Origin of the sequence: Halorubrum sp. F4 (assembly GCF_027257195.1) — an archaeon.
In the GTDB taxonomy this organism is placed as follows: domain Archaea; phylum Halobacteriota; class Halobacteria; order Halobacteriales; family Haloferacaceae; genus Halorubrum.
On the sequence record NZ_JAPDFS010000005.1, the window covers coordinates 1 to 56,016 of the forward strand.

At 68.4% G+C, this 56,016-nt stretch carries 54 protein-coding genes and 1 pseudogene (1 of these 55 only partly in view); 17 read left to right on the forward strand and 38 right to left on the reverse strand.

Annotation, left to right across the window (positions count from 1 at the left end; translation table 11 throughout):
• Positions 1–156: 156 nt before the first annotated feature.
• On the reverse strand, positions 157–825 hold the full coding sequence (gene npdG, locus OKW78_RS12675) for an NADPH-dependent F420 reductase (protein ID WP_281195526.1): 669 nt from the start codon (positions 823–825) through the stop codon (positions 157–159).
• Positions 826–957: 132 nt separating this feature from the next.
• On the opposite strand from npdG, the gene OKW78_RS12680 reads away from it, so the two are divergent.
• Entirely contained in the window at positions 958–1,263 is a 306-nt protein-coding gene (locus OKW78_RS12680) for a MazG-like family protein (RefSeq protein WP_281195527.1), read from the forward strand.
• Positions 1,264–1,300: 37 nt separating this feature from the next.
• On the opposite strand, the gene OKW78_RS12685 is transcribed toward OKW78_RS12680, so the two are convergent.
• From OKW78_RS12685 to OKW78_RS12730, 10 genes are all read right to left on the reverse strand, one after another.
• A complete protein-coding gene (locus OKW78_RS12685) occupies positions 1,301–2,353 on the reverse strand; it encodes a carbohydrate kinase family protein (protein WP_281195528.1) in 1,053 nt (350 codons plus the stop codon).
• Complete coding sequence (locus tag OKW78_RS12690) at positions 2,350–3,306, reverse strand: ribose 1,5-bisphosphate isomerase (RefSeq protein WP_281195529.1); 957 nt, start codon at positions 3,304–3,306, stop codon at positions 2,350–2,352. The genes OKW78_RS12685 and OKW78_RS12690 overlap by 4 nt, the downstream gene beginning before the upstream one ends.
• 98 nt (positions 3,307–3,404) lie before the next feature.
• Positions 3,405–4,049 (reverse strand): class II aldolase/adducin family protein, encoded by a 645-nt coding sequence (locus tag OKW78_RS12695; protein WP_281195530.1) that lies wholly within the window; start codon positions 4,047–4,049, stop codon positions 3,405–3,407.
• Complete coding sequence (locus OKW78_RS12700; RefSeq protein ID WP_281195531.1) at positions 4,046–4,765, reverse strand: HAD family hydrolase; 720 nt, start codon at positions 4,763–4,765, stop codon at positions 4,046–4,048. Before OKW78_RS12700 ends, OKW78_RS12695 begins: the two co-directional genes overlap by 4 nt.
• 59 nt (positions 4,766–4,824) lie before the next feature.
• The gene (locus OKW78_RS12705; RefSeq protein ID WP_281195532.1) at positions 4,825–5,274 is read right to left on the reverse strand and encodes a GNAT family N-acetyltransferase; all 450 of its coding nucleotides are present in this window, start codon (positions 5,272–5,274) and stop codon (positions 4,825–4,827) included.
• Positions 5,275–5,576: 302 nt separating this feature from the next.
• Positions 5,577–6,449, reverse strand: a complete 873-nt coding sequence (locus tag OKW78_RS12710) for a CheF family chemotaxis protein (RefSeq protein WP_281195533.1) — start codon at positions 6,447–6,449, stop codon at positions 5,577–5,579.
• Positions 6,450–7,658, reverse strand: coding sequence for a HEAT repeat domain-containing protein (locus OKW78_RS12715; RefSeq protein WP_281195534.1), 1,209 nt, complete (start codon positions 7,656–7,658; stop codon positions 6,450–6,452).
• Positions 7,658–8,461 carry a protein-glutamate O-methyltransferase CheR gene (locus OKW78_RS12720; RefSeq protein ID WP_281195535.1) on the reverse strand — a complete coding sequence of 268 codons (804 nt, stop codon included), beginning with the start codon at positions 8,459–8,461 and terminating at the stop codon, positions 7,658–7,660. The genes OKW78_RS12715 and OKW78_RS12720 overlap by 1 nt, the downstream gene beginning before the upstream one ends.
• Positions 8,458–10,605, reverse strand: a complete 2,148-nt coding sequence (locus tag OKW78_RS12725) for a chemotaxis protein CheA (RefSeq protein ID WP_281195536.1) — start codon at positions 10,603–10,605, stop codon at positions 8,458–8,460. Before OKW78_RS12725 ends, OKW78_RS12720 begins: the two co-directional genes overlap by 4 nt.
• The gene (locus OKW78_RS12730) at positions 10,605–11,693 is read right to left on the reverse strand and encodes a chemotaxis response regulator protein-glutamate methylesterase (RefSeq protein ID WP_281195537.1); all 1,089 of its coding nucleotides are present in this window, start codon (positions 11,691–11,693) and stop codon (positions 10,605–10,607) included. The genes OKW78_RS12725 and OKW78_RS12730 overlap by 1 nt, the downstream gene beginning before the upstream one ends.
• 102 nt (positions 11,694–11,795) lie before the next feature.
• Here OKW78_RS12730 and OKW78_RS12735 point away from each other — a divergent pair, with 102 nt between their 5' ends.
• The 4 genes from OKW78_RS12735 to OKW78_RS12750 all read left to right on the forward strand — a co-directional run bounded on the left by OKW78_RS12735 (position 11,796) and on the right by OKW78_RS12750 (position 14,100).
• On the forward strand, positions 11,796–12,278 hold the full coding sequence (locus OKW78_RS12735) for a chemotaxis protein CheW (RefSeq protein ID WP_281195538.1): 483 nt from the start codon (positions 11,796–11,798) through the stop codon (positions 12,276–12,278).
• Between the two features lie 88 nt (positions 12,279–12,366).
• Positions 12,367–13,062, forward strand: a complete 696-nt coding sequence (locus OKW78_RS12740) for an ATPase domain-containing protein (RefSeq protein WP_122104089.1) — start codon at positions 12,367–12,369, stop codon at positions 13,060–13,062.
• The gene (locus OKW78_RS12745) at positions 13,062–13,448 is read left to right on the forward strand and encodes a hypothetical protein (protein WP_281195539.1); all 387 of its coding nucleotides are present in this window, start codon (positions 13,062–13,064) and stop codon (positions 13,446–13,448) included. The genes OKW78_RS12740 and OKW78_RS12745 overlap by 1 nt, the downstream gene beginning before the upstream one ends.
• Before the next feature lie 43 nt (positions 13,449–13,491).
• Positions 13,492–14,100: a hypothetical protein gene (locus OKW78_RS12750; RefSeq protein WP_281195540.1), complete on the forward strand. Its 609-nt coding sequence runs from the start codon at positions 13,492–13,494 to the stop codon at positions 14,098–14,100.
• A gap of 10 nt (positions 14,101–14,110) precedes the next feature.
• On the opposite strand, the gene OKW78_RS12755 is transcribed toward OKW78_RS12750, so the two are convergent.
• Positions 14,111–14,728, reverse strand: a complete 618-nt coding sequence (locus OKW78_RS12755; protein ID WP_281195541.1) for a hypothetical protein — start codon at positions 14,726–14,728, stop codon at positions 14,111–14,113.
• Between the two features lie 115 nt (positions 14,729–14,843).
• On the opposite strand from OKW78_RS12755, the gene glmM reads away from it, so the two are divergent.
• Positions 14,844–16,205 (forward strand): phosphoglucosamine mutase, encoded by a 1,362-nt coding sequence (gene glmM / locus OKW78_RS12760; RefSeq protein WP_281195542.1) that lies wholly within the window; start codon positions 14,844–14,846, stop codon positions 16,203–16,205.
• A gap of 331 nt (positions 16,206–16,536) precedes the next feature.
• Here glmM and OKW78_RS12765 read toward each other — a convergent pair whose 3' ends face one another.
• The 6 genes from OKW78_RS12765 to OKW78_RS12790 form a co-directional block, all read right to left on the reverse strand.
• Positions 16,537–17,217, reverse strand: coding sequence for an Sjogren's syndrome/scleroderma autoantigen 1 family protein (locus OKW78_RS12765; protein ID WP_281195543.1), 681 nt, complete (start codon positions 17,215–17,217; stop codon positions 16,537–16,539).
• Between the two features lie 69 nt (positions 17,218–17,286).
• The gene (locus OKW78_RS12770; RefSeq protein WP_281195544.1) at positions 17,287–18,864 is read right to left on the reverse strand and encodes a methyl-accepting chemotaxis protein; all 1,578 of its coding nucleotides are present in this window, start codon (positions 18,862–18,864) and stop codon (positions 17,287–17,289) included.
• A 1-nt stretch (position 18,865) separates the two neighbouring features.
• The gene (locus OKW78_RS12775) at positions 18,866–19,231 is read right to left on the reverse strand and encodes a hypothetical protein (RefSeq protein ID WP_281195545.1); all 366 of its coding nucleotides are present in this window, start codon (positions 19,229–19,231) and stop codon (positions 18,866–18,868) included.
• A gap of 206 nt (positions 19,232–19,437) precedes the next feature.
• Positions 19,438–19,863: a Fe-S cluster assembly sulfur transfer protein SufU gene (gene sufU, locus OKW78_RS12780; RefSeq protein WP_281195546.1), complete on the reverse strand. Its 426-nt coding sequence runs from the start codon at positions 19,861–19,863 to the stop codon at positions 19,438–19,440.
• A 93-nt stretch (positions 19,864–19,956) separates the two neighbouring features.
• Positions 19,957–20,502, reverse strand: a complete 546-nt coding sequence (locus tag OKW78_RS12785) for a response regulator (protein ID WP_281195547.1) — start codon at positions 20,500–20,502, stop codon at positions 19,957–19,959.
• 227 nt (positions 20,503–20,729) lie between these two features.
• Positions 20,730–22,007: an aminotransferase class V-fold PLP-dependent enzyme gene (locus tag OKW78_RS12790; protein WP_281195548.1), complete on the reverse strand. Its 1,278-nt coding sequence runs from the start codon at positions 22,005–22,007 to the stop codon at positions 20,730–20,732.
• A 1,008-nt stretch (positions 22,008–23,015) separates the two neighbouring features.
• On the opposite strand from OKW78_RS12790, the gene OKW78_RS12795 reads away from it, so the two are divergent.
• The 3 genes from OKW78_RS12795 (at position 23,016) to OKW78_RS12805 (ending at position 26,502) form a co-directional block, all read left to right on the forward strand.
• Complete coding sequence (locus OKW78_RS12795; RefSeq protein ID WP_281195549.1) at positions 23,016–23,603, forward strand: hypothetical protein; 588 nt, start codon at positions 23,016–23,018, stop codon at positions 23,601–23,603.
• Positions 23,604–24,062: 459 nt separating this feature from the next.
• Positions 24,063–25,175, forward strand: coding sequence for an alanine--glyoxylate aminotransferase family protein (locus OKW78_RS12800; RefSeq protein ID WP_281195550.1), 1,113 nt, complete (start codon positions 24,063–24,065; stop codon positions 25,173–25,175).
• An 88-nt stretch (positions 25,176–25,263) separates the two neighbouring features.
• On the forward strand, positions 25,264–26,502 hold the full coding sequence (locus OKW78_RS12805) for a DUF2157 domain-containing protein (RefSeq protein WP_281195551.1): 1,239 nt from the start codon (positions 25,264–25,266) through the stop codon (positions 26,500–26,502).
• A gap of 71 nt (positions 26,503–26,573) precedes the next feature.
• Here OKW78_RS12805 and OKW78_RS12810 read toward each other — a convergent pair whose 3' ends face one another.
• From OKW78_RS12810 to OKW78_RS12820, 3 genes are all read right to left on the reverse strand, one after another.
• Complete coding sequence (locus OKW78_RS12810) at positions 26,574–27,275, reverse strand: TMEM165/GDT1 family protein (protein WP_281195552.1); 702 nt, start codon at positions 27,273–27,275, stop codon at positions 26,574–26,576.
• An 80-nt stretch (positions 27,276–27,355) separates the two neighbouring features.
• The gene (locus tag OKW78_RS12815) at positions 27,356–27,655 is read right to left on the reverse strand and encodes a DUF424 domain-containing protein (protein WP_281195553.1); all 300 of its coding nucleotides are present in this window, start codon (positions 27,653–27,655) and stop codon (positions 27,356–27,358) included.
• The gene (locus tag OKW78_RS12820) at positions 27,656–28,567 is read right to left on the reverse strand and encodes a tetratricopeptide repeat protein (protein WP_281195554.1); all 912 of its coding nucleotides are present in this window, start codon (positions 28,565–28,567) and stop codon (positions 27,656–27,658) included.
• Positions 28,568–28,715: 148 nt separating this feature from the next.
• Between OKW78_RS12820 and OKW78_RS12825 the strand changes: the two genes are divergently transcribed.
• From OKW78_RS12825 to thpR, 3 genes are all read left to right on the forward strand, one after another.
• The gene (locus tag OKW78_RS12825) at positions 28,716–29,711 is read left to right on the forward strand and encodes a S49 family peptidase (protein WP_281195555.1); all 996 of its coding nucleotides are present in this window, start codon (positions 28,716–28,718) and stop codon (positions 29,709–29,711) included.
• Positions 29,708–30,763 carry a hypothetical protein gene (locus tag OKW78_RS12830; protein WP_281195556.1) on the forward strand — a complete coding sequence of 352 codons (1,056 nt, stop codon included), beginning with the start codon at positions 29,708–29,710 and terminating at the stop codon, positions 30,761–30,763. Before OKW78_RS12825 ends, OKW78_RS12830 begins: the two co-directional genes overlap by 4 nt.
• Positions 30,764–30,962: 199 nt before the next feature.
• Complete coding sequence (thpR, locus tag OKW78_RS12835; protein ID WP_281195557.1) at positions 30,963–31,544, forward strand: RNA 2',3'-cyclic phosphodiesterase; 582 nt, start codon at positions 30,963–30,965, stop codon at positions 31,542–31,544.
• 20 nt (positions 31,545–31,564) lie between these two features.
• On the opposite strand, the gene OKW78_RS12840 is transcribed toward thpR, so the two are convergent.
• Positions 31,565–32,833 carry a hemolysin family protein gene (locus OKW78_RS12840; RefSeq protein ID WP_281195558.1) on the reverse strand — a complete coding sequence of 423 codons (1,269 nt, stop codon included), beginning with the start codon at positions 32,831–32,833 and terminating at the stop codon, positions 31,565–31,567.
• Positions 32,834–33,062: 229 nt separating this feature from the next.
• On the opposite strand from OKW78_RS12840, the gene serA reads away from it, so the two are divergent.
• The 3 genes from serA to OKW78_RS12855 all read left to right on the forward strand — a co-directional run bounded on the left by serA (position 33,063) and on the right by OKW78_RS12855 (position 38,920).
• Complete coding sequence (gene serA, locus OKW78_RS12845) at positions 33,063–34,667, forward strand: phosphoglycerate dehydrogenase (RefSeq protein WP_281195559.1); 1,605 nt, start codon at positions 33,063–33,065, stop codon at positions 34,665–34,667.
• A gap of 86 nt (positions 34,668–34,753) precedes the next feature.
• On the forward strand, positions 34,754–37,393 hold the full coding sequence (locus tag OKW78_RS12850; RefSeq protein ID WP_281195560.1) for a DNA topoisomerase: 2,640 nt from the start codon (positions 34,754–34,756) through the stop codon (positions 37,391–37,393).
• A gap of 111 nt (positions 37,394–37,504) precedes the next feature.
• Entirely contained in the window at positions 37,505–38,920 is a 1,416-nt protein-coding gene (locus tag OKW78_RS12855) for a PAS domain-containing sensor histidine kinase (RefSeq protein WP_281195561.1), read from the forward strand.
• A gap of 5 nt (positions 38,921–38,925) precedes the next feature.
• On the opposite strand, the gene OKW78_RS12860 is transcribed toward OKW78_RS12855, so the two are convergent.
• The 3 genes from OKW78_RS12860 to OKW78_RS12870 form a co-directional block, all read right to left on the reverse strand.
• A complete protein-coding gene (locus OKW78_RS12860) occupies positions 38,926–39,288 on the reverse strand; it encodes a DUF192 domain-containing protein (RefSeq protein WP_281195562.1) in 363 nt (120 codons plus the stop codon).
• 54 nt (positions 39,289–39,342) lie between these two features.
• Positions 39,343–40,395, reverse strand: a complete 1,053-nt coding sequence (locus tag OKW78_RS12865) for a succinylglutamate desuccinylase/aspartoacylase family protein (RefSeq protein WP_281195563.1) — start codon at positions 40,393–40,395, stop codon at positions 39,343–39,345.
• A gap of 148 nt (positions 40,396–40,543) precedes the next feature.
• Entirely contained in the window at positions 40,544–41,938 is a 1,395-nt protein-coding gene (locus OKW78_RS12870) for a M28 family metallopeptidase (RefSeq protein ID WP_281195564.1), read from the reverse strand.
• Between the two features lie 137 nt (positions 41,939–42,075).
• Between OKW78_RS12870 and OKW78_RS12875 the strand changes: the two are divergent.
• Positions 42,076–42,363, forward strand: a pseudogene (locus tag OKW78_RS12875) (hypothetical protein); the annotation flags it as partial.
• 174 nt (positions 42,364–42,537) lie between these two features.
• Here OKW78_RS12875 and OKW78_RS12880 read toward each other — a convergent pair.
• The 13 genes from OKW78_RS12880 to ahaH all read right to left on the reverse strand — a co-directional run bounded on the left by OKW78_RS12880 (position 42,538) and on the right by ahaH (position 55,720).
• Entirely contained in the window at positions 42,538–42,927 is a 390-nt protein-coding gene (locus OKW78_RS12880) for a DUF6276 family protein (RefSeq protein WP_281195566.1), read from the reverse strand.
• Between the two features lie 49 nt (positions 42,928–42,976).
• Positions 42,977–43,678 (reverse strand): V-type ATP synthase subunit D, encoded by a 702-nt coding sequence (locus OKW78_RS12885; protein ID WP_281195567.1) that lies wholly within the window; start codon positions 43,676–43,678, stop codon positions 42,977–42,979.
• A gap of 120 nt (positions 43,679–43,798) precedes the next feature.
• Positions 43,799–44,650 carry a lycopene cyclase domain-containing protein gene (locus OKW78_RS12890; RefSeq protein ID WP_281195568.1) on the reverse strand — a complete coding sequence of 284 codons (852 nt, stop codon included), beginning with the start codon at positions 44,648–44,650 and terminating at the stop codon, positions 43,799–43,801.
• A gap of 197 nt (positions 44,651–44,847) precedes the next feature.
• Positions 44,848–45,585 (reverse strand): bacteriorhodopsin, encoded by a 738-nt coding sequence (locus OKW78_RS12895; protein WP_281195569.1) that lies wholly within the window; start codon positions 45,583–45,585, stop codon positions 44,848–44,850.
• A 124-nt stretch (positions 45,586–45,709) separates the two neighbouring features.
• Positions 45,710–47,401 (reverse strand): PAS domain-containing protein, encoded by a 1,692-nt coding sequence (locus OKW78_RS12900; protein ID WP_281195570.1) that lies wholly within the window; start codon positions 47,399–47,401, stop codon positions 45,710–45,712.
• A gap of 119 nt (positions 47,402–47,520) precedes the next feature.
• Complete coding sequence (locus OKW78_RS12905; protein WP_281195571.1) at positions 47,521–48,945, reverse strand: V-type ATP synthase subunit B; 1,425 nt, start codon at positions 48,943–48,945, stop codon at positions 47,521–47,523.
• 3 nt (positions 48,946–48,948) lie between these two features.
• Entirely contained in the window at positions 48,949–50,721 is a 1,773-nt protein-coding gene (locus OKW78_RS12910) for an ATP synthase subunit A (RefSeq protein ID WP_281195572.1), read from the reverse strand.
• 1 nt (position 50,722) lies between these two features.
• On the reverse strand, positions 50,723–51,052 hold the full coding sequence (locus OKW78_RS12915) for a V-type ATP synthase subunit F (protein ID WP_281195573.1): 330 nt from the start codon (positions 51,050–51,052) through the stop codon (positions 50,723–50,725).
• Complete coding sequence (locus OKW78_RS12920; RefSeq protein WP_281195574.1) at positions 51,049–52,095, reverse strand: V-type ATP synthase subunit C; 1,047 nt, start codon at positions 52,093–52,095, stop codon at positions 51,049–51,051. The genes OKW78_RS12915 and OKW78_RS12920 overlap by 4 nt, the downstream gene beginning before the upstream one ends.
• Positions 52,092–52,670: a V-type ATP synthase subunit E gene (locus OKW78_RS12925; protein ID WP_281195575.1), complete on the reverse strand. Its 579-nt coding sequence runs from the start codon at positions 52,668–52,670 to the stop codon at positions 52,092–52,094. Before OKW78_RS12925 ends, OKW78_RS12920 begins: the two co-directional genes overlap by 4 nt.
• Positions 52,671–52,691: 21 nt before the next feature.
• Positions 52,692–52,943: an ATP synthase subunit K gene (locus OKW78_RS12930; protein ID WP_066412079.1), complete on the reverse strand. Its 252-nt coding sequence runs from the start codon at positions 52,941–52,943 to the stop codon at positions 52,692–52,694.
• 191 nt (positions 52,944–53,134) lie between these two features.
• A complete protein-coding gene (locus tag OKW78_RS12935) occupies positions 53,135–55,357 on the reverse strand; it encodes a V-type ATP synthase subunit I (RefSeq protein ID WP_281195624.1) in 2,223 nt (740 codons plus the stop codon).
• Positions 55,358–55,378: 21 nt separating this feature from the next.
• A complete protein-coding gene (gene ahaH, locus OKW78_RS12940) occupies positions 55,379–55,720 on the reverse strand; it encodes an ATP synthase archaeal subunit H (RefSeq protein WP_122104127.1) in 342 nt (113 codons plus the stop codon).
• 148 nt (positions 55,721–55,868) lie between these two features.
• On the opposite strand from ahaH, the gene OKW78_RS12945 reads away from it, so the two are divergent.
• Positions 55,869–56,016 carry the 5' portion of a P-loop NTPase gene (locus OKW78_RS12945; RefSeq protein ID WP_281195576.1) on the forward strand. 1,229 nt of this gene lie beyond the right edge of the window, so the window shows 148 of its 1,377 coding nt (coding positions 1–148); its start codon is at positions 55,869–55,871; its stop codon lies off the right edge, out of view.

Here is a 56,016-nt window from a genome sequence, read left to right on the forward strand (position 1 = left end):
ACGAGGCTGGGGAGGCGTGAGGTGCGGTGCGGAGCGCCTCGCTGTCGGGGGGCGAAGGCGACGTATCCGCGCTTACGTTCTCCGCGTCGCACAGCCGAGCGATTGAGCAGTAGAAGAGCCGCGCGCGCCAGCAACCTCACACTCCCGACAACCGACCTACCGGAACCGGATCCCGAGGTCGTGAAGCCCCCGGTTGTTGCTCGCGACGTTGATCAGGAGCGGCGTGAGGCCCTCGATCTCGGGGGCGTTCGCGAGTCCGCCGGCGTCGAGCGCGCGGAGCCCTTCGATCCCCTCGGCGACGTCCGTCACGATCCCCTTCGCGTCCTCGTCGTCGCCGATCACGAGCGTGTCGATCCCGAGGTCCGCGTCGAGGTTCGCGAGGCGAGCGGCCGCGAGGTTGTGGAACGCACCGACGACCGCGACCCCTTCGGGTGCCGCGTCCGCCACGATCCGGGTGACCGACCCCGCGCCGGGCTTGTGGTAGTGGAAACCGTCGTCGTCGCGTTTCATCCCGGTCGCCGGCGAGACCAGGACGTCACCCTCATCGAGCGCGTCCGCGACCGCCTCCACCGTGTCGCCGACGTGGTACGGCGGGACCGCGAGCACGACCACGTCGGCCCGCTCCGCGGCCGCGACGTTCTCGTGGCCCGTCACCTCGCGGTCGAGCCCGCGGCTGTCGAGCTCCGTGGTGTACTCTCCGGCCTTCGTCTCGGCCTTCTCGGCGTCGCGCGATCCGATCAGGACCTCGTGGGACGTGTCGGCGGCGAGGCGGAGCGCGAGCCCCTCCCCGATGTCGCCGGTGCCGCCGAGTATCGCGATGTCCATGGGATCCGTCGGCGCGTTACGACCTTAGGGGTTGCGTGACCGGCCGTCCTCGCCACCGAGCGAGATCGCCCACGCGACCGCCGACCGGCGACGTTCGGTGCGCCTATACGCCGCCCGCCCCATCCGGTCGCCATGGACGAGCAGGACCGCGTTTCGGCGTTCGTCGACGAACACGGGCTGGAGGCCGACCTCGCGTACCGCGTGCTCGACCTCGAGAGCGAGGTCGGCGAGGTCGCGAAGGAGGTGACGACTTCGACCGGCTACGGGTCAGATCCCGGATCCGCAACGATCGCGACAGACGAGATCGGCGACTGTCTGTTCGCGCTACTCGCGGTCGCCGAGGCCGCAGACGTCGACGCCGGCGACGCGCTCGACGTGGCACTCGAGAAGTACGAGGCGCGGATCGACGAGACCGGCGGGGCCGGCTCGGGGGAGTAGGACGACCGGGAACGCGCTCCGCGTTCGCACCCTCCGCTCACGCCCGTATCTCGATCAGCAGGTCCGCCTCCGGCGACTCGCCCATGATCGACCGAACCCGCTCCCACGAGAGGTCCGCACGGGCGGTGACGGTCCCGGCCGCGATCGCGCCACAGGCGTTGGCGACGAGAAGCGGGACCTGGTACTCGCGCGGGTCGTGGCCGAACCCGCCGTCCGCCATCTCGGGCTCCCTGAGCGCCGCGCCGAGGAACCCCGCCGCGAACGCGTCGCCCGCGCCGGCCGTGTCGACCGCGTCGACGTCGAACCCGGGATGCGAGACGTCGCCGTTCGGGGTGTGAACCGTCGCGCCGTCGCCGCCGTGTTTGATCGCCACGACGCGGTCGTCGGGCGTGCGTGGGTCGATGTCGGTCGCGTCGGCCAGCGCGTCCGCCTCGCGGTCGTTCACGAAGATCAGGTCCGACGCGTGAAGCGCCGCGTCGTATCCGCGATCGGTCACCCGCCGGCCGGGATCGAAGCTCCGCGTCGGCCCGAGTTCCGCGGCGGTCGTCGCCAGCGCGGCCGCGGTCTCGGGCTGTTGACCCGTCAGGTGGAGGTGATCGGCGGCGGCGAGCGTCTCGCGGTCGAGGTCGCCCGCCGAGAACGCCTCGTTCGCGCCGTCGTTGGCGAGCATCAACAGCTCGCCGTCGCCGTCGACGATCACGTACGTGACCGAGGTGGACTCGTCGGCGGCGACGAGCACGTGGCCGGGGTCGACGCCGGCGCTCGCGAGCTCGCGGAGGGCGAGCGCGCCGGACTCGTCGCCGCCGACGCTCCCGAAGACGACCGACTGCCCCCCGAGGCCGACGACGCCGACCGCGACGTTGGCGGCGCTGCCGCCGCCGGACTGTTCGAGCCGCTCGATCCGCGTTTCCCCGTCGCGCTCGGGCAGCTCGTCGACGTGGATCGTCACGTCCCAGTTGATGTGACCCGCGGATATCACCGCCGGCGGGCCGGTCCCGTCCTCGGGCTCGAGATCCGGATCGGCCGTGGGTTCGACCGGATCGTCTCCGATCCGACCCGCCTTCCGTGACCCGTCGTGCTCGCCGCTCATGGCTCGGCCCACGGCTCCGCGGCCCCCTCGCCGAACAGCTCGCGCATCAGCGTCACGATGCTCTCGGGCGGGAACTGCCCGTGTTCGGTCACGATCGCGTCCATGTACCGCGGCGGCGTCACGTCGAACGCGGGGTTCTCGACCGCGATATCGCCGATCCCCGCACGGGTCTCCGGATCGATCACCTCCGCCTCGTCGCGCATCTCTATCTCCACGGTGTGGCCCGTCAGCGTCTCCGGATGGAGCTTGATCGTCTGTGCGGCGGTCATGATCGGGACGCCGCGCTCGCGGGCGTTGACGGCGAGTCCCGAGGTGCCGATCTTGTTGATGACGCCGCCGTCGGCGGCGATCGAGTCGGCCCCGACGAGGACGTGGTCCGCCTCGTTCAGGTAGCGCCGCGCCGCGGAGTCGACGATGACCGTGACGGGAACGCCCATCTCCCGGAGCTGTTCGGCGGTGATGTGCCCTTGGTTCCGCGGACGGGTCTCCTTGACTATCGCCTCGATCCGCTTGCCCCCTTCGACGGCCGCCTCGATGCACGCGAGCGCGTCCGTCGAGTGACAGTGGGTCATCACCGTGTCGCCGTCGGCGAGGCGGTTCGCGCCCACGCGCCCGAGGTCCTCCTGGGCGCGGTCGAGCTGCGCGACGAACTCGGCGACCGCGTCGGTCACGCTCTCTCGAAGGGCGTCCACGCCGTGTCCCTCCATCCGCCGGAGGACGTATCGAAGCGCGTTCGGCAGCGAGACGGCCGTCGGGCGCGTCTCGCGAAGCCGTCTGGCGGCCGCACGCATCGACGCGCGGAACGCCGCGGGCGAGTCGGCCTCGGCCTCGCGCGCCTGCGTGCCGAGCGCCTCCGCGGCACCGGCCGCGATCGTCGCCGCGCCGCGGATCTCCATCGACGCGATCGCCTCCGCGGTCTCCTCGACGTCGGGGGCGAGTCGGTGGTCGGTCATGTCGATACCGTTTCCCGCGGGACGGATATAAACCCCGCTCGGCCGTCCGGCGGTCGACTCGCTCCTCCGCCTCGATATCACTCACCCAGCCCTCCGACTCAACCGTCTTCCGGCTGCTGGCCGTAGCTCTCGAAGCGCTCCTCGACGGTCGCGAGCTGCTCGTCCGTGAGGAGGTTCGGCTCCCCGATCGACGAGGAGCGAACGTAGAGCCGGCAGAGGTCCTCGACGTGGTGCGTGTTCTCGATCGCCGTTTCCAGGTCGGGACCGGTCACCACGAGCCCGTGGTTCGCGAGGATCGCGGCGTCCGATTCGGCATCCGCCATCGCGGCGACGACGTTGGCGGCGAGCTCCTCGGTCCCGTACGGCGCGTAGTCGGCGATCGGCACCTCCCGACCCACCGCGACGATCATGTAGTGGACCGGCGGGAGCGACAGCCCGAGCGTCGCCATCGTCGTCGCCCACGGCGAATGGGTGTGGACGATCGCGCCGGGTCGCGCGTGATCGTAGATCCCCGTGTGCATCGGTACCTCGCTCGAGGGGGCCATCCGGCCCGCCCGGCGCTCGCCGTCGAGACCGACGACCGGCACGTCCGCCGCGTCGAAGGCGTCGTATGCGACGCCGGTGGGCGTGACGGCGAAGGCGTCGCCGTCGCGAACGCTCAGGTTTCCGGTCCGCCCGGGCGTCAGCTCCGCGAGCGCCGGCGCGTACTCCACGACCGCCTCGCGCTCGGGACGGAGGGTCACGCGAGCACCTCCGGCAGCGCCGCCAGGTCGTCGATCCGGTGGTCGGGTCGCCGCGGCCCGGTCAGCTCGCCGCTTCCCTCCGCATCCTCTCCCGTCCCGCCCGTGAAGAGGACCGTCTCCATGCCGACGGCGTTTCCTCCCTCCACGTCGGCGACGACGTTGTCCCCGACCATGACGGCCTCGCTCGGCCGAGCGTCGAGCGCGGAGAGCGCCGCCGTGAACGGGAGCGCGCTCGGCTTCTCGCGACCGACCTCCTCGGAAGTCACGAGGTGATCGACGCGGTCGTCGATCCCGAGACCGGACAGCTTTCGCAGCTGGACTCGCGTCGTGAGGTTCGTCACGACGGCGACCGCGAGTCCGGCCTCACGGAGCGCGTCGAGCGTCCCCCGGACCCCGTCGAAGAGCTCCATCTCCGCCACGTATCCGTCCCAGTACGCCTCGCCGATCGCGAACGCGTCCGCGGCGTCGTGGACGTCGTCGTGAAGCCGGAGCGCCCGCTTGAAGTAGACGAAACGCTCGTGGGAGGCGGCCGTCCCGCGGAGTTCGCGCTTCGCGTCCGCGCGTGCCCTCGCGTACAGTTCGTCGAACCGTTCGCGATCGAGGTCGTACCCGCGATCGCGAAACGCCGAGAGCGCCGCCCGCTTGCCCGCCTCGTTACAGGGGTCGTACGGGTAGAGGGTGTTGTCGAGGTCGAAACAGACCGCTTCGTACTCCATGTCCGACCCTCGCGGGGCGGCGACTTAAGCGTGGTTCGGGGGGACTGTCGGTGTCGGGACTACTCTCCGGCGTCGAGGTCGTATTTGAACGAGTAGCAGTACTTCTCGTAGCCGACGTCCTCGTAGAAGCGGTGGGCGTCCTCCCGCCACAGTCCCGACTCGAGCTCGACCGTCTCACAGTCGCGGTCGCCCGCCCACTCGTGAATAAAGGAGAGCAGGGCTGAGCCGTGCCCCTCGGACCGCCGTGACTCGGTCGTCACCAGGTCGTGGACGAAGGCGTGTTTTCCCAAGTAGAAGTTCGTGTCGACGGTGACGCCGGCGACGGCGACGAGTTCCGATCCGTCGTACCGGCCGAAGAGGCGATACCCCTCCTCACGCATTCGTTCGTGGACCACCTCCATCTCGGCTCGATCGAGGTGATCCCGTAGTTCGCGGAGTATCGGATACGCCGCGTCGAGCTCCGCGTCGGTCGTGAGCTCGCGGACGTCGCTCGCGTCGGAGTCGTCCATGTCGAACGGAACGCGTCTCGCCCGCAGCAAGTAAGTATCGGCCCGGCGGCAGACGGTACCGGCCCGCCGGCAGCAGCAGGCGGATTCGAGATCGACGCCGGAGCGTCCCCGGACGTTTATCACTGAAAACACGGCCAGTCGGCCCGTGCGTTGATCACGGACCCGGATCGGGCGAGGCGGGCGTCCGGCGACCCGACCGGGGCGCGTTCCAGCCGGCTGTTCGCCACCACGTCTCCCGTATACCGGCGGGACGGGCGGATGTCGTCGACGTCTCCGACCGTACCGACGCTGACGCCTCGGCCTCACTGCTCGTTCATCGCCTCGCTGGCGACGTTGCGCCCGCGTGAGTTGAGCGCCACCTCGCGGCGAACCCGCACCTCCTCGACGACCTCCAGTTCGATCAGTCGTTCGAACGTCTCCTCGACCTCGTCGACGTCGCTGCCCAGAAATGCGGGGATCTCGAACGGCGAGACCCCTGAGTACAGCGCCATCAACACCTCCCGATCGCGACTGGAGAGGTCGACGTTCGTCGAGCTACGTTCCTCGCCCTTCCGGAGCCACGACTCGACGAACCGCATCCGCCGTGGCGTCCCGGCGAGATGCGTCTCGATGCTCGTGTCTCCGTCGTCGGTGTGTGACACCTCGATCACGGGTTTCTTCGCCCCGTCGACGGTCCGTCTCGCGGCGTCGAGCCCGCTGATGTCGTCGAGGTCGAACTCCACGAACGCGCCGCCTTCGAGCGCGGCACCGAGGCCGTTCTCGTCGATCTTCACGCGGGCCTGCTCCCAGCCGGTGTCCTGGACGACGCCGCCCTCGACGGCCGGGTGTTTCGCCAGCAGCGTCCGCTGGTCGAGTAGCGCGCGATACACGTCGCGTTCGAACGACTCGTGGTCGGCGGCGGCGACGAGCAACACCTGCTCGCCGAGGTCGAAGCTCACGTAGTTCGAGACCCGAGCGATCGACTGGTTGGCGTCGTGACGGCCGCCCAACCCCTCGAGTCTCGAGAGTGGAACCGTCCGTTTCCCGTCGTTGCCCGCGAGGATCAGCCGCCGGTTCGACAACAGTACCCGGCCGGGCGTCCAGGAGACGTCGTTGATAGCTCTCCCCTCGCGGACGGCAACCGCGAACCGTGCCTGGGTGTCCGTGACTTTGTACTCGCCGTCACCAGTCGCCATCTAGACACCACCTGCCCGGAGCTTCGAGACCGCCGAGAACACCCGCTTACGGACCGCGGAGCTCTCGTCGTCGGTCAGACCTTCCAGGCGATTCAGCGTCTCCTGTCCGCCCACCTGGCCGAGCACGAACACCGCCTTCGCACGGACGTCGTCCGGATGCTCGGTGCCGAGTCGATCGAGCAGTCGGTCCTCGACGACCGGCCCGCCGAGGTTCGTGAGGCTCGTCGCCGCGAACTGGGCGGTCTGTGGGTCGTCGTCGCCGAGCGCGTCCGCAAGCGCCTCGACGGCCGGCTCGGAATCGGCGTCGGCGACGCGCCCCAGGATCCACGCCGCGTTCCGACGTTGCCGGCTCTGTGTGCCCTCGGTGAGGATCTCGACGAGGGGCTCGACGACCGTCGCATCGTCGGCGGCCTTCAGCTCGGAGACCACGCGGTCCCGGACCGCGTGGCTGTGTTCGGTCGGCACGTTCGAGAGCAGCTCGATGACCGAATACACCGCCGCGTTCCTGACGATCGCGCTCTCGTCACCGAGCGCGCGCGCGAGCGGCTCCACCGGCTTCGGGTTGCTCGCGTTTCCGAGCGCCCCCGCGGCGATGCGGCGAAGCGACTCGTCCGGATCCTCGAGCAGGTCGATGAGCGGATCGAGCGCGCGGTCGGTCCCGACGGCTCCGAGCGCGTTCGCTGCCGCCCGGCGGACGCGTGGGTCGTCGTCGAGGCGCTCGATCAGCCCGGGGACCGCCCGCGAGTCGGCGAACGTTCCGCACGCGTGACACGCCCGGAGCCGCACGCGCGGATCCGGATCCGAGAGAGCTCCGACGACCGCTGGCAGTGCGCTCGGCTCGTCGAGACGAGCGAGGGCGTTCGCCGCCGCGATGCGGAGTTCGGCGCGTTCCGCCTCGAGCGCGCGGGCGAACTTCCGGGCGGTGACCCACTCGGCTTCCGATCCGCTGCCGCCGGTGAGTTCCGCCAGTAGCTGTTCGAGCGCCTCCTGGCCGACCTCGTCGAGGGCGTCGACCGCGGCTCCGCGCACTCCCGGGTCCTCGTCGGTCGTCGCCGCGCGCAGGAGGCCGTCGATCGTCGCCTGGTCGTCCTCGTCGGCGAGTTCGCCGAGGAACTCCACCGCACGCTTCCGGACCGCGGTGCTGTCGCTCGCCAGCGCGTCCCTGAGCCGGTCGACGTTCCCCTCGCGAGCGTGCTGGTACAGCGACATCAGCGCCTCCGGAACACCCGTCGGCGTTTGTCGATCGGTTCGTACCCGTCGCCACGGTCCGGCGGGACGCTCTCGGTCATCCCGACGACGAGGACGCCGCCCGCCGCGAGCGACGCCTCGAGGGTGTCGAAGAGCGATCCCTTGTGGTCCGCGTCGATGTAGATGAGGAGGTTCCGACACAACACCGCATCGAAGGGGCCCCGCGACCCGTCGCTGATCAGGTCGTGGGTGTCGAACGTCACGAGCCGGCGTGGCGCCTCGCGAACGCGGAACGCGTCGCCCTCGCGGTCGACGTAGCGGTTCGGATCCGAGAGCGGCTCGAGCTCCTCGGCGATGTCCGTCGTTCGCGTGGTGTGGTACATACCCTCCCTTGCGTGAGCGAGCGCCTCCTCGCTGATGTCCGAGCCGAGCACCTCCACGCGGGACTCGTCGATCGCGTCGTCGTCGCACGCGAGCATCGCGAGCGAGTACGCCTCCCGGCCGTCGGCACACGGTGCCGACCAGACCCGGACTCGTCGCTTCTCTTCGGTGAGCTCGCGTAACACGTCCCGCATTACCTCCCACATCTCGGGGTTGCGGAAGAACTCCGTCACGTTGATCGTGAGCGCGTCCATGAGCGCCTCGCGCTCGTCAGCCTCCTCGCGGAGCAGCCGTCGGTACTCGCGGTGCGACTCGGTCCCGCGCCGACGCATCCGGGCGTTGATCCGTCGGTCGAGGTACGACTCGTTGTAGTATCCGGGCTCGAACGGTACCGAGTCGTCGATCTGTCGGAGCACGCCCTCGAAGGCCGTCTCGCCGGTCATAGGCTCACCACGTCGAGGACGGCCACGACGTCGCCGTCGCCGAGCACGGCCGTCCCGCTGAGTCCGGGCGTCCCGGACAGCGGGCCGTCGAGCGGCTTCACGACCACCTCCTCCTGGTCCAACACGCCGTCACAGTGGAGCGCCGTCTTTCGGGTCTCCTCGCGGATCCGGACGAGCATTCCCTCGTCGGCGGCCGTCGCAGCACCGCCCGCGTCCGAGCCGCCGTCGTTCTCGGCGGATCCGCCGTCGGTCGCCGCGGTGGCTCCCGGACCGACCGCCGCGGTTTCGGGTTCGGCGGCGGCGAGCCGGTCCGCGAGCCGGATGACCGGGTAGAGGTCGCCCTCGTGACGGACCACTTCGTCGCCGTGGACCGTCTCCACGTCGTCCGCGCGGGACACCTCCCCGATCGACTTGATCGGGATCCCGTACTCCGTGCCGCCCACGTCGACGAACATCACCTTCACGATGGCGACGGTGACCGGGAGCCGAAAGCGCACCGTCGTCCCCTCTCCGGGCTCGCTGTCGACCGAGACGGAACCGTCGAGGTCGCGGGCCGTCGTCCGAACCACGTCCATCCCGACGCCCCGTCCGGAGACGTCGGTGACCTCCTCGGCGGTCGAAAAGCCGGGATGAAAGACCAGGTCGTAGGCCTCGCTATCGGTCATCGCCTCCACGGTCTCGCGGTCCTCGACTCCCTCCTCGACCGCCTTGTCGCGGAGCCGGTCGGCCTCGAGGCCGGCACCGTCGTCGGCGACCTCGATGACGACGTGGTCGCGCTCGCGCTCCGCCGTGAGCTCGATTCGCCCCGCGGAGTCCTTGCCGGCGGCCTCGCGCTCCTCGGGCGGTTCGATCCCGTGGTCGACCGCGTTCCGCAACACGTGGACGAGCGGGTCGCGCATCTCCGTGAGGATCGTCCGGTCGAGTTCGACGTCGTCGCCCTCGATCTCGAAGGAGACGCGTTTGTCGAGGTCGCGAGCGACGTCCCGGACCAGCCGCGGGAACGAGTCGGACACCTGTGAGAACGGAATGAGACGCATGTCCATGGCGGTGTCCTGGAGACTGGACGCGAGCTTGTCGAGTTCGTCGAGCGTGTCGGGCTCGGTTCCGGTTCCCTCCAGTTCCCGTCGGAGCTTGATCCGGCTCGTCACGAGCTGTTCGACCAACCCGTACAGCTCGTCGACCTGATCGACGTCGACCCGGATCGACTTGATCTCCTCGCGATCGGTCGATCCGGAAGGCGAACCGTCGACGTCGTCCGCGGCTGAACCGATCGCGTCGTCGCCCGCGGATCGACCGGGTTCCGCGGCGTCGGCCTCCTCGCTCGCGGCTTCCGCGGCGTCGACGCGGTCGTCGGCGTTCACGGGCGCGGTTCGTACCGCCGCTACCTGTGTAAGCGCCTCGAGGCCCTCGGTGACGACCGCCGGGTCGGCGTCGGCGACGAAGGCGTCGAAGCTCCCGTCGTACTCGCCGTTTTCCAGCGCTTCCGCGTCCGGGCGGGTGAGGTAGTCTTCGAACTCCTCCTCGAGCGCCCGGAGGACGAGCGTCGCGTCGACGCCCGGCATCGCCGTCTCGCCCAGAGTCACCTCGGCGTAAACCGCGTCCGTGAACCCAGTCATCGCTGCCGGCGGTTCCGGAACGTCGATCCCGACGTCGTCGTCAGCGGTATCGTCGGGCTCGTCGGTCTCCGTGTCTGCGCCTTCGGCGGCGTCAGCATCGGCAGCTTCGTCGGCGTCCTCGTCGGCATTCTCATCGGTGTCGGGAGGGACGGTTCCGTGCTCCTCGACCGCCCGAAGCCGTGATTCGAGGTCCGACGGGTCCGTCGACACCTCCCCGGTCTGCTCGATCTCCGCGACCATCGCCTCGACGGCGTCGACTCCCTCGAAGAGCAGGTCCATCAGTTCGGGCGTGATCTCCCGGTCTCCGCCACGGACCGCGTCGAGCAGGTCCTCGAGGGCGTGGCCGAACGAGGAGACGTCCTCGTACCCCATCGCGGCGGCGTTCCCCTTCAGGGTGTGTGCGACCCGGAACACGTCGTCCATCGCCGCGTCGTCCTCGGGGTCCGCCTCGAGCGCCAGCAGCGCGTTGTTGAGGTCGGTGATCCCGTCTTCCGCCTCCGCGACGAAGGCCGCACGGTGGGAGTCCATCAGGGCTCACCCCCGAGGATCGCGCCGGCGACGTCGTCGAGGTCGTGGACCGTCTCGACGGCCCCGGTTCCGATCGCACGTTTCGGCATCCCGTAGACGACGCAGGTGTCCTCGCTCTGGGCCACCGTCCGCGCCCCGGCGTCGGCCATCGCTCGGATCCCGGTCGAGCCGTCGTCCCCCATTCCCGTCAGGATCACGCCGACGAGCGGATCCGAGACCGTCGCCGCGGCCGAGCCCATCGTCACGTCGACGGCGGGCGTCACCGACGGTGCGTCGCCGTCCACGGCGTCCTCGTCAACGAGTTTTACGCGCAGCCGACCGGCGCGGTAGCTGCCGACCTCCATGTGTCTGCCGCCCGGGGCGACGAGCACCTCGCCGGCTCCGATCCGGTCCCCGTCGGTCGCCTCCCGTACGTCGTACGCGGAGGCCGAATCGAGCCGCTCGGCGAACCGCGACGTGAACGCCTCGGGCATGTGCTGAACGACGAGCACTCGGCAGTCGGCCATCGGGAGCGCGGAGAGCACTCGCTCGACCGCCTTCGGACCGCCGGTCGACGCGCCGATGACGGCGGTCAGGGGTTGCTTGAGGTCGACCTCCGATGGCGAGTCCGTCCCCGACTCGCCCCGTGGCTCTCGGTCGCGCGTCGCGGCCTCGAGGTCCGCGTCGGCGACCGACCGGACCGCCTCGACGAGCCGGTCGGCCTCCCGCGAGACGCCGGTTGACACCTCGCCGCCGGGCTTCGCGAAGAAGTCGACCGCGCCGCGTTCGAGCGCCTCGAAGGTAACTTCGGCGCCCTCCGCGGTGTGTGCAGACAGCATCAACACGGGCGTCGGCGTCTCCGCCATCAGTCGTTCGACGGCCTCGAGTCCCCCCATTCCGGGCATCTCGACGTCCATCGTCACCACGTCCGGTCGCCTCTCGGCGACCACCGACAGCGCCTCCTCGCCGTCGCCGGCCTCGCCGACCACGACCACCCCCGCGTCGGTCAGGAGGTCGCCGATCAGCCCGCGCATGAACGGCGAGTCGTCGACGACGACCACCCGCGGGGCGTCGCTCCGGCCGCCACGTCGATCCGTCGTCCTACTCATGTCCGAAACCGCTCCCAGAACGAGCATAAACCCACGGCCCCAGGAATCACCGGTGATAATTCAGGGGACATCGTTATTGGTCGCCTCGGTACGAGTGGAGGTATGCCAGCCACGGAGGCGAACGCGGAGCACACGAAGGTACTGGAGTTCGGTCTCGGCGACGGCACGTACTGTCTGGACATCGGGGTCATCGACGAGATCGTCGACGCCGGGGAACTCACGCGGATCCCCAACTCCCCGGACCACGTCGAGGGCGTGATGGACCTTCGAGGGCGAACGACCACTATCGTCGATCCGAAGACGCTCTTTTCGATCGAGGAGACGGGCCCTCGCGAGCGGATAGTCGTGTTCGACGACGATCGGGTCTCGGAGGGCGGGACCGTCGGCTGGATAGTCGACGAGGTGTTCCAGGTCAGAGACGTCACGCCCGACGACGTCGACGAGGGGACCACCGCCGACGACGAGGGCGTCCACGGGATCGTCAAATCCGACGACCGGTTCGTCGTCTGGGTCGCCCCGGACGTCGACGCCGCGATCGACGTCGCGATAGAGGAGCCGACCGATGGGGAGCCCACGGAGACGTAGTCGATCTCGTGGATCCGACATCCGCTCGGGTTCTCACGGTTGAAAAACGGGTGCCAACGCTTATCGGGTCGCCGGGAATGGTCCACGTATGCGAGTCTCCAGCGGAGTCCCCGGGTTCGACGAGCTCGTCGACGGGGGGTTCCCGTCCGATCGGCTGTACGTGGTGAGCGGCCCTCCCGGCAGCGGCAAGACGACGTTCTGCTCGCAGTTCGCGGCCCAGGGTGCCCGGAACGGGGACGACGTGCTGTACGTCAGCATGCACGAGACGAAAGAGGGGATCCGTCGCGACATGGGCGGGTACGACTTCGGGTTCGACCGCGCGCTCGACACCGACCGGGTGACCTTCCTCGACTCCTTCTCGGCGGACGGCCGGCGGTTCTTCGGGCTCCCGGGCGAGCGGCGGGACCGCTCGGGCGTCACGAACCGGCTCACGGGGTTCGTCAACTCGCGTGACATCGACCGGGTCGTCTTCGACTCGACGATGCTGTTGCGGTTCCTGCTCGACGACGACGAGGACACCATGATCCAGCTGCTCTCCTCGCTGAAACGCACGGACGCGACGACGATGCTCATCTCCGAGATGACCGACCCCGACGCCTACTCCGAGGAACACTACCTCGCACACGGCGTCGTCTTCCTCCACAACTACCTGGAGGACGAGGGGATGCGCCGCGGGATACAGGTGTTGAAGATGCGAGGCACGGACGTGAACACCGACATCCAGGACGTCGAGTTCACCGACGGGGGCATCCGCGTCGGGTCGGCGGCGACGGTGACTCGGTGATGTACGACCGGACCTTCGGGACGGACTGGGAGGAGGCGGATCTGACCCGCGAGGCGGCCATCGACCGGGCGTTCGCGCTCGGAGTGGCCGCCGGCTGTGGGAGCGCCCGTCCCGAGGAGCTCGACCGGATCCTCGAGGCGTTTCCCGGCGCGTACGAACGGAGCATGATCGAACTCGCCTACGACGAGGGGCGAACGAAGGCGCTCGAGGCCCCGAGAGAGGAGCCCGAAGCCGTCTGGGAGGAGCTGGTCGACGGCGTCGGAACGCCACGGACCCCGCCGTTGCCGGCGGCGTTTCCCGGAGCTCTCAGCGAACTGACGGTCACTCGGTCGCCGCGAACCGGGCCACCGTCATCGCTTGACCTGCCGAGGTTCCTTCGAAAGTGATCCCTCGGAAGGGTTTTATCCGGGTCGCCCCGATGTGTGAGGTATGAGTCCGCTCCCCGACGCTGTCGTTTCCGCCGACAGCGTCCTCGTCAGCGGACCACCGATGAGCGGGAAGTACGAGCTCTTCAATCGACTGCTCGCGGCGTGGTCGAACGCTTCCATCATCATCTCGACCGGTCGGACCGCCGAGAAGGTCCGATCCGATCACGACCGGCTCGTCGGGGACGGCGGCGACGAGCTCGTCGTCATCGACTGTGTCACCCATCAACAGGGGGACAAACGCGCCGACACCCCGACGACGAAGTACGTGAACGGCCCCGGCGATCTCACGGAGATCGGGATCAAGTTCACCGACGTGGTCGAGTCGTCGGCCGGACGCGATCGGGCGGTCGGCGTCTACTCGCTGTCGGAGCTTCTGATGTACTGGGACCCCGACCGGATCTATCAGTTCACCCGCGTCATGGCCTCACAGTCGTCGGGACAGGGGTGGCCGTTCGTGGGCGTCGTCGGCTCGACCGCCCACGACGAGCAGGTCATTCACACGCTGTACGAGCCGTTCGATCTGGTCGTCGAGACCCGTGTCGAGGGCGATGAACGACAGTTTCGAGTCCTCGACCGCATGGATCAGCCCTCCGGCTGGGAGCCGTTTTGACGACGTCACCTCAGCCGACCAGATCGAACTCGACCCCGACCGGCGGAGCCTCGAGGATCCCCCAGTAGACGAACCGGTGGGATCCCGCCCCGAGCGGGGGACAAACGGAGAGATCGCGGTCCGACACGGCCGACGCGATCGCCGACTCCTCGAGGTCGACCGACCAACTGTAGGTGTCGCCCGCTTCGAGCGTGTCGTCCTCGCGGGGGAGACCGACGGCCTCGCCGGTCGTCGAGCCACGCACGTCGAGCCACCCGTCGCCGGTCTCGCGCTGTATCGAGTAGGCGTACTCGCCCCGGGTATCGACGGATCCGTCGCCGGTGTTCCGGAGCACGAGCCGGAGCGATTGGCCGTACGTCTCGGCGGTCCCCTCGGCGGACAGCTCCAGGCTCGTCCCCGCCCCGTCCCCGTCGTCCGTCCGTACCGTCCGCGACTCGACGGGGCCCTCGAACGGCGCCTCGAGCCGGACGAACTCCTCGTCGGGACACGACAGCGTCTCCGGGGTCCCCTCGGGACCCTGCGGCCCGTCTCCGGCGGCGACGTCGAGACAGCCGGCCGTCGCGGTCACCCCGGCGGCGACGGCGGCCGTGCCGGCTCGACACAGCAGCTCCCGCCGTGATCGCTTCATGCGTACGATACGGTCGCGACGGGTTTCAACCCCGCGAGTGGCGTCGACGCTCCCGCGAGCCGCTCCGGGCGCTCGCGTTCGGAACCGCTTTCCCGTCGGCCGGCCCATGACCGGTATGGAGCTGTTCGGATCCAGCGGCATTCGCGGGGTCGCACTCCGGTATCTCACGCCGGAGCTCGTCCTCGACATCGCGAAGGCGGCCGGGTCGACCTGGGACGCCGACCGGGTCGCCGTCGCCCGCGACACCCGCACCACCGGCGAGCTGTTCGCCAACGCCGCCGCCAGCGGACTCGCCGCCGTCGGTCGTGACGTCGACCGGCTCGGCGTCGTCCCCACGCCCGCGATCGGTAACTACTGTGAGTCCACGGGCGTCCCCTGCGTGCTCGTCACCGCCTCGCACAACCCGCCCGAGTTCAACGGGATCAAGCTCGTCGGCGACGACGGCGTCGAACTCTCGGTCGACGTGTTGGAGCGGGTCGAACGGCGCGTGCTCGACGACGAGTACGACCACGCCGACTGGCGGACCGCCGGCAGCGAGACCACCGTCGAGGGCGTCGTCGACGACTACGCCGACCAGCTGATCGCCGCCGTCGACCGCGAGGCCATCGCCGACGCGGGACTCACCGTCGCGGTCGACCCCGGCCACGGGGCCGCGTCGGCCAGCTCGCCGCGGATCTACCGCGAGCTCGGCTGTGAGGTGCTGACGGTGAACGCCACGCCGGACGGCCACTTCCCCGGCAGGGAGTCCGAGCCCGTCCCGAAGAACCTGACGGCGCTCTCGCGGCTCGTCGCGACCTCCGACGCCGACGTGGGGATCGCCCACGACGGCGACGCCGACCGGGCGGTCTTCGTCGACGAGACCGGCGCGGTCGTCGACGGCGACACCTCCTTCGCGGCGCTGGCCGACGACGCCCTGGAGCCGGGCGACGCCGTCGTCAGCGCGGTCAACGTCTCCCAGCGGCTCGTCGACGTCTGTGACGACAACGACGCCGACCTCGAGTTGACGCCGATCGGCGCGACCAACATCATCACGCGGACTCGAGAGCTGAACGAGGAGGGAGTTCGCGTCCCGATCGCCGGCGAGGGCAACGGCGGGGTGTTCTTTCCTCCGTACCGGCTCTCGCGTGACGGGGCGTACATCGGCGCACGCTTCCTCGAACTGCTCGCCGACGCCGACGGCCCCGCCAGCGAGGCGGTCGCTCCCTACACCGACTACCACTTCGTGCGCGTCAACGTCGAGTACGAGGACGGCGAGGAGCGCGAGGACATGCTGTCGGCCGCGCGGGCGTTCGTCGAGACGTCCGAGGCGACGCCGAACACGACCGACGGCTACCGGCTCGATTACGGCGACGCGTGGGTGCTCGTCCGCCCCTCCGGGACCGAGCCGAAGATCCGGATCTACGCCGAATCCGCCGACGCCGACCGCGCCGAGCGGCTGGCCGAGGAGATGCGGACCGCCGTCGAGAGCGGACGATAGGGCCGGTCTCTGGAAGTCGTGATTTTGGAAGTCGTGACCAGAGAGGCGTTCGTGATCCGAGATACAGTTGTGATCCGAGTGTCAGTGGCGCGTGCCCGCGAGCGCCCGTCTAGGTGTGAGCGGACCGCGCGAGGGACGCGACGAGTGATGCGAGGTGCGAGCAACGCGAGCACCTCGAGAAGTGAGCGGCGAAGCCGCGAGCAGGAAGTCGCGAGGCTGGGGTTTCGGAGACGTTCCCCGTAGTCACGTTTTCCGTGGTGTACAGTCGAGAGACTGGATATTTGGGGACGTTCGCCGCGCCAGAACGAGGGACGACCGATACTGAACCGTGTCAGTCCAGCGCCGAGAGCGCCTCCGCCGCCTCCCGCGCGGCCCGCAGGTGCTCGCGGGCGCGTCGCGGGTCCTCGGTTTCCTCCGCCGCACGTGCGAACCGCGTCAGCGTCCGCGTCAGGGATTCGCGGGCCGGACCCACGCCGCCGGAGGCGTCCACCTCGGTACCGGAACCGATCGACTCGGCATCGACGCTCCCGGTCGACCCTTCCGCGCGCTGGGGTGTACCGGCCGTCCGCCCCGCGTTTCGGGGTGTACTGGCCGCGTCGCCGACGGAGTCGCGGGAGCGGTCTCCCGCGGGATCCGGTCCGGTTTCGTCGCCCGCGGCGACGCCGTTGGCCGCGGAGGTCTCGGGGAACGTCCCCTCGGAGACCCCCGATTCCGTCACGGTCGCCCCCGTGCTCCCGTCGCGTTCGTCGTCCCCGTCGTCCCCGTCGGCGGGAGTCCCCCCCTCCTCGGGCACCTCGTATCCGTCCTCCGTCGCGTGACACGTCGGGCAGAACTCCCGACCGTCGTGTCGGAATATCGGGTCGCCGCACGCGTCGCAGTGGCGGTTCGTCATCGTCGCGCCCTGGAGGAGGAGCTCGGACATTCGCTGGGTGTGTTCGCGCTTCTCCTCGTCCTCCGCGAACTTCTCGCGGAGCTTCTCGCGTTCGGCCTCCTTGTCGAACTCGTCGCTCATGCGTGGTCGAACGTGGTTCGCGAGGAAAAGTCCAGTGGGCTCGGCTCGGTCGACGAAGGGATCCGATCGCTACGTGAACTCGCTCCCGCCGTCGGGGGCGGTCGTCGCCGGCGTCCCGGGCCGCGCCGTGCTCGAACGGGACTCATCCGCCGGGACGTGGTCGATCGAGAACTCGGAGAGCCGTTCGCGGAGTTCCGACGCTCGTTCCGCGAGCGTCGACGCGCTCCGGGAGACCTCCGTCAGCGACGACGTCTGTTGTTCGGCCGCTGCCGACACGTTGTCGGACTCGTCGTTGACCTGTCGCGCCGCCTCCGCGATCTCGTCGATCATGCTCGCCACCTCCTCGGTGGAGGCCGCCTGGTCGTCGGTCGCGTCGCTTATCTCCTGGACGCCCCGGTTGGCCTCCTCGACGTTCTCGGCGATGTCGTCGAGCGCCGAGAGCGCCTCGCCGATGGTGTCGGCTCCGGTCGTGATCCGCTGATCCACGCTCCGGATGCCGGAGAGGGCGTCGTTCGAAGTCGACTGGACGGTCTCGATCCGGTCCTCGATGTCGTCGGTCGCCTCCGCCGTCTCGGCTGCGAGCTCCTTGATCTCGTTGGCGACGACCGCGAACCCCTCTCCGGCCTTCCCCGCCCGGGCGGCCTCGATGGAGGCGTTCAACGCCAGCATGTTCGTCTGCTCGGCGATGTCCGTGATCAGCTCGGTGATCTCGCCGATCTCCTCGATCTCCACCGCCAGCGACTCCACGTCGGTTATCGTCTCGCCCGACTCGTCCTCGATGGCGGTCATCTCCTCCATCGCATCGCCGGCGGCGCGCCGCCCGGTTCGTCCGAGCTCCGCCGTCTCCTCGGATCGGACCGCGATCTCCTCGGCCGACGACGCGACCTCCTCGACGGTCCCTGAGAGGCTCTGCATCTCCGCTGAGGTCTCACGGAGGCGGTCGGACTGCGACTCGGCGTCCGCCGCGATCGCCTGGATCGACTCGCTGACCTGCTCGCTCGCGCTTCGACTCTCGTCGGTTCCCACGGTGACCTGTTCGCTGGCGGCGGCCACCTCGTCGGCGAACTCCCGCAACCGCGCGAACGTCCCCTCGAAGTCGTCCATCATGTCGTTGAACGCCTCGGCGATCTCCGCCATCGCGGCCGACCGGCCGTCGGGGTCCATCCGCTGGGTCAGATCGCCCTCTGCGGCCCGTCCCATCGCGGTCCCGAACCTGTGCGCCTTCCCCTGGAGGTGGTCGTTCAGTTCCTCGGCGGCCGCCCGCTCCTCTTCCGCCTCCGCTCGTGCTTGCTCGGCCTCGGAGCGGACCTGCTCGACCTCACGGCGACGACGCTCCGTCTCCGCCTGCGAGCGCTTGAGGTCCTGAACGACCGCCATCGTTCCGATCGCTCCGATCGAGAAGACGCCGACGACGATCGCCTGTAACGAGGTGCTGAGCGAGTCCATCAGCGCGCCCTCGATCCCGAGCCACTCGACGGTGACGAGCCCCATCCAGAGCGCGCCGGTGGCCGAGACGCCGACGAAGACGGCCCAGAACGTTCGTTCCAAGTCCGTGTCCCGGTAGTTCGCGATCCCGATGCCCGCGGCGGCGAGGAACCCGAGGGTCGCGATCGCGTCGACGACGGGGATCAGTCCGGCGAGCACCATCTCAGGCCTCCCCCGCGTCCGGGTTCGTCGTCGGGGCGTCGCCCGCGGCGTCAACCGCGCCGCCCGCGATACCTTCGGCGTCGTCCCCGTCGGCGGCGATCGTCCGCCGCCGGTACAGGTACGCGGCGGCCGCGAACGAGAGGCCGGCACCGAGGTTACCGACGTAGTGTTCCGTGAGATTCAACAGCTCGGGGAGCACGAGGTTCTCGACGTTCGTCGCGAACGCCGCGACGGCGAGGAACGCGTACGGGACGAGGAACACTGTCGGCGTCTCGCGTCGATACAGAACGACCGGAACGACGCCGATGGCCGCGATCACGAGCACGACGAACGTCTGAGCGCCGATCGCTCCGAATACGGTTGCCATGAGTATCCACCTGCTTCGAGCGACGCCCGTTCTCCATCATATACCTTCGTAGCCGAGTATCAAGACGGGGAATCGGAGATGGAACGCTGACGATCGGAGGACGAACGGTCCCCGGCGATCGGCTCGGTCGTCGCCACGGCGAGAACGACGTCGGTCGCTGGGAGAAGTATCGGTCGTTGGAACGGGTACTCGCGTCGACCCGTCCGTCACTCCTCGGTGCGGGTCCGGTCGGCGTCGGGGTCGAGCTCGCCGCGGTGGATCTTCGCGCCGTCCTGGGCGACCTGTCGGCCGAGAACTGCGCACTTGATCCGCATCGGGGAGATGTCGACGCCGAGCATCTCGGTGACGTCGTCGGTGTCGAACGCGTCGAGTTCCTCGACGGTCATCCCGCGGAGCCGCTCGGAGAGCATGCTCGCGGAGGCCATCGAGATGGCACAGCCGTCGCCGGTGAACGCGACCGCCTCGATCGTCTCGCCGTCGTCGTCGAGGGAGACGTCGACCTTGATCGTGTCGCCACAGGAGGGGTTCTCCCCGACGTGTGTGAAGTCCGGGTCCTCGAGTTCCCCGTAGTTGCGCGGGTTCTTGTAGTGGTCGAGGATCTGCTGTCGGTACATGTCCGAGCCCGTTCCCATACTGTATCCGGGTAGGCCTGTCGCGTTCAAAAGCGTTCCGTCGAGGCCGTCACGACGAGATGTCCCGGGCACGCTCGAAGCGGGACGGACGGTTCACTCCTCGGAGCGGAGCGGGGTGGACGACGCGTTCGGGCTCCCCGAGGGAAACGGGTCCGCCGCCGGCTCGGATACGGGGCCCGCCACGTCTCCGACCCTGCCGAGGGCGTTCCGGACCGCGGTAAGGAGGCGATCGTACTGGCCCCGTTCGGACCGTTTGTGGACGTATCCGGCGGCGTCGGCCTCGAACGCCCGCGCCTCGACGACGGGGTCGTGACAGGTGGTGTGGAACAGAAACGGAGTCCGGGAACCGCGCTTGCGAGCGCGTTCGAGCAGTTCGATCCCGGTGCCGTCCGGGAGTCGCTGTTCGGTCACGACGCAGTCGACGTCGTCGATGACCGCCGCCGCCGTCGAGACGCGGTCGACCGACCGAACCGTGATCCCCTCCGCGAACCGTTCGAGGAACGCCGAAAAGACCTCCGTGGACCGCGTGTCCGGCTCCACGTGGAGCACTTCCGCTTCCACCGGCGGCGTGTCCTCGGATCGTGTTCGCGTCGTTCGTGGGGCAGTTCCTGTCGCGTTCGCGTGTGGTTCGCCGGTCATGATGTGAGTCCGGTCCGGTGCGCCGCCTCTCGGATCGAGTACTACTGGCGTAGTATTCGATCGTTCCGGACTGACACCTTCGCTCGAATCCGTCATAAGTATTGTGCGATCCGCGTTGTCACGGGTCGAGATAACCGAATTCGAGCGACACGGGAACCACCAACACGATTCGAGAGGGGAACGGATCGGATCGGAGACGGAGGACTCGGCGAAAGAGATCCGATCGATCAGGCGAAGAGGTCTCTGGCCTCTCGGACCGCGTCGACGAGGGCGTCGACCTCCTCGACGGTGTTGTAGAGGTAGAACGACGCGCGCACGGAGGCGGCGACGCCGAGTTCGTCGTGGAGCGGTTGGGTACAGTGGTCGCCCGCCCGGATCGCGACGCCGTAGTCGTTGAGGACGCTCGAGAGGTCGTGGGCGTGGACGCCCTCGACGTTGAACGCGACGAGGCCGCCCCGCTCGTCGCCCGGCGGACCGTATATCTCCACCCCGCCGAGGTCGCTCAGGCGGTCGTAGGCGTACTCGGCGAGCAGGTTCTCGTGTTCCTCGATCCGCTCCATGCCCACGTCCTCGAGGTACTCGATCGCGGCCGCGAGACCGATCCCCTGGGCGATCGAGGGGGTTCCCGCCTCGAACTTCCACGGGAGGTCCTCCCAGGTGGACTCCTCGAAGGTCACCTTCCGGATCATCTCGCCGCCGTAGAGGTACGGCTCCATCGACTCGAGCAGCTCCCGGCGGCCGTAGAGCGCGCCGATGCCGGTCGGTCCGCACATCTTGTGTCCCGAGAAGGCGAGGAAGTCGACGCCGAGGTCCTCGACGTCAACCGGGCGGTTCGGCACCGACTGGGCCGCGTCCGCGAAGATCAGCCCGTCGTGGTCGTGGACGAGCTCGGCCAGCTCGCGGATCGGGTTCACGGTCCCGAGCGTGTTCGAGACGTGGACGGCGGACACCATCTCGGTGTCGCCGTCGATCTTCGCCTCGGCGTCGGCCATGTCGAGTCGGCCGTCGTCGGTCACCTCGATGAACCGCACCTCCGCGCCGGTCTTCTTGCCGATCTGTTGCCAGGTGACGAGCGAGGCGTGGTGTTCCATCTGCGTGAGCACCACGTTGTCGCCGGGGCCGAGCTCCGCGAGCCCCCACGCGTACGCGACGAGGTTCATCGCCTCCGTCGTGTTCTTCGTGAAGATCACCTCCTCGCGGCCGTTCGCGCCGATGAAGTCGGCGACGACGTCGTGGGCCTCCTCGTAGGCGACGGAGGCCTCCTGGCTCAGCTGGTGGATCCCGCGGTGGACGTTGGAGTTGTAGCTCCGGTAGTAGTCCGAGATCGCGTCGACGACCGGGTCGGGGGTGTGTGAGGTCGCCGCGTTGTCGAGGTACACGAGGTCGACGTCGTCACCCTCGTCCTGTCCGGGCGAGGTGGGATCGCCGCCGACCAGCCGCTCGAGGATCGGGAAGTCGTCGCGGATCGCTTCCACGTCGAACGGGTACTGTTCTTGAACTCCCATTGTCGGCCAGAGGGCCCCGAGCACTAACACACCTTCGGTCCGGTACGTGTTGCCCGTATCGCGGATCCGATCGAATCCGGAGGAGTTCGGCGTTTCGGCCGTGTTCCTGGTGTGATTGTGCCCGCGTTTCGATCGCGAGGGGCGTCTTCGATGTCCCAGCCGGTCGGCCGAACTCGGTCGCTACCGAAGACACCGAGAGCGTCATCCAACGGTTCACAGACCCGTTTTCGTCGCCTCCGATTCGCTCAGTACAGATGAGAGAAGCATCGATCCTGCGGTGGCGTGCCGGTGAGCGCCCAAAGGGCGCGAACCGCCCGCGAGGGATGCGGCGAACGAAGTGAGCCGCGAGGCTGGGGAGGTGTGAGGTGCGGTGCTGTGCGGTGCGGGGTGGGCCTCAAAGGGGCAGTCGGGAGGCGGGCGCAGACGACGTAAGCACCGCAGGAACGAGCATCGCGAGTGACGAGGAGCGCAACGAGTGTGCGCCCGCCTCCCGACTGGGGCTTTGGAGCTGTTTTAAATTGTCATAAAACAGTTCATCATGTGGTTGCTTCAGGAGAGTGTCAAGGCTGAATCAACTACTCGGTGAGATTGTCTATCAACCAGTTGTTGAGATTCTAAACAAGTAAAATATCAGGAAGATGGTTGTACTTCTACCTGGCCTTTGTAGTGGTGTAGTAAACTCCTAGTGCCGTGATCATTGCCATGAGAAACACAATCCACCGTATATGACCGCTTGGCGATCCTGGAAGTGTGCTGGTGATCCAGTTCCAGAGTGAGATGATCAGAACGAATACCAGCGTCGCTAGACCTGTCTGTAGCGGTTTCACCATTTGCTACCACTCGGTTCGTGACCGATACTGTCGTGATGCAGATTTTGGTATCGCATCAAGATAATTATCGGGAGTTAGTTACTTAGAGCGGGGACGAAATAGAGAATTTGAGGAATGAAGAACGGAATTCGTCAAACAAAGAACGAGATTCTACGAACGAGGAATAGGGTCAGAGGCCATGCAAACGTCTGAGATAGAACTTCCAGATTGGATTGAAACTCGTATTGACATTCCCGATAATAATCGGAGTATTACCCAATACCAAGTTGCGAAAGAGTTTGTGAAGGAGGAACGTCCCTACTATAATGTCTCCAGAATGCACGCCGCTATTGGAGAGAATGTTAGTACGGACACCGTCCAATCCCGGATGGACGAACTTGTCCAAAGAGATGTTCTGAAGAGTGAGCAGGTGAACAACGGGTCTATCTACTGGCTCAATCACGAGGATTCAAGATGGCCTATTCCTCCAGATGTGGAGGTAAAGCCAGAGCGTACAGAACCAACGGTTAGTGAGTGGAAAGATTATGGATATGTACAGCTAGCCGCCGGATCGCTCCTTGTTGTAGTTATCGGTACCGCAGTCACACTTTTCGGAACCTTTCAGACAGGTAATTTTTACACAACACCTTGGGCAGCAAGCGATATTATCGCCGTAGGGCTAAGCGCAGGAATTATGAGTTATTTTGGTCTATTTCTCGCAGGAGTACTATGGATCTTCGATATTGAAGAATTGCCTAGTGTGGAATATCTCCTCGGAAAGGATTGAATTTGGATCTGTTAAAATCGTTCCAGTTCAATATTTCTTCTAATGAAACAGGAAGTAGGTAAGTTTGCTTGTAGGATGGATCGTGTGATCGTGAGTACGGCGTTGCTGGCGCGGTGAATCTGACTTCGGTGAACGCCTCCAAAGCCCCAGTCGCGAGGACTCCCGCGGCTCGCTGTGCTCCTCGGTCGCTCACTTCGTTCGTTCCCTGCGGTGCTTGCTTCGCCGGGAATCGTCCTCGCGACTGCCCCTTTGAATCCCACCCCGCACCGCACAGCACCGCACCTCATACCTCCCCAGCCTCGTCGCTCACTTCGTTCGCGACGTCCCTCGCGGGCTCTTCGCGCCCTCCGGGCGCTCAGAGGCGCGCCACCGTATAAGGTCAGCCTCGATCGCTCCGCTGAGCCGTATCAAAAGTACCATACCGTCTCCCGACCCGGTGTACGGTATCGGGTGACTCCAGTGACGACGAAACGCGAATACCGAGACGACTACGACGACAAGACCCTGTACATCCCGGGGCCGACGGAGGTCCGCGACGACGTCATCGAGGCGATGGCCCGGCCGATGTTCGGCCACCGCATGGACCGGATGACGGACCTCTATACGACCATCGTCGAGGACACGAAGGAGTTCCTCGGCACCGACAACGAGGTCGTGATCCTGACCGCCTCCGGCACCGAGTTCTGGGAGGCGTCGACGCTCAACCTCGTCGACGAGAACGTTCTCGTTCCGACTTGTGGGAGCTTCAGCGAGCGCCACGCCAACGTCGCCGAGCGGCTCGGCAAGGACGTCGACCGCCTGGAGTACGAGTGGGGCGAGGCGGTCAAACCCGAGGACATCCGCGAACGCCTCGAGTCGTCGGACAAACACTACGACGTGGTCGCGACCGTGATGAACGAGTCCTCGACCGGCGTCCGGAACCCGATCGAGGAGATCGGCGACGTCCTCGCGGAGTACCCGGACACCTACTTCGTCGTCGACGCGGTCTCGGCGCTGGGCGGCGACTACGTCGACATCGACGCCCACGGGATCGACGTTATCTTCGCCTCGACGCAGAAGGCGTTCGCGATGCCGCCGGGGCTCGCGGTCTGTGTCGTCAGCGACGACGCCTACGAGCGCGAGGTCGAGAAGGGTACCTCCTCGTGGTACGGCGGTTTCCGGCGGACGATCGACTACTACGACCGGAAGGGCCAGACCCACTCGACGCCCGCCATCCCGATCATGTTGGCGTACCGCAAACAGATGAAACACATGCTCGAGGAGGGCCACCACGCCCGCGACGAGCGCCACCGCGAGATGATGGAGTACGTCCACGAGTGGGCCGGCGACCACTTCGCGATGTTCCCCGAGGCGGGCTACGAGTCGCAGACCGTCGCCTGTATCGAGAACACGCGGGGGATCGACGTGGCCGAAACCATCGAGACGGTGAGCGAGGAGTACGACATGGCCTTCTCGAACGGCTACGGCTCGCAGCTCGGCGAGGAGACGTTCCGGATCGGGCACATGGGCGAGCACACCGTCGAGAGCGTGAGGGAGCTCACCGACGCCATCGAGGACGTGGCGGGACTCTAGGGACTGCTACGCCGTTTTTCGGACGGATACGAGCCTCCGACCGACGCCCGCGACAAGATACTTGAGTCCTCCCTCGGTGCTTCGAACCATGGACCGCGATTCCCTCCGCGCGGCGCTCGAGCGGTGGACCGACTCGGGAGTGGTCGACGAGGAGACCGCGACGCGGATCCGGGAGTTCGAACGGGAGCGGGAGGACCGGGCCCCCGAAGCGAAGGAGAACACCCCCGAAGCGGAGGACGGCCGCGAGGGATCCGTCGAGCGTGGAGAGGCGGCCGACGACGGAAGCCTCCTTGAGGAGAACCGGGTCGTCGTCGCGCTGGCGCTGATGGGCGGGGTCCTCGTCGCCGTCGGCGTCGGGGCGTACCTCTACGAGCGCTGGGAGTCGATCCCGGCGGTCGCGCGGGTCGCCCTCCTCGTGGGGATACCCGTCGCCGCCGCGGGCGGCGGCGCGCGCCTCCGGGAGAACGCCCCTCGGAGCGCTCACGGACTGTGGCTGCTCTCGGCGCTTTTCACCGGCGTGACCCTCTTCCGGCTCGCCGAGCTGACGGCGGCGGTCGACGTCGACGCCGCGGAGCCGTGGCTGCTGGCGGCGTGGACCGCGGTGGCGATCGCGATCGCGGCCGGACTCGACTCGCGACCGATCGGGGGTGTGGGAGCGATCCTCGGCGGCGCGACTCTCCTCTCGGCGATCGATCCGGCGGAGTTCGTGCTCCTGTTCGGCGCGTACGGCGGGCTCCTCTACGCGGCCGGATTGGCCGCCGACGGCGATATCGGCGGGTTCACCGCCGACCGCGACGATGACGGACTCCCACGGTTCGCGGCGACGCTCCGTTGGGTCGGCGGCGCGTTCGTGGCGGCCGCGCTCGTGCCGATCGTCGCGGCCGGGTCGCCGCCTGGGGGACTCTCCGCCGGAACGGTCCCGCTCGTCGCGGCGAGCCTCGTCGCCGGCGCGGTCGCGGTCGGCCGCGCCCGTGACGATCCGCTCGCACGGTACGCGAGCGTTCCCGCGGTCGCGGCCCCCGTGGCGAGCGGGGTCGTGTGGGGGCTGGCCGGGCGCGTCGACGACTTCGCGGGATCGCTCGTCGCGCTCGGCTGCCTGCTCGGCGTCGTGTTGGCGCTCGTCGTCGGGGCGGTCGGGCTCCGGGAGGCCGCTCCGGCGAACGTGGCCGCGCTCGGGTTCGTCCTCGGCGTGCTCGCCTTCCTCGTCGGGCCGGTCGGAGACGCCGTCTCCGGATCGGTGGCGCTCGTCGCCGCCGGAACGGTCCTGCTCGCCGCGGGGCTCGGCGCGGAACGCGGCCGTCGAGCGGTGCTCGCACGGATCGGCTGAGGGATGACGGACGGGACGGGAGGGTCTGACACGCCGAGACGGGAACGGGACGGCCCGCCACGCCGAGCCGGTCACGTCGCCGCGACGATCGCATCGATCGCGGTCTCCCACAGCGAGACGCCGAAGACGACGGCGGAGAGGAAATCGAGCGCGAAGAAACCGAACAGCGCCGCCCCGGCGAAGTGTGCCTTCCGGGGGTCGAACGCGTGTGAGAACCGGTGGAAGAAGTACGCGTTCGCGACGCTTACGGGCACGATGGCGAGCATCTCGCCGGCCCAGATCGCGGTCGGGAACGCGGGGTACTGGGTCGCGAGCGAGATCGTGACCAGTTGGGTCTTGTCGCCGAACTCGCCGAACGCCATCATCGCGAAGATGGGGAGGAACCCGCCGAACCGGTTCGGAACCCGCCAGCCGACGAGTGGAACGCGCACGTCGAGTTCGCCTCCGTCGGTCATCGGATCGGTGGTCGCCTCCGGGTCCGCGGCGTCGGCGTCGGGAGCGCTCCGGACGAGCAGGTACGCGAAGACGAGGAACAGCGTCGCGGTCAGCGCGTCCAGGTAGACCCCCGGCAGCGTCGCAGTGATCGCCCGCCCGAACCGGATCTCGAGGACCGTCCAGCCGGCGAAGGCCGCCGCCGCCGCACTCACCACGGTGAGGGGTCGGTACCGCGTCGAGAGTCCGGCGATGAGCAGCTGGACCTTCTCTCCGGGGAGGACCGCGAGCTGTGCGCCGGCGGCGATGAAGAGGACGGTCAGCCACGTGATCTCGCTCATCGAGGATCGACTCGTTGGCGCGTCGACGACCGGATTTTAGAGACGGCTAAAAGATAGATTTTGTGCATACGGAAAACGCGTCACAGCCAGAGCAACTGGGCGTGGCGGGTTCCGTCGAACTCCAGTACGGCACTCTCGTCGACGAGTCCGGCCTCGATCGCGACGCCGACCGCCTCCCGACCGACGAGATTGCCGACCTGCGCGCGATGGAGCGCGGAGACGACCGCCTCGGCGTCGGCCTCGACCGCGTCGTCGCCGCCGTAGAACTCCTCGCTCACCGAGAGGCTGGCGCGACCGTTGTCGTAGGTCTCGCCGAGGCAGTCGGCGTCACAGACCGAGACGAGAGTCCCCTCGGGCGTCTCCCGCTCGCGAAGCAGCATCTAGAAGCCCTCGGGACCCTCCCCCTGAAGCTCGCGCTCCGGTTCATCCGTCCCGGGACTGCCGCCCTGACCGGACTGGCCGCCGCGACCGCCACCCACGCCACCCGCGCCGCCGCGACCGCCTGCGCCGCCGCGGCCGCCCTGACCGCCCGGACCGGGCGCGCGTCCGGTCTGCTCTTCGACCAGCTCCTCTTCGGCCTCGCGACGGATCTCCTCGGCACGGTCGGCCACCTCCTCGGCCTGCTCGTGTTCGCCCGCCTCCTCCAGCGCACGGGCCTTCTCCTCCAACACGCCGGCGTCGCGGTATCCGAGGCGGATCGCGTTGTCGAAGCAGTTGACGGCGTCCTCGTGGAGGCCGCGCTCGACGAGCAGGAACCCGCGGTTGTACCACGCCTGTGCGAAGCGCGGATCGGTCTCCACGGCGCGCTCGGCGTGTTCGAGTGCCTGCTCGTGGCGACCGAACTCCCAGAGCGCGTACGCGAGGTTGGTCTCGGCGGTCGCGGCGTGCTCGGAGTCGTCGTCGATGCGTAACGCCTCCTCGTAGGCGCCGATCGCCTCGTCGAACTCCTCGAGTTCCGCGTGGGCCGCGCCCTTGTTCACCCACGCCTCCTGGGCCGCAAGCGAGTCCTCGTCGGCGAACCGGGCGGCACGCTCGAACGTCTCGGTCGCCTCCTCGAACCGGTTTATCCCCATGTAGGAGAGCCCGACGTCGATCAGTCGCTCGACGTCGACGACGTCGCTCTCGACGTTCCGGCGGTCGAGCACGTCGGTGAGGACCCGCGAGTCGACCGGGTCGACGGTGGTCGGGTCCGCGTCCAACTCCTCGGGATCGAGGGTGAACTCCTCGTAGTCGGCGTCGACGCCCTGGCCCGCGGAGAAGTCGTGGCGGTCCGCGTCGCGCTCGTCGGTCATATACCCGGATCTGTCGGTCACGGCGGGTAAGCGTTACGTCGGCGGGACGAACGACTATCATGTGGAAAGGTACCACGAGACAGGCTAAAACGGTCGTTTTCGCCTACCCGGAGCGTTATGTGATCCGACCGAATGGTGTTAGTCGGTAATGTCAACAGACAAGCTCTCCACGGCCATCACCCCGCGACGACAGGTCGCGGTCGTCGTGTTGGCCGCCGCGTTGCTCGGAGCGACCGTCGCCCCGAGCGTGTACGCGGCGACCAACGAGACGGAAGACACGGTGGCCGTCGTCGAAATCGAAGGCCCCGTGAACGCGGCCCTCGCCGACGACGTCGAAAGCGAACTCGCAGCGATCCGCGGCAACGACTCCGTCGGTGCCGTCGTCTTAAAGATCGACACGCCCGGCGGCGCGCCGGTCGCGTCCGAACGCATGTACAAGGCGGTCCAGCGCACGAGCCAGCAGATGCCGGTGATCGCCAGCGTCCAAGCGATGAGCGCCTCCGGCGGCTACTACGCGATGGCCCCCGCCGACGACGTCTACGTCCTGCCGACCTCGCAGGTCGGAAGCATCGGACTGAACGCGCCCAGCCCGCGGACGAGCGCACCCGTCACCGGGCCGAGCGGCCCGGACAAGGCCGGCGGCAACGAGATCCAGGGATGGGCCGAACAGCAGACGCTCGCCGACACGTTCGTCGACGCGATGATGGCCGAACGTGGCGACGAGTTCCAGATGCCACGCGAGCAGGTCGCACAGGCCGACGTCTACCTCGGAACCGAGGCCGTTCAGAACGGCTTCGCCGACGAGATCGGCTCGCTCAACGAGGCGATCCACGAGGCCGCGACCCGCGCCGATCTCGGCGACTATCAGGTCGACACCCGCGAGACCGGCCCGGAACTCGGGTTCCCGATCCTGCTCCGTACCGACGCGCAGGTCGTCGCGGTGTACGCCAACGATCCGGGCTACGGCGACGTCGAGCCGATGCCCTCCACGTACGTCCATCTCGAGGCGGTCCCACACGTCGACACGGTAGAGCGGTTCTCCGGGAGCGATCTCGGAGTCGACGAAGCGACCGTCGACGGAGGCGGAACCGGTCCCGCCGCGAACGACACCGCGGCCTCCCTGAACGGGGGTGTCTCCGCGTGAGCCGGATCGGCGTCCTCGCGGCCGCGTTCCTCGTGACGTTCGCGACGATCGCCGGCGGTGCGGCCATCGCCGGCTACGCGACGGCCGATAGCGCGGCTCCCGCACCGGAGATCGAGAACGAGCACTACCAGTCGGCGGACGTGATCAAGGACGACGACCCCGGCGAGGCGACCGTGACGATGGAAAGCGACGCGGAGTCGCAGACGATCGTCATCGATCCCGGCGTCGAGGCTGCCGGCGGTCTCCCGACCAGCCCGCTGGCGCTCATCGGGTTCGGCGGTCCCGAGGTCACGGACCGGGACGTTCGGCCGCTGGCGAACGCTCTCATCGAGAACGGCCACGACGTGCGAGTGTACACGCCGGACCCGAGCAGTCAGCAGCGTCCGACTCGACCGGACGAGACCGGCCCCACGCCGCTCGGCGAGGACCTCGCCGAGGCGGACGCGTTCGTCACGTTCCGGACCGATTACGACGATGACGAGCTCGCGGACATCGAGACGTTCGTCGAGGAGGACGGCCGGATGATACTGGCGACCGAACCCGACGCCGCGTTCGACCCGCCCGGAGCGGCGTCGCTCGACGCCACCCTCGGGACCACCACCGAGCCCGGCTACGTGTACAACATGGAGGAGAACGACCTGAACTACCAGCGGGTGTACGCGGAGCCGACGGGCGACTCCACGCTGACCGAAGGGGTCGATCGCGCGATGTTCTCGACGGCCACGCCCGTCGGAACGGCCGCCGACGGCGGCGACGAGTTCCGGCCGATCGACGGCAGCGAGTTATCGACGACGCGGGCGGCGACGGAGGCCCCCCTCCTGGCGCGCGACGACGGCGTCGTGGTGGTCGGGGACGGCGACTTCCTCTCGCCGGAGAACGCCCAGCGCGCCGACAACGACGTCCTGATCGGCAACCTGGCGGACTTCCTCGTGGAGAACGACCGGGATCCGGAGACGCAGCCGCCGGAGACGCAGCCGGAAGGACCGACCGCGCCGACGGGCCCGACCCAGCCGCCGACGGAGCCGACCGAACCGACGAACGAGACGGCCTGACGTGGGCCGACCGGTTCGTCGTCGAACCGCATCCCGACCGATTTTTCGACCGAACGATCCTCGATAGTCGTCGACGAGTCCGCCCTCGATCGTGACGCCGACGCGTCGATCTCGGCGGTCGTTGACGCGTCGATCCTAACGATCGGCGGCGACCCGGCGGAAGCTATGACTGTCCGGCGACCGGATCTCGCGGACGTCCATGTCACCGTCGCCGCCGTCGTCCGTCCGGGCGTTCTTCGCCGTCGAACTGCCCGACGACCTCGCGGAGCCGATCGCCGACCGCCAGTCCGCGTTCGACGACGCCGCCGGGACGCGACCCACTGACCCGAACCAAGCGCACCTCACCCTGAAGTTCCTCGGCGACGTCGACGTCGACGACCTCGACGACGTGCGCGCCGCGGGCGAGCGGGCGGTCGACCGCGCCGGCGTCGCCCCCTTCGACTGCGCGATCGAGGGGCTCGGCGTCTTCCCCTCGCTCGAGTACGTGTCGGTCGTCTGGCTCGGAGTCGGGGAGGGAGCCGACGAGCTGACGCGGCTCCACGAGGCGCTGGAGACCGAGACGACTGCGCTGGGGTTCGACCCCGAGGACCACGAGTTCACCCCGCACGTCACCCTCGCGCGGATGAACGACGCGCGGGGGAAGGACCTGGTCCAACGGGTCGTCCGCGAGGAACACCCGGAGGTCGGGAGCTTCGCCGTGGAGGAGGTCACGCTGATCGAGTCGACGCTGACCGACGAGGGGCCGGTCTACGAGCCGATCGGGCGGTTCGCGCTCGGATAGACTGATCCGACGGAGACGATTCAGGCCGGGCCGTCGCCGTCGTCCGTAGCCGGGTACTCGATCCGGACCCGGGTCACGCGCGTCGGGGTCGCCCCGGTGACGACGAGCACCACGTCGCCGACTGCGACGCGGTCGCCCTCCTCGGGGAGTCGGCCGACGCGCTCCGTGACCAGCCCGGCGACCGTCTCGAATCCGCCGTCGGTCGGGAGGTCGAGCCCGAGGACTTCGTTGAGGTACGCGACGGTGGTCCAGCCGCGCGCGACCGTGACGCCGGGCTCGACCACGTCGACGTGGTCGGTCTCGCGGCGTCCGACCAGTTCGCCGACGACCTCCTCGACGACGTCCTCCAGGGTGGCGAGCCCGACGATCGCGCCGAACTCGTCGACGACGATGACCATGCGCGCGCCCGTCTCGCGCATCTCGGCGAACAGCTCGTCGACCGGCTTCGTCTCGGGGACGAAGGTCGGCTTCACGAGGACGCTCGCGAGGTCCTCGCCCGCCTCGTCGGCACGGACCGCATCGCGAACGTCGACGATCCCCACCACGTCGTCGCGGTTCTCGCCGTAGACGGGAAGCCTGGTGAGGTGTTCCGCGGCGGCCGTCGAGACGACCTCGCGGGGCGTCGTCGTGTCCGGGAGTGCGACCATGTCGGTGCGGGGGACCATCACCGCGGTGACGCGGGTGGCTCCGAGGTCGAGAACGCCACGGATCATCGCGCCCTCGTCGGGCGCGAGCGCGCCCGTCTCCTCGCCGGAGAGCACGAGCGTCTGTATCTCCTCGCGGCTCAAGTACGACTCGATGGCCGTGTCGCCGCCGACGATCCGGGTGACGACCCCGCTCGCGGCCTCGAAGACGTAGAGGACCGGCCGGAGGAGTCGCTGAACCGCGACCACGGGCCGGGCGACCCGGAGCGCGTGTCGCTCCGCGTTCGCGACCGCGTACGACTTCGGCGCGATCTCGCCGAAGACGATGACGAAGAACGAGGTGAAGACGGTCGATCCCGTGGCGGCCTGCCCGGCCGGGAGGTACTGGACGAGCACCGCGGTCGCGACGGAGGCGGCCGCGATGTTCGCGACGTTGTTGCTCACGAGCGCGGTGACGAGGAATCGGTGGGGGTTCTCCCGGAGCGACGAGAGCGCCGCGCTTCCGGGGACCGCGTCGGCGACGAGCGCGTCGACGCGGTGTTTCGCGACCGAGAACACGGCGAGTTCCGAACTCGAGAAGAAGGCGCTGATCCCGGTCAGTGCGAGGATCGCGGCGGCCCCGAGAAACGAGAGCGTGACGTCCATACGCCCCACATGTGCGTCGACCCGAAAGGGTGTATCGGCGAGGAACGGTCGCGGACGACACCGCGACCGCGGTTCACGGAGATACGCATGGACGAGGGGTTTCCATCCGAAACGAAGGGGTTGTATAGCCACGATCTCGGATCGTAAATGACGAATTACCGAAAAGTTCGGGCAGGCAAAACGGCGCGATGAAGAAAGCGTTAACACCGCGCCGAGGGTCGGTACGGACATGAAGGTACTCGTCACGGATCCGATCGCCGACCCGGGCCTCGAACGGCTCCGGGAGGCCGGTCACGAGGTCGAGACGGACTACGACGTCGAGGGCGAGGCGCTTTTGGACGCCGTCCGCGACGCCAACGCGCTCATCGTGCGGTCGGGGACCGCGGTCACGGAGGCCGTCTTCGAGGCCGCGAGCGATCTCGTCATCGTCGGTCGCGCCGGCATCGGCGTCGACAACATCGACATCGACGCCGCGACCGACCACGGCGTCATCGTCGCCAACGCGCCCGAGGGGAACGTGCGGGCCGCCGCGGAACACACGGTCGCGATGACGTTCGCGGTCGCACGGTCGATCCCGCAGGCGCACGGCCGACTGAAGGACGGCGAGTGGGCGAAAGGCGAGTTCCTCGGCACGGAACTGAACAACAAGACCCTCGGGATCGTCGGGCTCGGCCGCGTCGGCCAGGAGGTCGCGAAGCGTCTCGACTCGCTCGGGATGGACCTCGTCGTCTACGACCCGTACATCTCCGAGGAGCGCGCCGCGCAGTTCGGCGCGGACCTCGTCGACGACCTCAACGAGACGCTCTCCCGTGCGGACGTGGCGACGGTCCACACTCCCCTCCTCCCCGAGACCGAGGGCATGATCGGCGAGGACGAGCTCGCCCAGCTGGAGGGCGGCTACCTGATCAACTGCGCGCGCGGCGGCATCGTCGACGAGGACGCGCTCGCGGCCGCCGTCGACGACGGCGTCGTGGCGGGGGCCGCGCTCGACTCGTTCGCCGAGGAGCCGCTGCCCGACGACTCGCCGCTTCTCGACGTCGAGGACGTCGTCGTCACACCCCATCTGGGCGCGTCGACGGAGGCGGCCCAGGAGAACGTCGCCGTCGACACCGCGGAGGCGGTGATCGCGGCGTTCAACGGCGAGCCGGTGCTCACCGCGCTCAACGCGCCCTCCGTCGACGAGACGGCGTTCCCGCGGATCGAGCCGTACATCGCCGTCGCGGAGACCGCCGGCAAGGTCGCCGCCCAGCTGCTCGACGGCCGGATCACGGGCGTCGAGGTGACCTACGAGGGCGACATCGCCGCCGAGGACGTCGAACTGGTCACGGCGTCGGCGCTGAAGGGCGTCTTCGAGCCGCTCGAGTGGCAGGTGAACGCGGTCAACGCCCCGCGGCTCGCCGAGGAGCGCGGGATCGAGGTGACCGAGTCGAAGACCCGCCAGACCGAGGACTTCCAGAGCATCGTTCGGGTCTCCGTCCACAACGGCGACGACTCCATCGCCGTCGAGGGGACGCTGTTCGCGGGCGAGGACCCGCGGATCGTCCGCATCGACGGGTTCCGCGTCGACGCCGTCCCGTACGGCCACATGCTCGTCGCACGCAACACCGACGAGCCGGGCGTCATCGGGCTCATCGGCACCGTCCTCGGCGACCACGACGTCAACATCGCGGGGATGTTCAACGCGCGTGAGACCCAGGGCGGCCAGGCGCTGACCGTGTACAACCTCGATCAGCCGCTCCCCGAGGAGGCGATCGGGACCCTCCTCGGCGACGACCGGATCGTCGAGGTGACCGAGATCACCCTCGACGGCGCCGACGAGCGACACGCGGAGTAGCCGTTCCGGACCACGCACCGACGTGCGGGACGTTCTCACGGCGCGTCGCGAAAACTTTAGACGGGGGAGCGGCCTACCTCGGGGCAATGAGTCGCGGCCCCGAACTGATAATCACGGAGAAGGACAACGCCGCCCGGCGGATCGCCGAGATCCTGAGCGGCGGCTCCGCGACGGCGGAGCGGAAGAACGACGTCAACGTGTACAAGTGGGGCGGCAAGCGGTGTATCGGGCTGTCGGGTCACGTCGTCGGCGTCGACTTCCCGCCGGAGTACAGCGACTGGCGCGACGTCGAGCCCGTCGAGCTGATCGACGCGCCGGTCCGAAAGACACCGACCCAGGAGGGGATCGTGAGCGCGCTCCGGACGCTCGCGCGCAACGCCTCGCGGGTCACCATCGCCACCGACTACGACCGCGAGGGCGAGCTGATCGGCAAGGAGGCCTACGAGCTGGTCCGCGAGGTGAACGAGGACGCCCCGATCGACCGGGTTCGGTTCTCCTCGATCACCGAAAACGAGGTTCGGGAGGCCTTCGCGGACCCCGACGACCTCGACTTCGACCTCGCGGCCGCCGGCGAGGCCCGCCAGGTGATCGACCTGACGTGGGGGGCGGCGCTCACGCGCTTCCTCTCGCTTTCGGCCCGCCAGCTCGGAAACGACTTCATCTCCGTCGGACGCGTCCAGGGGCCGACGCTCAAGCTGATCGTCGACCGCGAGCGCGAGATCCGCGCGTTCGACCCGGAGGCGTACTGGGAGCTGTTCGGCGACCTCTCCAAGACCGGCGGCGACCCCTTCGAGGCGCAGTACTTCCTCGAGAACGACAGGGGGAACGAGGCCGAGCGGGTCTGGGATGAGGGCGTCGCCGACACGCTCACCGAGGCGCTCGCCGCCGCGGACGACGCCGTCGTCGACGACGTCCGCCGGCGAACGCGAACCGACGAGCCGCCGACCCCGTTCAACACGACCGCGTACATCCGCGCGGCGGGGTCGCTCGGCTACTCCGCCCAGCGGGCGATGTCGATCGCCGAGGAGCTGTACACCGCCGGCTACGTCACCTATCCCCGGACCGACAACACGGTGTACCCCGACGACCTCGAGCCCCGGGAGCTGCTCGAGGAGCTGTCGGGCGACGCGGCGTTCGGCGACGACGCGGCGAGCCTCCTCGACCGCGACGACGGGGAGATCGAGCCGACCGAGGGCGACGAGGAGACCACCGACCACCCGCCGATCCACCCGACCGGCGACCTGCCGGGCGCGTCCGACCTCTCCGACGACGAGCGGGAGGTGTACGAGCTGATCGTCCGCCGCTTCCTCGCGACCTGCGCGCCGGCCGCCGAGTGGGAACGGCTGCGCGTCGTCGCGCTCGCGAACGGCGAGGCGACCGCGATCGCGAGCGAGGCCGACCCGCTCGCCGCCCTCCGGACCCCCGACGACGCGGAGGGAACGCCAACGCTCGCCGCCGACGGCGGCCTCCGACTGAAGGCGAACGGGAAGCGGCTCCTGGAGGCCGGCTACCACGAGGTGTATCCGTACCGCTCCAGCGACGAGCGGATCGTCCCGGACGTCGAGGTCGGCGAGACGCTCTCGCTTTCGGGTCGTCGAACGGAAGCCAAGGAGACCCAGCCGCCCCGCCGCTACGGGCAGTCGCGGCTGATAGAGGAGATGGAGAAGCGCGGCGTGGGGACGAAGGCCACCAGACACCGGACCCTCGAGAAGCTGTACGACCGCGGCTACGTCGAGGGTGACCCGCCGCGACCGACCCGGCTGGCGGAGTCGGTCGTCGAGGCCGCGGAGGGGTTCGCGGAACACGTCGTGAGCGAGGAGATGACCGCCCAGCTCGAACGCGACATGCAGGCGATCGCCGCGGGCGAGAAGGGGTACGACGAGGTGACCGCCGCCTCCCGCGAGCTGCTCGACCGCGTCTTCGAGGACCTCACCGAGTCCCGCGAGGCGATCGGGGACCAGCTCCAGGAGTCGCTGAAGGCGGACAAGACGCTCGGACCGTGTCCGGAGTGCGGGTCGGACCTCCTCGTTCGGCAGTCGCGGGCGGGCTCGTACTTCGTCGGCTGCGACGGCTATCCCGACTGCGAGTACACCCTTCCGCTTCCCTCCACCGGGAAGCCGCTCATCCTCGAGGAGACGTGCGAGGACCACGAGCTCCACCACGTGAAGATGCTCGCGGGGCGGAAGACGTTCGTCCACGGCTGCCCGCGGTGTAAGGCCGACGAGGCCGACGAGGCCGAAGACGAGGTGATCGGGGCGTGTCCGGAGTGTGGTACGGGCGCGGCTTCGCCGCGGGACGGAGGCGGTGAAACCGCCGACGCCGGCGGGGAGCTCGCGATAAAGCGGCTCCGCTCCGGCTCCCGACTGGTCGGCTGTACCCGGTACCCCGACTGCGACTACTCGCTGCCGCTTCCGCGCCGCGGCGAGATCGAGGTGACGGAGGAGACCTGCGAGGAACACGACCTCCCGCATCTCCGGGTTCACTCCGGCGACGAGCCGTGGGATCTCGGCTGTCCGATCTGTAACTACCGTGAGTTCCGCGCGCGCGAGGAGGGCTCCGAGCTCCAGACCGTCGAGGGGATCGGCGAGAAGACCGCCGAGAAGCTCGAGGGCGCGGGGATAACCGGCGTCGACGAGCTCAAATCGGCCGACCCCGACGAGGTCGCCGGCGACGTCGACGGCGTGGGCCCGGACACCGTCCGCGACTGGCAGGCGAAGGCGGATTGAAACGGATTACGCGACGGCCCCGACCGGTCGAGTCGGTCGACTCGCTCGCCGACGGCATCGATCGAACGAACACGCACTCATATACGTCCGGAGCCACTTCGCTCGGTATTCATGGCCCGCGAGGACGGGGACGACGTCGCGCTCGCCCGGTCGCTCGTCGGAGCGATCCCGGCGGCTGCGCTCGCGTGTGATCCCGGGAGCCTCGCGATACGCGCCGTCAACGACGCGGCGGCGACCCTCCTCTCGCGGGAGGCGTCGTCGCTGACGCTGTCGGGGCTGCCGGACCTCGCCGCGTCGGGAACGACGGTCGCGGGCGTACCGGTCGAGGAGGCGTTCTCGACGGTCTCCGCGAGCGAAGGCTCGGTCATCGCGGAGGTCGACGTCGCGGTGGACGGCGAGACGCGGCGGATCCGTTTCCGCGCGCACGCGACGACGCTCGCCCGGCGGGAGTGGCTGATCGCGGTCGCGACCGACGTCACGGAGCGGGTGCGTGCCGAGCGCGGAAACCGCTCGCGCGCCCGGACCCTCGACGCCGTCGCGTCGACGCTCCCGATGGCGCTGTTCCGGTGTGACACGCGGGGAACGATCGTCCGATGGAACGAACGGGCGAGCGAGGACACCGGCTACGACGCGGTCGACCTCGACGGGCGCGCGTTCCCCGACCTGTTCGGCGACGACGGATCGACCGTCTCCGAGGGACTGACGCGAGTCTACCGGAACGGGACGGTCGACGAGTGCGACGTGACGCTCGTGACACGCTCCGGGGAGGAGATACCCTACCGGCTGACGATGGGGCCGATGACGGACGGGTCGGCTGTCGTCGGGGTCGTCGTGATCGGCGAGGACCGGACGGACGAGTCGGTCCGCGAGGAGCGGCTCGCGGTGTTGACTCGGGTTCTCAGACACAACTTCCGGAACGAGCTCAACGTCGTGACCGGGTTCTCGGAGCAGGCCCGGAACGCGGTCGAGGACCCCGACGTGGCCGCGCAGTTGGACCGCGTGGTCGACACCGCGGGCCGTCTGCTCCACCTCGGCGAGACCGCTCGAAAGGTCGAGCGTCTCCTCGCCGAGCGACCGGAGCCGGAACCGCTCTCGCTGTCGCGGGTGGTGTCGTCCGCGCTCGAGTCGCTCCCCGCACGAGTTCGCGAGCGGGCCGACGTCGACGTCGACGTCCCGCCCGGCATCACCGTCTCCGGGGTCGATCGGCTGCCGGACGCGCTCGCCGAACTCCTCGACAACGCGATCCGTCACGGGGACGCCGATCGACCGAGCGTTCGCGTCTCGGCCGCGGAGCTCCCGAGCGAGTCGTGGGTCTCGCTCGTCGTCGCCGACGATGGTCCGGGGATCCCTCCCGCCGAACGGGCCGTACTCACCGGCGAGGAGACGCAGTTGAAACACACGAGCGGCCTCGGACTGTGGTACGTCCACTGGGTCGTCACGGCGGGCGGCGGCCGCCTCGACATCACGGAGAGCACGGACGGCGGAAGCCGGATCGAGCTCGTTCTCCGGATTCCCGACGACGGGTGAAACCCTCACTCCCGAAGCCGAACGTCGTCGCCGACCTCGATCCCGTCGGCCGCCCCCGCGGGCAGCTCGACGACGGTGTCAGCCCCGCCGCGGGCGAGTCCGATGAACGGCGCGAGCCGTTTCACCCTCGTTACCTCCCCGTCGACGAGCCAGACGACGTCGATCGCGAACGGGACGAAGAGCATGTGGATCCACCGCGTCTCCGACTCCTCGAAGGGGAACACGAGCGCGTAGTCGTCCGGGATCGACCGACGGAACATCAGCCCGCGTGCCCGTGCGAGCCACGAGCCCGCGACGTCGACGTCGCTCGCGAGGGTCCGTTCGTGGGTCTCGGTCGAGTTCCGGGCGGGCCGGTGGACGAGTCGCACGTCGGCCTCGTCGTCGTCGGTCGGTAAATAGCCCGGTGAGTCGGGCGGGAACCCCTACGCCGACTCGATCAGGAGCGGGTCGTCGTCCGGGACCGCCATGTCGAGCAGCGCGTCGTTCTCGTAGACCGCTGCGCGCTCGCGACGGCTGAGGACGTACCCGTCGCGCTCGGCGGCGACCTCGGTCTTCACCTCGCCGTGAGCGTCGACGATCTCGGCGACGACGTCGCCGGCCTCGACGAACTCCCCCTCCGTCGCTCGATAGCGGACGATACCCGCGACGTCGGCGTGCGGGCCGTCGAACCGACGGAGCTGGCCGTCCGGGTCGAACTCGAACTCGGGATGTCGGTCGGCGGGTTCCTCGACCATCTCGAGCGCGTGGAGGACGTTCCAGACGCCGTCGACGGCCGCCGCGGCGACGTCGCGTTCGACGACGAGCCGGCCGCCGAGCTCCGGGGTGAACGCGGGGATCCCGTCGGCGACGGCCGCCCCGGTGAGCGAGTGCTGGAGGTCGCGGGTCTCGGTCTCGCCCGGCGGGTACTGGTTGACGACCGGCATGCCGAACGCCTCCGTCAACTCGACGAGTTCGTCGCGCAGGACCGCCGCGTCGGACACGCTCCGGTCCTCGCCGTAGGGGACTCGGGGCTGTATCGTGTACGGATGCGTCGCCACCCACGCGGTGTGCAACGACAGGATCGTGTCGGCCGTCTCCCGCATGTCCTCGTAGATCCGCTCACAGACGACCTGCTGGACGCGCGGCGGGGCCTCCGAACCCGCGTCCTCGCGGCCGAAGTAGCGGTTCGGGTCGTCGCCGTGGTAGTAGGCGGCTCGGGAGTTGGTTCGGAACCCGGCCGGGTTCATCACCGGGAGACAGACCACCGCCCCCGCCAGTTCGGCGACGTCGACCCGGTCGGCGACCTCGTGGGTCACCGCCATTCCGGTCGGCTCGTCGCCGTGGATCGTTCCCGTTACCCACACGACCGGTCCGGACTCCGCGCCGTTGAGGACCGTCACCGGAAGGTCCTCGGACCCGCCGACGGGCAGCTCCGTGACCGTCCGATAGCCCGTCGCCGTCTCGCCCGGGTCGGCGTCGGCGGTACCGACCTTCATCGGTTCCCTCCGTCGGTTCGCGAGCGTCCGCCGGTTCGCGGACGTTCGTCGTCTCGGCGTGTCATCACGCCTGATCCGAGTGGCTCCGACGACATGAGTCTACGTGCTCCGGCGAGCGGCAGTCGGGAGGCGCCGAGTCGGTTCCGGCTCACGAGAGCTCGTCAGCCCAGGGCCACGGGCGGTCCTCGCCCCACGGCCACGAGTCCGTCGCCTTCATGCCGACGTCGTGACCCTCCTCGATCGTCTCCTCTCTTACCGACTCCGGGTCGCGTCCTCCGATCTCACGGTCCGCTTCCGCCAGCTTCGCGACACCCGCCGCACACAACACCGTCAGCTCGCGTAGGTCGCGGATATCGAGCTTGTCGAGCGTGTCGCCGTGGGTGTGTCCCCAGCCGCGGCCGCTTCCGTCGGCCGTCGACCGACCCTGTCCGGCGGCGACGCCGCGCTGGACGAACGGCCAGTGGTCGCTGTGCGGTCGGAGCCCGTCCTCGACGACGATCGGCACGTCGAACTCCTCGCTCACTTCATCGAACGCCTCCCCGAGCCCCGACGCGCCGTGGGGGTAGATCTCGAGGTTCCGCGAGTAGCCCGCGCCGTCGACGTTGAGCACGCACTTCACGGTATCGAGGTCGTGGGTGTGCGACCAGTAGTACGAGCCGTAGAGTCCGGTCTCCTCGGCCCCGAAGACGACGAGCCGCACTCGCGTCTCGAGCTCGTCCTCGATCGACGCGAGCACCCGGCCGACCCCGACGACGAGCGCCGAGCCGAAGCCGTTGTCGTTCGCGCCGACGCCGACGTCGTGCGCGTCGACGTGGGCGGTGTACAACACCTCCTCGTCGGTGTCGGGGCCGACGACGGCCTCGACGTTCGCGGAGGTCGCCGGCTCGTTTCGTGCCTCCACCGAGAGCGTCGCCTCGATGCCGCCGTCGCCGTCGACCTCGTCGCAGTGGCGCGTGAGCTGACTGCCGAGCTCCTTGCTCAGTCCGACCGCCGGGATCGGCCCCGGCCCGTTCGTGTGGCCGATGTCGCCGGTCGGCGGGAGCGACCCCTCGATGTGGTTGTAAAACAGGAAGCCCTCCGCGCCCGACTCGGCCGCGTAGTCGTACTTCTCGCTGCGGTGAACCCACCGGCCGTAGTCGTCGGGGGTGAGACTCGACGCCATCGCGATACAGCCCGAGAGGTCGACGCCCTCGAAGTCCTCGGGGAGGCCGTACCCCATGTCGACGATCTCGCCGGTCACCTCGCCGGAGGGCGTTCCCGGGAGCTCGACGAGCTCGTGGCTCCCGTCGAACGTGGTCGTTCGGCCGCGGTGATCGACTGCCAAGGAGGCCTCCCCGCGCCACCAACCCGGGATCGGGAACTCGGTTGTCGAGACCTCGGAGAGGCCCGCCTCCTCGAAGGCGTCGGCCACGAGCGACGCTCCCGCGGCCTCCCCCTCATGGCCGGGCATCCGGTCGCCGAGGTCGGAGAGGTCGGCGAGCAGCTCCCAGGCGGTCGAATCCGTGTACGCGTCACCGACGGTCTCGGACGGCAGAGTCGTCATACGTTGGCATACAGGCGCTTCCGGTATATGAGTATCCGGGGACGACGGGGGGATTGCCGGGAGATCGCGATCGGCGTCGTAGGATCCGAGCGCCGGATCGACCCGGGAAGTTATGTCGATCGCGTCGAAGCGAGCGTATGGAACCCTTCCTCGCCGTGATCCTGATCGGGCTCCCGCTCGCGTGGCTCGCCGCCTTCGCGGCGTACGCCTACCTCGACGCGCCGAAACACGGGATGAACCCGCGGAAGTGGGCCGCGATCTCGTTTTTCGTCCCGCTTTTCGGGTTCTTCGCGTACCTCTTCGAGCGCGAGGAGCGCGACTACGACCCGGAGGAGGACCCCTACGCGCAGGGCGCGACCTTCGCCGTTCACGAGTCCAGACGCGGCGAGGAGCTGCTCGATCCCGGGGGGACGGGAGCCCGAGACGGTGACGGAAGGGAGACCGCTGATGGGGACGGAGCGGTCGACGGAAGGGGAAGAACCGACGAAAGCGGGGGAACCGGCGAAGGCGGGAGAACCGAGGGAAGCGACCCGGACGAGGAGTGGAACGACCCGCCGGGCGTCGACCTCTAAGGGGGGCGGTTCCGGCCGGACGACGCCTCAAAGCAGGTCCAGAAGCGTCGTTCGGCGACGGTCGAGGTCGAAGGCCGCGTCCGGGGCGTCGAGTCGATCGAGGAAGGCGAGGACGTCCGTCCCCCCGCGTTCGGCGTGATCGACGAGCGCCTCGATCGACGCGCGGGAGAGCGCGAACGACTCCAGATGACCGCACAGGAGCGCGAGCGCGATCTCGGCGTCGCCGTCGGGAAACGCCGGATCGACCGCGGCGAGATCGGGCGGACCGTCCGGGATCGAGTCGATCCCGGCGTCAACCGCGGGAGCGACCCGGAGACACCGCGTACAGATCGCCGACTCGTCGGCGGGCGCGTGGTCGCGAAGCTCCGACGGGACGAGGAAGGCGACGACGGACGAGGAACAGTGTGGACAGGCCATCGTTGGTCGGATGAGAGAAGAGAGAGCGTGAACCGACGCGACGCGCGGATCAGTCGGCGGCTTCGGGCTCCTCGACCGCTGCGGCCGCGGCCGCCGCCTCGGCTTCGGCCTCCGCTTCCGCCTCCTCCTCCTCCTTCTTCGCTTTGATCTTCTTCAGCCGGAAGATCTCCTCGCGCTCCTGTTCCTCGAGCTTCTGCTCGATGTACTCCTGGTTCTCGTAGAGCCGGGGAAGGAGGGTGAACTCGAGGGCGTTGACGCGGCGCTTCGTCGTCTCGATCTCCTCCAGCATCTTCTTCATCGCCGTCTCGACCTCGGCCGCGAGGATGATCGACTCGAGCAGCTCCTCGTAGGCGTCGGCCGCCTCGTCGATCCGCGCGGAGGAACCGAGCAGGCCGTACCCGCGCTCGTCGAGGCTCTTCTTCACCTTCGAGGACTCGATCTGCGGGACGACCACGCCCATGATGTTCTTCGACTGGGTCGTGATCTCGGGGTGTTCCTTCAGCGCCGCGGCCGCGCCGCGGACCGCGACGTCGCCCTCCATCGCGCGGGCCATGTCGATCTTGCGCTGGGCCGTCTCGTAGTCGTCGGCCATGTCCGACCGGACGTCCTGGGCCTGGTCGAGGATGTCCATGAACTCCATGATGAGGCCGTCGCGCTTCTGTTCGAGCGTGTCGTGACCCCGCTCGGAGAGATCGATCCGGTCCTCGATCGCCATCAGGTTCTTCCGGGTCGGTTTGACGTCCTTTGCCATCTTGTGGGAAGCTAGTGAATCGAGCCTGTTAACCTTTTACTGTTCATCGAAGCGGGAGCGTGAGGAGCCCGCCGTCAGGGTCGTCCGGCGGGCGTGAACGACGGGCGTTCGTTCGGGGCCTTATCCGTCCGGTGTCCGGTCCGAGGTGTCGGATACCCGGTCGGCGATCTCGGACGGCCGGTCGGAAACGTCGGGCGTCCGGACCGCCTCCCGCACGGCGTCACCCATCCGGACCGTCACCAGTCGGTAGAGGACGAGCCCCTGGACGACGAACAGGTTGGTCACGAGGAAGAACACGGCCTCCTCGAGCGGGAGACCCGCCACCGTGATCCCGGTCGTGTGCTGGTCCGAGATCACCCAGATCCCGTACTCGATGGCGACCCGATCGACCGTACAGAGGTATAGCGTCGGAACCAGCGTTCCGAGCGCGACGGTGCGCCGTCGCGCCCAGAGCTGCGGCGATCCGACGACCCACTGTATGGCCAAAACCGGCGCGGCCCACGCCAGAACGGCACCGAGGTAGAACCCCTCTCCGGAACCGAGCAGCCACCAGCCGAGGACGCCGATACCGCCCGCGAGCCCGAACGTTCCGACCCGCCATGTGACCGGATGCGCCGTTCGGGGCCACTCGGCCCGAGCGTGGAAGTGCGAGAGCCACAGCGCCGTGATCCACGGCTGGACGAGGATGAACAGGTACTCCTCGATCGGCGCGTGCCAGAGCCGGAAGAGCGTTCTTCCGTCGCCGTACCACCACACCCCTCTGGCGATGAGGTAGTTGTCCCACGGGGTCGTGTACGCGAGCGCGACGACCGTGATCACGACCACTCCCGCCCAGTAGTGGCGCCAGCCGTGGAGCCGTTGGTCCGGAGTCCCGACGGCCGATGACCGGCTCACGAAGCCGGTCGCGATCAGGAACAGCACCGCCGGGACGAGGAACGCGAGGTGGAACTGGAGATAGGTGAACGGGATCATCGTGGATCGTCGTTGTGGTGGACGTGGCGTTGCGGGAGTCGTGGCGGTCCGCCGTCGCGGGAGCCGTGGCGATTCGTCGTCGATCCGTCTCGGGACGGCGTTCGTGGATCGGGCGTGAGCGATCCGGACGCGTCCCGAACGATGGTCCGCGTGTCGTCGACTCCGACGCGGTCAGTCGGCCGGAATCGCCGACGCGATCAGTCCGCGGGGGACGCCGATCCCGCGGCGTCGAGCACCTCGCGGCTCGACAACAGAATGATCCCGAACCCGACCTTCGCGACCAGGTCCAGTACCATGAATCCGGCCGTCTCGATGTTCAGCGAGACGATCCCGAGGCCCTCGGTTCCGAGGATCCACCAGACCGGATAGACCAACCAGATGACCACGATCAGCGTCCGCAGGGTGCTGAACGTCGAGGCCGCCCCACCGGACAGCCGGCTCGCCTTCTCGTCGAGCGAGCCGTACAACATGTACAACAACACGAGCAGGAAGCCGGTCGAGACGCCCCACCAGATCAGCCGCTGGCCGCCGGCCGAGAGCACGGCGGCGCTGGTCGACAGCGTCGCGACCGCGCCGGTGCCGATCATGAGCACGTCGAGCCCGACCAGCGAGGCGAGTTGGTTTCGGTTCGCCCCGACGAGGAGGCCGAGGTCGATGAGCAACAGCGGCGTCGTGAACAGCCAGTCGGTGTACCGCGCCCAGTAGATGGGCACCTCCTCGCCGCCGAGTTCTATCGTGGTCAGCCCGAAGCCGAGCGCCATCGCGAGGTAGTTGACGAACGCGATGGCGGTGATGAATATCGTGACGATGTAGAACTCCTGACGACGTCTGTCAGTCTCGCCCCAGCCCCTAGCGATGAAGTACAGCATCCCCAGGAACATGCCGAGCGTACCGATCCAGAGCCATACGCCTTCGGTGCCGGGTTGTGCTGTCATACGACGATCGATCATACGAATTCGTCGCTAGTAAACGAAGTACACAACTGGTTAGGTATCTCCCGATCCGCGGCAACCAGCCTCCTTCCCGGCGGCCAACCACCCTCCCGACGGCCGGTCCCGCCTATCGCTCGAACAGCGCCGTCGCGAGCTTTCGCTGTGCCGCACGGAGATGCTGGTGGAACGTCGAACGGGAGACACCCATCGACTCGGCGAGCTCGTCGCCGCTCGTTCCGTGAGGCCACTCGAAGTACCCGGCCGTATGTGCGCGAACGAGTGCGGCTCGCTGTCGCTCCGTCAGTCGCGACTCGATCTCGGCGACGAACTCGTGGCGGGTCTCGTGACGCCGCTCGTGGCGACGATACTCGACGAGATCCGCCGTCTCGAACCGATCCATCGCGTCGTTTGCGAGCGAGCGTGCGAGCTCTTCCCGGCCGACTTCGACGGTCGTGGTGGCGATTCCCCTCTCGAGTTCCCAGCCACACAGCTCGCCGCTGTACTCCCGGAGCAGGTCGCGGAGCGACGCGTCACCGACCGACAGCTCGATGACGGGTACGTTGGTCCCCTGAGCGAGCACCGCGTGGACCACGATCCCCGTCTCCTCGGCAGCCGCGTGGATCGTCTCGACGTCGACGTCCCCCGCGTCCGCGAGTTCGAACAGCAACGACCGCTCCTCACGGTCGCCGACCCGCCCGACGTACTGGAGCCCACGGGACAGCGCCTCGGCGAAGGCGGCGAGTGGATGGCCATCGATCGCGAGCCGAAACTGGACCACTTCGTCACCGTGGAGCGTTCGCTGGCTCTCGAGGGCATTGAGACCGATCGCCACGATCCGGCCCACCGTCGCCAACACGTCGCGTTCGTGCTCCCGGAACTCCGCGGTCCGGACGTACACGGCGATGGCGCCGTACGTCGCCGTTCCGAAATACAGCGGCACGCCGGCGACCGCGGCGGCCGCAGTCGACTCCGCCGACTCGATCGGTTCGAGATGGACGGAGCGATCGTCAAACGCCGCCGTGATCGCGGCCTCGACTCCCCGATCGCCGGGGCCGTCGATCGCCACCTGGAGCGTCTCGGCGTCCGAGCCGGTCGATCCCGCGGCGACTCTCGAGGCGATCGTCTCCGAGGCGGGATCGTACGTGCCGATCCACGCGCCGGCATAGGTGTTCGAGAGGCTCCGGACGACCGCCCGTTCGAGCTCCGTTCGCGAGGAGGCGCGAGCGACGGCCTCGCTGACGTCGGCGACCACACCGTCGAGGCGTTCCAGCAAGCGTCGCTGGACGTTCCGTTCGTGTTCGATCCGGGAGGCCCGGTCCGCCGCCGCCTGCTCGGCGCGCTTTCGACGCGTGACGTCCTGTTGGAAGCCGACGTAGTAGACGATCTCGTCGGCGTCGTTCCGTAACGGAGCGATGGTCACCTCGTTCCAGAACAGTTCCCCGCTTCGCCGATAGTTGCGGAGTTCGACGGTCGTGGCCGTCCCGTCCTCGATGGCGGTACGCATCCGTCTGACGGGCTTCTCGCGGGTCGCCTCACCCTGGAGGAACCGACAGTTCCTCCCGACCGCGTACGACGGAGGATAGCCGGTGATACGCTCGAAGGCGGCGTTCGCGTAGATCAACGGCATGTCCGGCCGCGTCGCGTCCGCGACGGTGATCCCCACCGGGGCTTCGTCCATCGTGCGGGTCTTCAGCGACTCGTCGACCGCGTCGGTGCTCGCCGACGTCGTCGGATCTCCCTCCCGTGAACCTCGATCGAGCGTCGGCTCCGGCCCGAGGTTCGGCTCCGAATCGACGTCCGGCTCGCTCGACCGTGTCATGTATGCAGACGGTGCCGAAGCCACAAAACGTGTGCGGCGGATACGGAGGAGACGCGTCGCTCGTGGGCGTACGGCGTCCCCGATCCGAAGTCGTGCCGATGAAAAGTGGGTCCGGAGCGTCAGTCCGCGGCTTCGACGACTTCGCGCTCGGAGTCGTCCTCGCGGTAGTACTCCTCGATGAACTCCTCGTCGACGCGGTTGAGTTCCTCCTTCGGCAGCATCGAGAGGAGGTCCCAACCGATCTCGAGTGTCTCCTCGAGGTCACGGTTCGTCTCAAAGCCCTGGTCGACGAACTCCGTCTCGAAGGCGTCCGCGAAGTCGAGGTACTTGTTGTCACGCTCGGAGAGCGCCTCGCGACCGACGATGTTCACGAGGTCGCGGAGGTCCTCGCCCTCCGCGTACGCCGCGTACATCTGGTCGGAGACGCCGCCGTGGTCCGCGCGGGTCAGCCCCTCGCCGATCCCGTCGTCCATCAGCCGTGAGAGGCTTGGGAGGACGTTCACCGGCGGCTCGAGTCCCTGACTGTTGAGGTCGGGGTCGACGTAGATCTGTCCCTCCGTGATGTACCCGGTCAGGTCCGGGATCGGGTGGGTGTCGTCGTCGCCGGGCATGGTGAGGATCGGGATCTGCGTGACCGAGCCCTCGCGGCCCTGGATCCGTCCCGCCCGCTCGTACAGCTGTGCCAGGTCGGTGTACATGTACCCGGGGTAGCCACGCCGGCCCGGGACCTCCTCGCGTGCCGCGCCGATCTCACGGAGCGCCTCGCAGTAGTTCGTCATGTCCGTGAGGATGACGAGCACGTGGTAGTCCTTCTCGAAGGCGAGGTACTCGGCCGTCGTCAGGACCATCCGCGGGGTGACCGTCCGCTCGACCGCGGGGTCGTCCGCGAGGTTCATGAAGACGACGGAGCGCTCGAGCGCGCCGGTGCGTTCGAAGTCCTCCATGAACTCGTTGGCCTCCTCGGCGGTGATCCCCATCGCGCCGAAGATGACGGCGAACTCGGAGCCCTCCTCGTCGTCGCCGCTCTCCTCCTCTTCCGGCACGCTCGCCTGCCGGGCGATCTGCATCGCCAGTTCGCTGTGCGGCTGGCCCGAGCTCGAGAAGATCGGGAGCTTCTGTCCCCGAACGAGGGTGTTCATGCCGTCGATGGCGGAGACGCCCGTCTCGATGAACTCCTCGGGATACTCCCTCGAGTACGGGTTGATCGCCGCGCCGACGATGTCCTGTCGCTCCTCCGGGACGATCTCCGGGCCGTCGTCGATCGGGCGGCCGGAGCCGTCGAGCACCCGCCCGAGGAGGTCCTCGGTGACGGGCATCTTCATCGTCTCGCCCAGGAACCGGACGGACGCGTTCTGGTCGATACCGGAGGTGCCCTCGAAGACCTGGATGGCGACGACGCCCTCCGAGGACTCGAGCACCTGACCGCGCAGCGTCTCCCCCTGTGCCGTCTCGATCTCGACGATCTCGTCGTAGCCGATGGCCTCGTCGACCTCGGCGTACACGAGGGGGCCGCTGATCTCGGTGATGGTTTGATACTCTTTCATGGTTCAGTAGAGGCTCCGAAGCTCCTCCGTGATGTCCGCTTTCAGCTCCTCGACGTACTCCTCGTAGTCCTCCTGGACGCCGATCCGGTTGATCCGCGGGACGGACTCGATGTCGATGATCTCCTCGACGGGGACCCCCGCCTCCAGCGCGTCGAACGCCTCGTCGTTGAACGTCTCGATCGTGGTCAACATGAGGTACGTCTTCTCCGGCGGACAGTAGGTGTCAACCGGGTGGAACGCGTTCTGCTGGAGGTATGCCTCGCGCAGATAGCGGGCGACCTCGAGGGTGAGCTGCTGGTCGTCCGGCAGCGCGTCCTTGCCGACCAGCTGGACGATCTCCTGGAGCTCCGTCTCCTCGTCGAGCACGTCGACGGCCCACTGGCGCTTCTCGGGCCAGTCCTCCTCGACGTTCTCCTGGAACCAGGGGTCGAGCTGGTTCTTGTACAGCGAGTACGACTCGTTCCAGTTGATCGACGGGAAGTGCCGCCGTTCGGCCAGGTCCGCGTCGAGCGCCCAGAACGTCTTCACGATGCGCAGCGTGTTCTGCGTGACCGGCTCCGAGAAGTCGCCGCCGGGCGGGCTCACCGCGCCGATCGCCGAGACGGAGCCCTCCGTCCCGTTGACGTTCTCGAAGTAGCCGGCCCGCTCGTAGAACTGCGCCAGGCGGGCGGCGAGGTACGCGGGGTACCCCTCCTCGCCGGGCATCTCCTCGAGCCGCGAGGAGATCTCGCGCATCGCCTCCGCCCACCGCGAGGTGGAGTCGGCCATGAGCGCCACGTCGTATCCCATGTCGCGGTAGTACTCCGCGATCGTGATCCCCGTGTAGATACAGGACTCACGCGCCGCGACGGGCATGTTCGACGTGTTCGCGATGAGCGAGGTCCGGGCCATGAGCGGGTTGCCGTTGGCCGGGTCCTCGAGCTCGGGGAAGTCCTCGATGACCTCCGTCATCTCGTTGCCGCGCTCGCCGCAGCCGACGTAGACGATGATGTCGGCGTCGGCGTACTTCGCGAGCTGGTGTTGGGTGACCGTCTTCCCCGAGCCGAACGGCCCCGGGATGGCGGCCGTTCCGCCCTTCGCGATGGGGAACAGCCCGTCGAGGATGCGCTGGCCGGACACCAGCGGCGTCCGGGGCGTCTTCTTGTTCGCGGAGGGTCGGGGCTCGCGAACCGGCCACTCCTGGTGCATCGTGACTTCCGTCCCGTTGGAGAGTTCCGCCACCGGCTCGGTGACGTCGAAGGAGCCGGCCTCGATGGTGACGACCTCCGCGGTCTCACCCTCCTCGAGGGCGTCCGGGGGCACCATGACCTTGTGGTCGATGGTGACCGTCTCCTCGACGACGCCGACCACGTCGCCGCGGCCGACCTCGTCGCCGACCTCGACGAGCGGCTCGAACTCCCACTCCTTCTCGAGGTCGATGCCGGGCGCGTCGACCCCGCGATCGAGGTAGGGACTTCCCATCTTGCCCTCCAGCACGTCCAGGGGTCGCTGGACGCCGTCGTAGATGGCGTCCAGCATTCCCGGACCAAGGTCGACCGACAGCGGCTCGCCCGTGTTCTCGACGGGTTCGCCGGGGCCGACCCCGGAGGTCTCCTCGTACACCTGAACCGTCGTGATGTTGCCCTCGATCTCGATCACTTCCCCCATGAGGCCTTCGTCGCCGACGTAGACGACGTCGTTCATGCGGGCGTCGAGATCGCGAGCGCTCACGACCGGACCGCTCACGCTTTGGATGACACCGTCACCGGTGGTCTCCGTGGATTCTGCTTTGCTCATGTTAGTCGTCCTCCTCCATCAGGTCGATACCGATGGCTCGTTTGATCTGGTCGCGGAGCCCGCCGCTACCGGCGCCGCCTGCGCCGAGCGTCACGAGCACGGGTTCGATGCTTCCCTCGACCCGCTCGCGGGTCCCCCGCGAGAGGTGATCGAGGTCCGCGTCGTGCATCACGATGATGCCCGTCTTCTCGTCCTCGAGCGTCCGTTCGACGGCGTCGTCGAGCCGCTCGTCCTTCTCGTCGTCCGGCACGTTCTCGAACTTGCGGACGCCGGCGAGCCGGAATCCCGTCGTGAACTCCGGACTGCCGACGACGGCGATCTCCTGGCTCATGTTATCACCAGCTCCGATTCGATGTCGTCGGCCGACAGACCGGCCTCCTTCCCGCGGGCGATGGCGCGGATGTTCTCCACCTCGCGCTCCTTCGCGAGGATGTACGAGATGACCGGCGTCACCGACACCGGGTGAACCGTGCCGAGCCGGTCGCCGTACGCCAACAGCGCGGCGTCGGTCGCGTGCTCGAACGCGATCAGGCTGTTCGCCTCCTCGAGTTCGCGCAGCGCCGGACCGAGCTGGTCGGCGTACCCGCTCTCCGCGATGTACTCGACGAGCTCGTCGACGTTCCGGGCGAGCCGGGCGAGCGTGTCACGGGTGAACAGCTCGCCGCCCTCGATGAAGTACTCCGCGGGGTCTATCTCGGCGCCCGAACGGGCGAGCCGGAGCGCGTTCGTCGCGTTCCGGAAGTCGACCTCCGCCTTGAGGAACGCCTCGTACTGCCGGATCGGCTCGCCGCCGGGCAGGTTCTCGAGGAGACGCTCGTAGAAGACGCGGTCGACCGCGTTCTCGAGGGGGACGAGCACGTCCGACTCCTCGTACTCCGCGTACGCGTCACGGAGCGGGTCTCCGTAGATCGTGTCCTCGAGGACCTCGACGACGGCGTCGATCGAGTCCGCCTCGAGCAGCCGCCGGATCCGGCGGTCGTCGAACTCGCCGGCCCGGATGAGGTCGGACTCGATCTCCCCCTGGCTCGCGCCGGTGTAGACGCCGCGGATCACGGTCTTCACGTTCCACGCGTCGAACTTCCGGAGGTACCGGGCGATCAGGTCGTACAGCGCGCCCTCGCTCCAGTCGAGGATCCCCTCGAACTGCTTCGCGAGGTTCGCGTTCAGCGCGTACTCGATGAGGTCGACGCCGCCGTGGCGGCTCCCCAAGGCGTTGATCTCGGCCTCGTAGCTCGATTCCTCCATGAACCGGGCGATCTCGGCGGGCGTCATCCGGACCAACTTGCGGTACTCCTCGTCCCCGTAGAGCTGGCCGCGGCGGGCGCGAACCCGCGCGACGACGAACTCCGGGTTCGAGCTGCCGGCGGCGCTCATTGGTCGAACAGTCGCTCCGAGACGTGTTTCAACTCGTCGTCCCAGACCGTCTCCAGGACCGAGTCGAACGTGTTGTTCACGCGGACGCGGGAGGTGTCGCTCTCGGCGATAACCCCGCCGAGACAGTCGACCTCGCCGTCGACCTGCGCGTTCCGATCCGCGACGAGCTCCTCGAGGAGGTCGACGTCCTCCGCGCGGGTGTAGACGGCGACGTCCGCGTCGTCGTCGAACTCCGCGAGGCTGGCGTCGAGGGCCGCCTCGGTCAGCTCGCGCCGGCGGTCGTCCTCGAGGCCGGCGATCGCCTCCTCGACGCCGTCGTAGACGTCCTGAAGGACGTCACGACGCGCACCGAGCCGCTCCTGTTTGGCCTCGAGCTTGGCCGAGGAGAGCGTCTGCTCGCGCTCCTGGTCGATCTGTCGGTCGACCTCGGCGAGCCGCTCCTCGCGGATGCGCTCGGCGTCGGCCTCCGCCTCGGCGACGATCTCCTCGGCCTCGGCCTCGGCTTCCTCGCGGATCTCCTCCGCACGCGCGCGGGCTTCGTCTCGAACGTCCTCAACGACGGTTTCCAAACTCATTGGTGTGAAAGGGAGTGCCGCTTAGACGATGAAGACGACGACGAGCGCGAGAATGACGATCGTCTCGGGAAGGACCGTCAGGATGAGCCCGTTGACGAAGAGGTCGTCGTCCTCGGCCATCGCGCCGACGGCAGCCGAACCGATACCTCGCTCCGCGTATCCCGCACCGAGAGCGGCGAGCCCGACGGCGAGCGCGGCCGCGGCGCTGGGGTCAGTGAGCGTTCCTCCGGTGGACAGTACGGCGTTCCCGAGTGCGTTGGTAGCTTCAAGCATTGGTAGTAGTTGCGGTTGCTCGTCTCCGAACAGTAGCTAGTTGCCGCCACAGTGGACATAAAGCTTCCCAAAACGACCGACGAGAACCACCGCGAGGAGACTCAGAAGGGCGATAGAACACGCTCTAGGGAACCGAACGAACGGAGAGGGTACGTCCCGAAACGGCGGGTGACTCGACGTCGACGAACCGGCTACTCCTCGGTGTGTTTCCGGTCGTAGCCGAACGGCGTGTACGCGTCGCCGCCGCCCTCGTAGAAGTTCCCGAAGAACTCCACGTACTCGAGGCGCACGGCCTGAATGCCGGCGGACGTGATCCCGAGCGCGAGGACGACGACGTGGCCGACGATCGCCACGACGATCCCGCCCACGAGCGCGAGGATCCCGACGGCCCCGATGGAGGCCGGATCGAACGCGGTCGTCATCCCCGCGAAGACGAGCTCGTAGTCCTCGGGGTGGCTCCGCACGTACTCCAGGTAGTCGGCGCTGAAGATGAAGTGGAAGCTCCCCTCACCGCTCTCGTCGATGTACGCACCGAACGCGAGCAGGTTCACGGCGAGCGCCATCCCACCCTTCGCGAGCAGCACCGCCATGATCCGTGCGTACGAGATGACGTTGACGATCGGCGAGAGCACCTCCGCGAGCTCCGGGGGTTCCCCGATCGCGAGCAGGACGATCCCGAGCACGATGGCCACGATGGCGGCGTACCCGACCGCGACGGGGAAGCCGGCGAACGACACCGCGCCGAACGTGAGGATCGAGAACGACTCGAAGAGGAAGTCGGGCTTCGGGCCGGGGAGGTGCTGGCTGAAGATCCAGATCCACGCGCCGTTGAGGATCAGCAGCCACGAGCCGCCCTCGTACAGCGCGTGTTTCAGGTCGTGCTGCTGGTAGTTGCTCACGAACGAGAGGACGTGCCCCACGTTCAGGTGGGCGAGCCCGAACAGCACGCTCGCGACGAGGAACGACAGCGCCCAGTCGATGTCGGCCGGCGAGAGCCCCTTGCCGTCGACCGGCCAGTGGACGTCGCCCGGCAGCAGCTGGTAGGCGTGGTAGCCGAACACGTCGATGCCGAAGTAGATCCCGAACAGGACCGTGAAGCCGCCGGCCCACAGCGCGACGGCGCCGAGTTCGCGGAACGTCCCCTCGTAGTTGCTGTACAGGAAGTAGCCGATCGCGGCGTACAACACCCCGTATCCCACGTCGCCGATCATGAACCCGAACATGAGCGGGAACGTGAGGAAGACCAGAAGCGTCGGGTCGAACTCCGAGTACTTCGGCCGCCCGAAGCCCTGAACGAGCAGCTCGAACGGACCGGCCGCGCTCCCGTTGTCCTGGACGACCGGCGGGTCGTCGCTCCCGTGGGTCGCGTGTCCGCCGTCCGTGGCCGCCTCGCGGTCGGCATCGTCGGTGGCGTCCGCCGCGGACGCCGACCCGGCCGCCGCGCCGCCCGAGGATCCGCCGTCGGCGACCGCCTCGACGTGGTGGTCGCCGTCGGGGGTAAAGGAGGCCCGTTCCAGCTCCTCGACCTCGGCGTGGTCGCCGACGGCGTCGGCGATGACCGCCTCGAAGTCCGCGACCGTCGCGGTCGGGATCCATCCCTCCGCGATGAACGCGTTCTCGGTGGTCGCAAAGGAGAGCGGCGCCTGTTTCTTCTGCGCCTCGATGGTGAGCTGCTCTTCGGCGCGCAACAGGAACCCCGCGGCCTCCGTTTTCACCTCCTCGAGCTCGGCGTCGACCGCGTCGAGCTCCTCTCCGAGGTCCGCCCGCTCGCCCTCGAGCTCGGCGACGTAGTCGGCCGGGCTCGCGTCCGCGTCGGGCACCTCGAGGAACGCGACGTCGACGCCCACGAGCGCGTCCTGGAGGACGCCCGCCTCGGCGTCGTCGGCGGGCGCGGCGAACGCGGCCACGACGTTCCCGCCGGAGAAGACCTCGAAGGCGTCGACCCCGTCGGCCGCCTCGAGGGCGTCCTCGATCGCGTCGGGTTTCGCCTCGCCGACGACGACCTCGAGCGAGTCGTACCCGCCGAGGAGGTCGAGCTCGATGCCGAGCTCGGCGAACGGCTCCATCCGATCGATCTCCTCCTGCCGGTCGCGTATCTCCCCGCGGAGGTCGTCGCGCCGGTCGTTGAGTTCGTTGACGCGTTCGCGGGTCTCCTCGAGCTCGGCCGTGAGGGCGTCGTCGCCGAGTTTCCCCGGACCGTCGGCGTCCTCGGCGCTGACGTCGAGGATGCTCTCGAGCGAGCGTACCGTGACGAGCCGCTCGTTGACGTCCTCGGCTCCCTCCAGCGACGTTCCGGGTTCGAAGCCCTCGTAGCGGTCGTCGTAGTCGGTGACGTGAAGCGAGTGGTGGTCGTACGCCGCCTCGATCACGTCGTCGATGACGCGCTTCGAGCCCGTCACCGACACCTTGCTCATTCGCTCCGGTCTAAGCGCCATTCATTCCCCCGTCGCCTGCCCTTTCACCGCCTCCTCGAACCGTTCGACCGCGTAGTCGACGGCGTCGTCGACCCGCTCGCGGGCGGTCGATTCGAGCGCTTCGCGGTCCTCGCGTCCCTCGGCGAGGATCTCCTCGCGGCGTTCCTCGAGCTCCTCGCGGGCGGACTCCAGCCGAGCCTCGGCCTCGGCCGCCGCCTCCTCCTCGGCCTCGGCGCGGATCTCGTCCGCGCGCGATCTGGCCTCGGCGAGGCGCTCGTCGGCGTCCGATTCCGCCTCCGCGATGATCTCGTCCGCCTCCGTTTCAGCCTCCTTGATCCGGTCGAGCACCTCTGGTCTCGCCATTCTACTGATCGCGTGAACGTCCACGAGCGACGTATAAGGTGTTTGCGGAACCGCTCGGCGAGCCGGCGGAGAACGGCGAGCGCGGTGGAACGGGCGGTCCCGCCTCTCGCCGCCTACATTTAAGTACCAGTCGCCGGACCCTGACGGTATGGCAACGGTGTATGCGGTCGCGTCGGCGAAGGGTGGCGTCGGGAAGACCACCACGACCGCGGCGATAGCGACGGTCCTCGCGGAGTCGGGCGCCGACGTCGTCGCGATCGACGCCGACGTGGGGATGGCGAACCTCGCCGACGCGC

Bases quoted from the DNA above. Each gene is read 5' to 3' on its own strand.
- npdG (WP_281195526.1), bottom strand. From the start codon at position 825: ATGGACATCGCGATACTCGGCGGCACCGGCGACATCGGGGAGGGGCTC.
- OKW78_RS12680 (WP_281195527.1), top strand. From the start codon at position 958: ATGGACGAGCAGGACCGCGTTTCGGCGTTCGTCGACGAACACGGGCTG.
- OKW78_RS12685 (WP_281195528.1), bottom strand. From the start codon at position 2,353: ATGAGCGGCGAGCACGACGGGTCACGGAAGGCGGGTCGGATCGGAGAC.
- OKW78_RS12690 (WP_281195529.1), bottom strand. From the start codon at position 3,306: ATGACCGACCACCGACTCGCCCCCGACGTCGAGGAGACCGCGGAGGCG.
- OKW78_RS12700 (WP_281195531.1), bottom strand. From the start codon at position 4,765: ATGGAGTACGAAGCGGTCTGTTTCGACCTCGACAACACCCTCTACCCG.
- OKW78_RS12705 (WP_281195532.1), bottom strand. From the start codon at position 5,274: ATGGACGACTCCGACGCGAGCGACGTCCGCGAGCTCACGACCGACGCG.
- OKW78_RS12710 (WP_281195533.1), bottom strand. From the start codon at position 6,449: ATGGCGACTGGTGACGGCGAGTACAAAGTCACGGACACCCAGGCACGG.
- OKW78_RS12715 (WP_281195534.1), bottom strand. From the start codon at position 7,658: ATGTCGCTGTACCAGCACGCTCGCGAGGGGAACGTCGACCGGCTCAGG.
- OKW78_RS12720 (WP_281195535.1), bottom strand. From the start codon at position 8,461: ATGACCGGCGAGACGGCCTTCGAGGGCGTGCTCCGACAGATCGACGAC.
- OKW78_RS12725 (WP_281195536.1), bottom strand. From the start codon at position 10,605: ATGGACTCCCACCGTGCGGCCTTCGTCGCGGAGGCGGAAGACGGGATC.
- OKW78_RS12730 (WP_281195537.1), bottom strand. From the start codon at position 11,693: ATGAGTAGGACGACGGATCGACGTGGCGGCCGGAGCGACGCCCCGCGG.
- OKW78_RS12735 (WP_281195538.1), top strand. From the start codon at position 11,796: ATGCCAGCCACGGAGGCGAACGCGGAGCACACGAAGGTACTGGAGTTC.
- OKW78_RS12740 (WP_122104089.1), top strand. From the start codon at position 12,367: ATGCGAGTCTCCAGCGGAGTCCCCGGGTTCGACGAGCTCGTCGACGGG.
- OKW78_RS12745 (WP_281195539.1), top strand. From the start codon at position 13,062: ATGTACGACCGGACCTTCGGGACGGACTGGGAGGAGGCGGATCTGACC.
- OKW78_RS12750 (WP_281195540.1), top strand. From the start codon at position 13,492: ATGAGTCCGCTCCCCGACGCTGTCGTTTCCGCCGACAGCGTCCTCGTC.
- OKW78_RS12755 (WP_281195541.1), bottom strand. From the start codon at position 14,728: ATGAAGCGATCACGGCGGGAGCTGCTGTGTCGAGCCGGCACGGCCGCC.
- glmM (WP_281195542.1), top strand. From the start codon at position 14,844: ATGGAGCTGTTCGGATCCAGCGGCATTCGCGGGGTCGCACTCCGGTAT.
- OKW78_RS12765 (WP_281195543.1), bottom strand. From the start codon at position 17,217: ATGAGCGACGAGTTCGACAAGGAGGCCGAACGCGAGAAGCTCCGCGAG.
- OKW78_RS12770 (WP_281195544.1), bottom strand. From the start codon at position 18,864: ATGGTGCTCGCCGGACTGATCCCCGTCGTCGACGCGATCGCGACCCTC.
- OKW78_RS12775 (WP_281195545.1), bottom strand. From the start codon at position 19,231: ATGGCAACCGTATTCGGAGCGATCGGCGCTCAGACGTTCGTCGTGCTC.
- sufU (WP_281195546.1), bottom strand. From the start codon at position 19,863: ATGGGAACGGGCTCGGACATGTACCGACAGCAGATCCTCGACCACTAC.
- OKW78_RS12785 (WP_281195547.1), bottom strand. From the start codon at position 20,502: ATGACCGGCGAACCACACGCGAACGCGACAGGAACTGCCCCACGAACG.
- OKW78_RS12790 (WP_281195548.1), bottom strand. From the start codon at position 22,007: ATGGGAGTTCAAGAACAGTACCCGTTCGACGTGGAAGCGATCCGCGAC.
- OKW78_RS12795 (WP_281195549.1), top strand. From the start codon at position 23,016: ATGCAAACGTCTGAGATAGAACTTCCAGATTGGATTGAAACTCGTATT.
- OKW78_RS12805 (WP_281195551.1), top strand. From the start codon at position 25,264: ATGGACCGCGATTCCCTCCGCGCGGCGCTCGAGCGGTGGACCGACTCG.
- OKW78_RS12810 (WP_281195552.1), bottom strand. From the start codon at position 27,275: ATGAGCGAGATCACGTGGCTGACCGTCCTCTTCATCGCCGCCGGCGCA.
- OKW78_RS12815 (WP_281195553.1), bottom strand. From the start codon at position 27,655: ATGCTGCTTCGCGAGCGGGAGACGCCCGAGGGGACTCTCGTCTCGGTC.
- OKW78_RS12820 (WP_281195554.1), bottom strand. From the start codon at position 28,567: ATGACCGACGAGCGCGACGCGGACCGCCACGACTTCTCCGCGGGCCAG.
- OKW78_RS12825 (WP_281195555.1), top strand. From the start codon at position 28,716: ATGTCAACAGACAAGCTCTCCACGGCCATCACCCCGCGACGACAGGTC.
- thpR (WP_281195557.1), top strand. From the start codon at position 30,963: ATGTCACCGTCGCCGCCGTCGTCCGTCCGGGCGTTCTTCGCCGTCGAA.
- OKW78_RS12840 (WP_281195558.1), bottom strand. From the start codon at position 32,833: ATGGACGTCACGCTCTCGTTTCTCGGGGCCGCCGCGATCCTCGCACTG.
- serA (WP_281195559.1), top strand. From the start codon at position 33,063: ATGAAGGTACTCGTCACGGATCCGATCGCCGACCCGGGCCTCGAACGG.
- OKW78_RS12850 (WP_281195560.1), top strand. From the start codon at position 34,754: ATGAGTCGCGGCCCCGAACTGATAATCACGGAGAAGGACAACGCCGCC.
- OKW78_RS12855 (WP_281195561.1), top strand. From the start codon at position 37,505: ATGGCCCGCGAGGACGGGGACGACGTCGCGCTCGCCCGGTCGCTCGTC.
- OKW78_RS12865 (WP_281195563.1), bottom strand. From the start codon at position 40,395: ATGAAGGTCGGTACCGCCGACGCCGACCCGGGCGAGACGGCGACGGGC.
- OKW78_RS12870 (WP_281195564.1), bottom strand. From the start codon at position 41,938: ATGACGACTCTGCCGTCCGAGACCGTCGGTGACGCGTACACGGATTCG.
- OKW78_RS12880 (WP_281195566.1), bottom strand. From the start codon at position 42,927: ATGGCCTGTCCACACTGTTCCTCGTCCGTCGTCGCCTTCCTCGTCCCG.
- OKW78_RS12885 (WP_281195567.1), bottom strand. From the start codon at position 43,678: ATGGCAAAGGACGTCAAACCGACCCGGAAGAACCTGATGGCGATCGAG.
- OKW78_RS12890 (WP_281195568.1), bottom strand. From the start codon at position 44,650: ATGATCCCGTTCACCTATCTCCAGTTCCACCTCGCGTTCCTCGTCCCG.
- OKW78_RS12895 (WP_281195569.1), bottom strand. From the start codon at position 45,585: ATGACAGCACAACCCGGCACCGAAGGCGTATGGCTCTGGATCGGTACG.
- OKW78_RS12900 (WP_281195570.1), bottom strand. From the start codon at position 47,401: ATGACACGGTCGAGCGAGCCGGACGTCGATTCGGAGCCGAACCTCGGG.
- OKW78_RS12905 (WP_281195571.1), bottom strand. From the start codon at position 48,945: ATGAAAGAGTATCAAACCATCACCGAGATCAGCGGCCCCCTCGTGTAC.
- OKW78_RS12910 (WP_281195572.1), bottom strand. From the start codon at position 50,721: ATGAGCAAAGCAGAATCCACGGAGACCACCGGTGACGGTGTCATCCAA.
- OKW78_RS12915 (WP_281195573.1), bottom strand. From the start codon at position 51,052: ATGAGCCAGGAGATCGCCGTCGTCGGCAGTCCGGAGTTCACGACGGGA.
- OKW78_RS12920 (WP_281195574.1), bottom strand. From the start codon at position 52,095: ATGAGCGCCGCCGGCAGCTCGAACCCGGAGTTCGTCGTCGCGCGGGTT.
- OKW78_RS12925 (WP_281195575.1), bottom strand. From the start codon at position 52,670: ATGAGTTTGGAAACCGTCGTTGAGGACGTTCGAGACGAAGCCCGCGCG.
- OKW78_RS12930 (WP_066412079.1), bottom strand. From the start codon at position 52,943: ATGCTTGAAGCTACCAACGCACTCGGGAACGCCGTACTGTCCACCGGA.
- OKW78_RS12935 (WP_281195624.1), bottom strand. From the start codon at position 55,357: ATGAGCAAGGTGTCGGTGACGGGCTCGAAGCGCGTCATCGACGACGTG.
- ahaH (WP_122104127.1), bottom strand. From the start codon at position 55,720: ATGGCGAGACCAGAGGTGCTCGACCGGATCAAGGAGGCTGAAACGGAG.